This window comes from Pseudomonas sp. LBUM920 (genome assembly GCF_003852315.1).
In the GTDB taxonomy this organism is placed as follows: Bacteria; Pseudomonadota; Gammaproteobacteria; order Pseudomonadales; family Pseudomonadaceae; genus Aquipseudomonas.
The window spans coordinates 2,272,961-2,330,631 of record NZ_CP027762.1 but is presented as its reverse complement, the minus strand read 5'-3'; the positions used below and the strand labels follow the sequence as shown (position 1 = coordinate 2,330,631).

Annotated in this window: 49 protein-coding genes (2 of these 49 running past the window's edge); 26 read left to right on the top strand and 23 right to left on the bottom strand. The window is 60.6% G+C overall.

The features are described from left to right. Window positions 1-1,014 carry the 3' portion of a serine/threonine-protein kinase gene (locus C4J83_RS10855; RefSeq protein ID WP_124417000.1) on the top strand. Its footprint begins 423 nt before the window's first position, so 1,014 of the gene's 1,437 nt are visible here — the last part of the coding sequence; its start codon lies off the left edge, out of view; it ends in the stop codon at window positions 1,012-1,014. Next, complete coding sequence (locus C4J83_RS10850; RefSeq protein WP_106579963.1) at window positions 1,011-1,826, top strand: PP2C family protein-serine/threonine phosphatase; 816 nt, start codon at window positions 1,011-1,013, stop codon at window positions 1,824-1,826. Before C4J83_RS10855 ends, C4J83_RS10850 begins: the two co-directional genes overlap by 4 nt. Window positions 1,827-1,832: 6 nt before the next feature. On the opposite strand, the gene C4J83_RS10845 is transcribed toward C4J83_RS10850, so the two are convergent. Beyond that, window positions 1,833-2,228, bottom strand: coding sequence for a carboxymuconolactone decarboxylase family protein (locus tag C4J83_RS10845; protein ID WP_106579962.1), 396 nt, complete (start codon window positions 2,226-2,228; stop codon window positions 1,833-1,835). A gap of 193 nt (window positions 2,229-2,421) precedes the next feature. Between C4J83_RS10845 and dkgB the strand changes: the two genes are divergently transcribed. Then, entirely contained in the window at window positions 2,422-3,240 is an 819-nt protein-coding gene (dkgB, locus tag C4J83_RS10840; RefSeq protein ID WP_119735496.1) for a 2,5-didehydrogluconate reductase DkgB, read from the top strand. On the opposite strand, the gene C4J83_RS10835 is transcribed toward dkgB, so the two are convergent. The 4 genes from C4J83_RS10835 to C4J83_RS10820 all read right to left on the bottom strand — a co-directional run bounded on the left by C4J83_RS10835 (window position 3,237) and on the right by C4J83_RS10820 (window position 9,064). Then, window positions 3,237-3,659 (bottom strand): ANTAR domain-containing protein, encoded by a 423-nt coding sequence (locus C4J83_RS10835; RefSeq protein WP_106579960.1) that lies wholly within the window; start codon window positions 3,657-3,659, stop codon window positions 3,237-3,239. The two genes, dkgB and C4J83_RS10835, sit on opposite strands and share 4 nt — an antisense overlap. 124 nt (window positions 3,660-3,783) lie before the next feature. Then, window positions 3,784-7,413 carry a transporter substrate-binding domain-containing protein gene (locus C4J83_RS10830; protein WP_124416999.1) on the bottom strand — a complete coding sequence of 1,210 codons (3,630 nt, stop codon included), beginning with the start codon at window positions 7,411-7,413 and terminating at the stop codon, window positions 3,784-3,786. Window positions 7,414-7,419: 6 nt separating this feature from the next. Then, window positions 7,420-8,046 carry a response regulator transcription factor gene (locus C4J83_RS10825; RefSeq protein ID WP_106579958.1) on the bottom strand — a complete coding sequence of 209 codons (627 nt, stop codon included), beginning with the start codon at window positions 8,044-8,046 and terminating at the stop codon, window positions 7,420-7,422. 301 nt (window positions 8,047-8,347) lie between these two features. Further along, a complete protein-coding gene (locus C4J83_RS10820; RefSeq protein WP_119735498.1) occupies window positions 8,348-9,064 on the bottom strand; it encodes an MgtC/SapB family protein in 717 nt (238 codons plus the stop codon). Between the two features lie 103 nt (window positions 9,065-9,167). On the opposite strand from C4J83_RS10820, the gene C4J83_RS10815 reads away from it, so the two are divergent. Beyond that, complete coding sequence (locus tag C4J83_RS10815; protein WP_124416998.1) at window positions 9,168-9,383, top strand: hypothetical protein; 216 nt, start codon at window positions 9,168-9,170, stop codon at window positions 9,381-9,383. A 492-nt stretch (window positions 9,384-9,875) separates the two neighbouring features. Here C4J83_RS10815 and C4J83_RS10810 read toward each other — a convergent pair whose 3' ends face one another. The 7 genes from C4J83_RS10810 to C4J83_RS10780 all read right to left on the bottom strand — a co-directional run bounded on the left by C4J83_RS10810 (window position 9,876) and on the right by C4J83_RS10780 (window position 20,538). Further along, the gene (locus C4J83_RS10810; RefSeq protein ID WP_124416997.1) at window positions 9,876-10,478 is read right to left on the bottom strand and encodes a GNAT family N-acetyltransferase; all 603 of its coding nucleotides are present in this window, start codon (window positions 10,476-10,478) and stop codon (window positions 9,876-9,878) included. Window positions 10,479-10,490: 12 nt separating this feature from the next. Further along, entirely contained in the window at window positions 10,491-10,835 is a 345-nt protein-coding gene (locus C4J83_RS10805) for an FKBP-type peptidyl-prolyl cis-trans isomerase (RefSeq protein WP_119735500.1), read from the bottom strand. 119 nt (window positions 10,836-10,954) lie between these two features. Then, window positions 10,955-16,654: a membrane-targeted effector domain-containing toxin gene (locus C4J83_RS10800; protein ID WP_124416996.1), complete on the bottom strand. Its 5,700-nt coding sequence runs from the start codon at window positions 16,652-16,654 to the stop codon at window positions 10,955-10,957. A gap of 146 nt (window positions 16,655-16,800) precedes the next feature. After that, complete coding sequence (locus tag C4J83_RS10795) at window positions 16,801-17,421, bottom strand: transglycosylase SLT domain-containing protein (protein WP_124416995.1); 621 nt, start codon at window positions 17,419-17,421, stop codon at window positions 16,801-16,803. Window positions 17,422-17,556: 135 nt separating this feature from the next. Further along, window positions 17,557-18,441 (bottom strand): PhzF family phenazine biosynthesis protein, encoded by an 885-nt coding sequence (locus C4J83_RS10790; RefSeq protein WP_124416994.1) that lies wholly within the window; start codon window positions 18,439-18,441, stop codon window positions 17,557-17,559. A gap of 245 nt (window positions 18,442-18,686) precedes the next feature. Next, window positions 18,687-19,487, bottom strand: a complete 801-nt coding sequence (locus C4J83_RS10785; RefSeq protein ID WP_124416993.1) for an AraC family transcriptional regulator — start codon at window positions 19,485-19,487, stop codon at window positions 18,687-18,689. A gap of 82 nt (window positions 19,488-19,569) precedes the next feature. Next, a complete protein-coding gene (locus C4J83_RS10780; protein WP_106579945.1) occupies window positions 19,570-20,538 on the bottom strand; it encodes a hypothetical protein in 969 nt (322 codons plus the stop codon). Window positions 20,539-20,710: 172 nt separating this feature from the next. Here C4J83_RS10780 and C4J83_RS10775 point away from each other — a divergent pair, with 172 nt between their 5' ends. The 3 genes from C4J83_RS10775 to C4J83_RS10765 all read left to right on the top strand — a co-directional run bounded on the left by C4J83_RS10775 (window position 20,711) and on the right by C4J83_RS10765 (window position 22,877). Continuing rightward, complete coding sequence (locus C4J83_RS10775) at window positions 20,711-22,207, top strand: PAS domain S-box protein (protein ID WP_106579944.1); 1,497 nt, start codon at window positions 20,711-20,713, stop codon at window positions 22,205-22,207. Window positions 22,208-22,338: 131 nt separating this feature from the next. Further along, complete coding sequence (locus C4J83_RS10770) at window positions 22,339-22,590, top strand: CsbD family protein (RefSeq protein ID WP_106579943.1); 252 nt, start codon at window positions 22,339-22,341, stop codon at window positions 22,588-22,590. A 14-nt stretch (window positions 22,591-22,604) separates the two neighbouring features. Beyond that, complete coding sequence (locus tag C4J83_RS10765) at window positions 22,605-22,877, top strand: DUF1652 domain-containing protein (RefSeq protein WP_106579942.1); 273 nt, start codon at window positions 22,605-22,607, stop codon at window positions 22,875-22,877. Here the strand turns inward: C4J83_RS10765 and C4J83_RS10760 are convergent. The 3 genes from C4J83_RS10760 to C4J83_RS10750 form a co-directional block, all read right to left on the bottom strand. Then, window positions 22,840-24,033, bottom strand: coding sequence for an MFS transporter (locus C4J83_RS10760; RefSeq protein ID WP_124416992.1), 1,194 nt, complete (start codon window positions 24,031-24,033; stop codon window positions 22,840-22,842). The two genes, C4J83_RS10765 and C4J83_RS10760, sit on opposite strands and share 38 nt — an antisense overlap. Before the next feature lie 77 nt (window positions 24,034-24,110). After that, window positions 24,111-24,419 (bottom strand): RcnB family protein, encoded by a 309-nt coding sequence (locus tag C4J83_RS10755; protein WP_106579940.1) that lies wholly within the window; start codon window positions 24,417-24,419, stop codon window positions 24,111-24,113. Between the two features lie 90 nt (window positions 24,420-24,509). Continuing rightward, entirely contained in the window at window positions 24,510-24,869 is a 360-nt protein-coding gene (locus C4J83_RS10750) for a nuclear transport factor 2 family protein (protein ID WP_218569113.1), read from the bottom strand. A 46-nt stretch (window positions 24,870-24,915) separates the two neighbouring features. Here C4J83_RS10750 and C4J83_RS10745 point away from each other — a divergent pair, with 46 nt between their 5' ends. From C4J83_RS10745 to C4J83_RS10730, 4 genes are all read left to right on the top strand, one after another. Beyond that, window positions 24,916-25,473, top strand: coding sequence for a helix-turn-helix domain-containing protein (locus C4J83_RS10745; protein WP_124416991.1), 558 nt, complete (start codon window positions 24,916-24,918; stop codon window positions 25,471-25,473). A gap of 11 nt (window positions 25,474-25,484) precedes the next feature. Beyond that, complete coding sequence (locus C4J83_RS10740; RefSeq protein WP_124416990.1) at window positions 25,485-26,831, top strand: glutamine synthetase family protein; 1,347 nt, start codon at window positions 25,485-25,487, stop codon at window positions 26,829-26,831. Between the two features lie 16 nt (window positions 26,832-26,847). Further along, window positions 26,848-27,948 carry a DNA alkylation repair protein gene (locus C4J83_RS10735; protein WP_124416989.1) on the top strand — a complete coding sequence of 367 codons (1,101 nt, stop codon included), beginning with the start codon at window positions 26,848-26,850 and terminating at the stop codon, window positions 27,946-27,948. Between the two features lie 156 nt (window positions 27,949-28,104). Further along, window positions 28,105-29,964: a DUF3857 domain-containing transglutaminase family protein gene (locus C4J83_RS10730; protein WP_124418852.1), complete on the top strand. Its 1,860-nt coding sequence runs from the start codon at window positions 28,105-28,107 to the stop codon at window positions 29,962-29,964. 184 nt (window positions 29,965-30,148) lie between these two features. On the opposite strand, the gene C4J83_RS10725 is transcribed toward C4J83_RS10730, so the two are convergent. After that, window positions 30,149-31,042, bottom strand: a complete 894-nt coding sequence (locus C4J83_RS10725; RefSeq protein ID WP_124416988.1) for a LysR family transcriptional regulator — start codon at window positions 31,040-31,042, stop codon at window positions 30,149-30,151. 155 nt (window positions 31,043-31,197) lie between these two features. On the opposite strand from C4J83_RS10725, the gene C4J83_RS10720 reads away from it, so the two are divergent. The 6 genes from C4J83_RS10720 to C4J83_RS10695 all read left to right on the top strand — a co-directional run bounded on the left by C4J83_RS10720 (window position 31,198) and on the right by C4J83_RS10695 (window position 39,119). After that, complete coding sequence (locus tag C4J83_RS10720) at window positions 31,198-32,844, top strand: GMC family oxidoreductase (protein WP_124416987.1); 1,647 nt, start codon at window positions 31,198-31,200, stop codon at window positions 32,842-32,844. Window positions 32,845-32,946: 102 nt separating this feature from the next. Continuing rightward, window positions 32,947-34,569: an MFS transporter gene (locus C4J83_RS10715; RefSeq protein WP_119735512.1), complete on the top strand. Its 1,623-nt coding sequence runs from the start codon at window positions 32,947-32,949 to the stop codon at window positions 34,567-34,569. A 224-nt stretch (window positions 34,570-34,793) separates the two neighbouring features. Next, complete coding sequence (locus C4J83_RS10710; RefSeq protein ID WP_124416986.1) at window positions 34,794-36,743, top strand: DNA topoisomerase III; 1,950 nt, start codon at window positions 34,794-34,796, stop codon at window positions 36,741-36,743. Between the two features lie 132 nt (window positions 36,744-36,875). Next, complete coding sequence (locus C4J83_RS10705) at window positions 36,876-37,316, top strand: CBS domain-containing protein (RefSeq protein WP_106579933.1); 441 nt, start codon at window positions 36,876-36,878, stop codon at window positions 37,314-37,316. Window positions 37,317-37,324: 8 nt separating this feature from the next. Further along, the gene (locus tag C4J83_RS10700) at window positions 37,325-38,173 is read left to right on the top strand and encodes an NAD-dependent protein deacetylase (protein ID WP_124416985.1); all 849 of its coding nucleotides are present in this window, start codon (window positions 37,325-37,327) and stop codon (window positions 38,171-38,173) included. Between the two features lie 616 nt (window positions 38,174-38,789). Next, a complete protein-coding gene (locus tag C4J83_RS10695) occupies window positions 38,790-39,119 on the top strand; it encodes a hypothetical protein (RefSeq protein ID WP_106579931.1) in 330 nt (109 codons plus the stop codon). 123 nt (window positions 39,120-39,242) lie between these two features. Here the strand turns inward: C4J83_RS10695 and C4J83_RS10690 are convergent, their stop codons facing one another. After that, on the bottom strand, window positions 39,243-40,145 hold the full coding sequence (locus C4J83_RS10690; RefSeq protein ID WP_124416984.1) for a LysR family transcriptional regulator: 903 nt from the start codon (window positions 40,143-40,145) through the stop codon (window positions 39,243-39,245). Between the two features lie 188 nt (window positions 40,146-40,333). Between C4J83_RS10690 and C4J83_RS10685 the strand changes: the two genes are divergently transcribed. The 3 genes from C4J83_RS10685 to C4J83_RS10675 are packed head-to-tail and all read left to right on the top strand — an operon-like array spanning window position 40,334 to window position 42,916. Continuing rightward, entirely contained in the window at window positions 40,334-41,032 is a 699-nt protein-coding gene (locus C4J83_RS10685) for a CoA transferase subunit A (RefSeq protein WP_010211319.1), read from the top strand. A 31-nt stretch (window positions 41,033-41,063) separates the two neighbouring features. After that, a complete protein-coding gene (locus C4J83_RS10680; RefSeq protein WP_017135011.1) occupies window positions 41,064-41,723 on the top strand; it encodes a CoA transferase subunit B in 660 nt (219 codons plus the stop codon). Window positions 41,724-41,734: 11 nt separating this feature from the next. Further along, window positions 41,735-42,916, top strand: a complete 1,182-nt coding sequence (locus C4J83_RS10675; protein WP_124416983.1) for an acetyl-CoA C-acetyltransferase — start codon at window positions 41,735-41,737, stop codon at window positions 42,914-42,916. 192 nt (window positions 42,917-43,108) lie between these two features. Here C4J83_RS10675 and C4J83_RS10670 read toward each other — a convergent pair whose 3' ends face one another. Next, window positions 43,109-43,525 carry a PaaI family thioesterase gene (locus tag C4J83_RS10670; protein WP_124416982.1) on the bottom strand — a complete coding sequence of 139 codons (417 nt, stop codon included), beginning with the start codon at window positions 43,523-43,525 and terminating at the stop codon, window positions 43,109-43,111. A 156-nt stretch (window positions 43,526-43,681) separates the two neighbouring features. On the opposite strand from C4J83_RS10670, the gene C4J83_RS10665 reads away from it, so the two are divergent. After that, complete coding sequence (locus C4J83_RS10665) at window positions 43,682-44,557, top strand: DUF4349 domain-containing protein (protein WP_124416981.1); 876 nt, start codon at window positions 43,682-43,684, stop codon at window positions 44,555-44,557. A gap of 102 nt (window positions 44,558-44,659) precedes the next feature. On the opposite strand, the gene C4J83_RS10660 is transcribed toward C4J83_RS10665, so the two are convergent. Next, window positions 44,660-45,745, bottom strand: a complete 1,086-nt coding sequence (locus C4J83_RS10660) for a DUF1615 domain-containing protein (protein WP_124416980.1) — start codon at window positions 45,743-45,745, stop codon at window positions 44,660-44,662. A gap of 146 nt (window positions 45,746-45,891) precedes the next feature. On the opposite strand from C4J83_RS10660, the gene C4J83_RS10655 reads away from it, so the two are divergent. The 3 genes from C4J83_RS10655 to C4J83_RS10645 all read left to right on the top strand — a co-directional run bounded on the left by C4J83_RS10655 (window position 45,892) and on the right by C4J83_RS10645 (window position 51,860). After that, window positions 45,892-46,506, top strand: a complete 615-nt coding sequence (locus C4J83_RS10655; RefSeq protein ID WP_124416979.1) for a LysE family translocator — start codon at window positions 45,892-45,894, stop codon at window positions 46,504-46,506. Window positions 46,507-46,702: 196 nt separating this feature from the next. After that, window positions 46,703-51,445 (top strand): RHS repeat-associated core domain-containing protein, encoded by a 4,743-nt coding sequence (locus C4J83_RS10650; protein ID WP_124418851.1) that lies wholly within the window; start codon window positions 46,703-46,705, stop codon window positions 51,443-51,445. 1 nt (window position 51,446) lies between these two features. Continuing rightward, window positions 51,447-51,860 (top strand): hypothetical protein, encoded by a 414-nt coding sequence (locus C4J83_RS10645; protein ID WP_124416978.1) that lies wholly within the window; start codon window positions 51,447-51,449, stop codon window positions 51,858-51,860. Window positions 51,861-52,287: 427 nt separating this feature from the next. On the opposite strand, the gene hemB is transcribed toward C4J83_RS10645, so the two are convergent. From hemB to C4J83_RS10625, 3 genes are all read right to left on the bottom strand, one after another. Then, window positions 52,288-53,262 (bottom strand): porphobilinogen synthase, encoded by a 975-nt coding sequence (hemB, locus tag C4J83_RS10635; RefSeq protein WP_124416977.1) that lies wholly within the window; start codon window positions 53,260-53,262, stop codon window positions 52,288-52,290. 116 nt (window positions 53,263-53,378) lie between these two features. Beyond that, on the bottom strand, window positions 53,379-54,221 hold the full coding sequence (locus C4J83_RS10630) for a PhzF family phenazine biosynthesis protein (protein WP_124416976.1): 843 nt from the start codon (window positions 54,219-54,221) through the stop codon (window positions 53,379-53,381). A gap of 17 nt (window positions 54,222-54,238) precedes the next feature. Next, complete coding sequence (locus tag C4J83_RS10625; RefSeq protein ID WP_119739452.1) at window positions 54,239-54,937, bottom strand: glutathione S-transferase N-terminal domain-containing protein; 699 nt, start codon at window positions 54,935-54,937, stop codon at window positions 54,239-54,241. 251 nt (window positions 54,938-55,188) lie between these two features. Between C4J83_RS10625 and C4J83_RS10620 the strand changes: the two genes are divergently transcribed. After that, complete coding sequence (locus C4J83_RS10620) at window positions 55,189-55,890, top strand: histidine phosphatase family protein (RefSeq protein WP_106580104.1); 702 nt, start codon at window positions 55,189-55,191, stop codon at window positions 55,888-55,890. A gap of 58 nt (window positions 55,891-55,948) precedes the next feature. Continuing rightward, window positions 55,949-57,004 carry a permease gene (locus C4J83_RS10615; protein WP_106580111.1) on the top strand — a complete coding sequence of 352 codons (1,056 nt, stop codon included), beginning with the start codon at window positions 55,949-55,951 and terminating at the stop codon, window positions 57,002-57,004. Between the two features lie 130 nt (window positions 57,005-57,134). On the opposite strand, the gene mnmH is transcribed toward C4J83_RS10615, so the two are convergent. Beyond that, on the bottom strand, window positions 57,135-57,671 hold the 3' end of the coding sequence (mnmH, locus tag C4J83_RS10610; protein ID WP_124416975.1) for a tRNA 2-selenouridine(34) synthase MnmH. It continues 567 nt past the right edge of the window; 537 of the gene's 1,104 nt are visible here — the last part of the coding sequence; the start codon falls outside the window, past its right edge; it ends in the stop codon at window positions 57,135-57,137.

The following is a 57,671-nucleotide window of genomic DNA, read 5'->3' as shown; positions in this document are numbered from 1 at the left end:
ATCACGGCCGAAGGCAAGGTCAAGGTCACCGACTTCGGCGTGGCTCGTCTGGATTCCTCCACGCTGACCCAGACCGGCTCGATGATCGGCACGCCCAGCTACATGTCACCTGAGCAGTTCTGCGGCGACGTGATTGACGGGCGTTCCGATGTGTTTTCCGCCGGCATTGTGCTGTACCAATTGCTCACCGGCGAGCGCCCGTTCTCGGGCTCGGCGACCATGGTCATGCAGCAAATTCTCAACCAGACCCCGGTGGCGCCATCGAGCCTGAACCTGGCGCTGGACCCGGCGCTGGACAGCGTGATCGTGCGCGCGCTGGCCAAACGCCCCGCCGAACGCTACCCCTCGGCACAGGCATTTCTTGACGACCTGGAAGCCTTGCCGGGCACCACCACGGGCACCTGGATCAACGCCAAGATCGACGACGATCGCACCGTGCTGATGCGGCCGAACCCGCCGCTGAGCAGTGGCGTCAACCACCTGCCCAGCGCCACGGTCGCCATGACGCAAGCCGTGGAGACGCTCACCCCGTGGAAGCTCGCGGTGATGCCTGAGCTGGAGTCGCTGCTGTCCCATCAGATCGGGCCACTGGCGCGCTTTCTGGTGCGTAAAAGCCTGAATGGCGCGGACGATTTCGACGCGATTTGCGCGGCGCTGCTGCCGCACATTCCGTCCGAGCGCGGCCGCGAGCAATTCACCCGCGCCAGCCAGTCATTGTTCTTGCGGCTCAACCCACCGACAGCCGTCGAGCCCGTCAGCGAACCCACCGCTGTCGAGTTGCCCGCAACCGTCACCAGCGTCACCGAAGCAATGCCGGAGCCTATTGACCCGGCCCTCTCACACATGGCGGAGAAACGCCTGGCCGTGCTGATCGGCCCCATTGCTCGCATCGTGGTCAGCCGCGCCCTGCGCGCCACCTCACTGCGCCAGCCGTTCCTGCAACAGCTGGCCGAGCACATCGAGAGCGAGGCCCAGCGCCTGGCGTTCCTCAACAGCTTCGAGCCCCTTCCATGACCGATTCTCCACTCAGCGCCTGCGGGCCTCATTGTCTGGCCTCTGCGGTTGCTTATGGGGTCAGTGATGTCGGTTCGGTGCGCCAGCGCAATGAAGACAACTTCCTGATTGAGCCGGCCATGGGGCTGCTGGCCGTGGCTGACGGCATGGGCGGTCACGAAGCGGGTGCGTTGGCCAGCGCCGAGGCACTCACCCGTTTGCGCCAGGCGCTCAAGGCTCACAGTGTCGAGGTGGTCAATGACGGCGCCGACCCGGACGCCACCTGGTCGGACCCGGACATGCAAGCCGCCAGCCTGCTGCACAACGCCATTGATCAGGTGAACCACTGCGTCTACCAGCAAAACGTGGCCCGTCACATGAGCGAAGGCAGCGGCATGGGCACCACCCTCACCGGCGTGTGGCGCCCACAGGGTGAAGGGCCGCTGCTGATATTTCACGTGGGCGACAGCCGCCTGTACCGCTACCGCGACGGCGAGTTGAGCCTGCTGACCCGCGATCAGACCTGGTACCAGCAAGCCCTCGAAGCCGGCAAGGTCGACCGGCTGCCCGCGCGTAATCTGTTGCTGCAAGCCGTTGGCCCCGCACCACGGGTGGAGCCGCAAGTGCGTGTGCAACCCGTGCAACCGGGTGATCTGATGATGCTGTGCAGCGACGGCTTGCACGGCTGCGTGCCCCACCAGGAAATGCTTCAGGTCCTCGCCATGGCCCGTCGCGACACGCTGGAAACCGCGTGCCAACGCCTGATCGACCTCACCCGCGAATACGCCGGGCGGGATAACGTGACGGTATTGCTGGCGTGGTTCGACCGCTGAGCAATGTCACGGCCACTTGAATACCTCATCGACCGGCACGCGATAACCGGTGGCCAGGCGGTTGGTTTGATTGGCCATGCCAACCACCGCCTGCAACTCGCCGAACATCGCGTCCGTCATACCGGCCTTGCGCGCGGCGGCCGTGTGGGAGGCGATGCAATAGGGGCAATTGTTGGTCACGCTGACGGCCACGTAGAGCAACTCCTTGGTCAGCGGGTCCAGTGCGCCGGGGGCCATGATTTCCTTGAGGCTTTCCCAGGTGCGGCGCAGGGTCGGCGGGTGGGCGGCCAGGCATTTCCAGAAGTTATTCACCTGGTCAACCTTGCGCGTCTGCATGATGTCGTCATACACCGCGCGCACCTCGGGGCTGGCGTCGGCGTATTCGGTCAAGTGTTGGGTCATGGCATGTTCCGGGCTGACAATGGGTGTTCTGGAATACCGTGCGGCGCCCACCTGTGGCAAGTGAAGCCGCATTTTTTATCGCGGCGAGACTCGTGACTTCTGGTAAAGAGTCCTTTTCGGGATCGGCGGTTTTTCCAAAGGAACGTCGGGTGGATACTCGACTCCATTGTTCACCCCCCTTCAGGAGTTACAGATGTCTATCCCTACGCAAAACGTTCCCGCCTTCGGCCTTGGCACCTTCCGCCTGCAAGGCCAAGTGGTAATCGACTCTGTGAGCACGGGCCTGGAACTGGGCTACCGGGTCATCGATACCGCGCAGATCTACGAGAATGAAGCGGATGTCGGCCAAGCCATTGCCGCCAGCGGCGTGCCACGTGATGAACTGTTCATCACCAGCAAGATCTGGATCGCCAATTTCGCCGAGGGCCAGTTGATTCCCAGCCTGCGTGAAAGCCTGCGCAAACTGAAGACCGACTACCTGGACCTGACCCTGATCCACTGGCCGTCGCCGGAAGACCAGGTGCCTGTCGCCCAATTCATGGGCCAGTTGCTGGAAGCCAAGCGCCTGGGCCTGACGCGCCAGATCGGGATTTCCAACTTCACCATCGACCTGATGAAGCAGGCGATTGCTGCGGTGGGCGCCGAAAACATCGCCACCAACCAGGTCGAACTGCACCCCTACCTGCAAAACCAGAAGGTGGTGGATTTCGCCACCGCCCACGGTATCCAGATTACGTCGTACATGACCCTGGCCTACGGCGAAGTGCTCAAAGACCCGGTAATCCAGCAGATCGCCGAACGCCACCAAGCCACTGCGGCGCAAGTGACCCTCGCGTGGGCCATGCAATTGGGCTATGCGGTGATTCCGTCGTCAACCAAGCGCGCCAATCTGGACAGCAACCTCAAGGCCCTGCAATTGACCCTGAGCGCCGCCGACATGGCGCAGATCGCCGGTCTGGAGCGCGGCCATCGCCTGACCAGCCCTAAAGGCATCGCCCCGAAATGGGACTAAACCCCGGCCGCCGGCGTGCGGGATAGCTCCCGCAGCCACGGCAATACCCGCAGGCCCCGGTGGGCCTCGGGCGGGTCGATGATGTCCATGAAGTGCTCAAGGTTGACGGTGTCCGGCATGCCGGGCAGCCGGACCAGCAGCGTCGGCGGTACGCCGCCTGGAATATCCAGGTCCTGATGGTCATAAACCAGTACATGGCGCACCTGGGGCTGCGGCTCGCCGGCCTGGGCCGCCAACCCCGCATTAATGATCAGTACGTCGAATGGCTCGGCCGGGATGGCGGTAAGAACCTCCACTTCTTCAAGGGTTTGCACCGGAACAATCCGGTGGTACCCCAGTTGGTTGAGCATTTTTTCGATGTACAGCCGTTGCAGGTGCTGTTCATCGGCAATCAGGATGGTCAGTGCTTTGTTCGGCATGGCAAACCCCTGGGCAGGCTGTGCTCGTCAGTGAGCGTGGCCCATTTTCCAGACATATCCCGAAGACAAAATCAGGTATGTTCCCCCTTGATGTAGGAGTTCTCCCAAATCCACTGAACGGCCATCAACCGCGCTCAGCGCCGAGCGTAAAACTGCTCAGCCGCCGATGCAGATCGTCGAGGGCTTCGCCTACCGCTTCAACCGCCATGCCCAGTGCGTCGCCCTCCTGGCGTTGACACACCTCCTCGAGCGTTTCGCAACGGGTTATCAGCGTCTGCGCCTTGACCAGCCGTGCGCCGCCCTTGGCGCGGTGGGCGAGGTCATGCAGTTCGTGAAAATTCAATTGGCGGTGCAGCACCGGCAGCAGTACGCGGTCTGCCTCAAGGCTTTCGAGCAAGGGTATCAACAGTTCATGGAGCGCCGCGTCATCGTCCCCCGTCAGCGTGATCAGGGCGCTCAAATCAAATGCCTGCTCAACGTCTGATACCCCTGGGCTGGTCGCAAGCGCAGCCAGTGCCGAGCGCAAGTCCTCAAGACCTGCGGGTTTGAACAAACACGTATCCATGCCTGCCTGTCGGCAGCGCTCGGTTTCCTCCGGTTGCGCGTTAGCGGTAAAGCCCAGCAGCAAGCAAGGCACCAAACCTTGCGCACGCTCCTGCGCGCGGATATCACGCGCCAAGGTGTAGCCATTCTTGAGGGGCATGTTGCAATCGGTGATCACTACATCCGGGTGCTCGGCTTGCCAGCATTCAAGCCCTTGCACACCGTCTTCGGCCAGGGTGATGCGATGCCCCAGAAAGCGCAATTGGCGCGCCAGCAGCAAGCGATTGGCCGGGTAGTCGTCGACCACCAAAATGCTCAGTACGCGGCCCGGTCGGGCCACTGGCGCCGGCCCGGCACGCTCGACTGGCGCTGCGGTGGCCCTGGCCAACGTCAACGTCATGTCCACGCGCGTGCCCTGCCCGGGCACACTGCTCAACTGCAGCGTGCCGCCCAGCATTTCACACAGGCTGCGGCTGATCACCAGCCCAAGCCCCGAGCCGCTGCGCGCTGATTGTTCGGTGTTGCTGCCCTGGAAAAACGGGTTGAACAGACGCTGCTGGTCTTCACTGCTGATGCCAATGCCGGTGTCTTCCACCCATAACACGAGGTCCAGATGGCCAGTGTCAGACCCCGATGCGCTGCGCCCGCCCAGACGTACCTGGCCCTGGGCCGTGAACTTGATCGCATTGCTCAGCAGGTTGGACACCACCTGCTTGAACCGCAAGGAGTCGATCAACACCGGATAATCAATCAGCGGGTCGAGTTCCACCTGCAACGCCAGGCCTTTGGTTCGCGCCAGCCCCTCGAACACCCGCGCCACCGAGGTGAGCAATTCATGCAGATTGGCCGGCGCCAGGGTCAGGGACAAGTGACCGGATTCGATCCGGGAAATGTCCAGAATATCGCCAATCAACTCCAGCATGCCACGCGACGCAACCGAGGCGACCTCCAGGGCATCGCGGTCGACGCGCCCCTGTTCGGCGTTGGCGAGCGCCAGTTCAATCATGCCGATCACCGCGTTCATCGGTGTGCGAATCTCATGGCTCATGGTTGCCAGAAACGTGGTCTTGGCGCGGTTGGCGGCATCGGCGTCTTCCTTGGCCTCCTGCAACTGGCCCAATAGCCGTTGGCGTTCGCTCACATCCACCCAGCCGGCAATCATGCCCACCACGTTTTCGTCCCCATCACGGTACGGCAGCATCCAGTGGTAAATGGTCAGCACCTTGCCACTCGGCAACGTGAGTAGCCGGTCATTGATCTGCGGCTCGCCGCGCGCCATCAACCGCAGGTAATCCTCATGGAAGGACCGCGACTGCGCAGGGTTGCCGCTGTCGGCTTCTATCACGGTCTTGCCGATCACTGCCTCGGCCTTGAAGCCGAACACGTCCAGGTAAGCGCTGTTGCACGCCATCAGCCGGCCCTGGCGGTCGCGCACGTAAATGGGATAGGGCGTGCCGTCGATCAATACGCCCATAAAACGCATCTGGTCGCTCAACGCCCGTTCCGCCTGAGCGCGCTTGCGGATCAGGCTGCGCAGGTAAATCGCCCAGCCGGAGGTGATCAGCAGCAACAACGCCGCCAGGCCAAAGCCTTGAATGATCGCGCTGCGGTGACGCAACCAATGGTCTTCAATGATCACATCCGTGCGCCATTGGCTGACCAGCTCATCCATCTCCTGCGGAGGGATACTCAGCAACGCTTTGTCGAGTATCGAGTACAGCTCCAGCTGGCCGCGATTGACGCCGAACGTCATGCGTGCCGGCTCGGCGCCGACGGTACTGGTCACGCGCAAGCGGTCGCGGTACTGCTGGGCGATCAGGTAACGCGCATTGATCAATGAGTTGACTGCCCCTTCGGCAGCGCCGCTGGCCACCAGCGCCATGGCTTCGGTGGGGTTTCGCGCCGTCACAAAGTTAATCCCCGGGTAATCGCGGTTGATGACGTCGCGCACGGCATTGCCACTGCTGATCGCGAGGCGTTTGCCGACCATGTCCTCCAGAGTCATCGTGCCGGGGTCGTCATTGCGGGTGACCAGCACCACGGGGTTGGTCAGGTAGGGTCGGGTAAAGCGCACCTGATCAGAGCCTTCGATACTGGGCGTTACCACCGCCATCATGTCGGCGCGGCCTGTACTGACCGCGTCAATCTGCTGAGGCATCGAGCCGCCGGACACGACATCGAACTTCAAGCCGGTACGCAGGCTGATCCGCGACAGTACATCGGCACTCAACCCCTCCAGTCGCCCTTGTGCGGTGAAGGACGCCAACGGCAGCATCTGCTCGGACGCCACTACCCTGACCCGCGGGTGTTTCTCCAGCCAACGCTGCTCACTGGTGCTCAAGTGCAACCGCTCGGCACCGAGCAGGCCCAGGTTGTCACCGTTCCAGCGACGCAATATTTCCATCTGTTCGTTCGCCGGGATGGCCCTCAGCGCAGTGTTGACGATGCGCAGCAAGCGCGTGTTGTCCCGGAGCACGGCAAAGGCGAAGGAGTTGGATTCCAGCGTGGAAAAATCCGCCATTTGCACATTGTTCAAGTGGTTGCGGTTGATCTGGTAATTGGCAGAGATGGCGTCGCCCAGGTAGACATCGGCGCGACCGAACGCGACGGCGCCAATGGCTTCGAAAATAGACGGAAACAGCTCCACGTGGGCCTTGGGGTAAAAAGCCTCAACCACGTCGGGCGGCATGTAGTGATAGAGCATGGCGATGCGCTTGCCTGCGAGGCCGACACTCAGGGATTGGCTGTCGCCGGTGCGGGTAACCAGCACCGGCTGGTCATTGGCGTAAGAACGCGAAAGCACCAGTTGCGGGTCGCCCGCCTCAAAACCATTGGACGTCCCAAGCAGGTCAATGGCGCCTTGCTTAAGGGCTTCGAGCACCTCATCGCGAGTGTCGTAGCGCCGCACTTCAATGCTGATATTCAGCGCCTGGGCGAGCAACCCGGCATAGTCCGCCGTGATGCCTTCGATTTCGTCGTTGTTGTTGGTCAGTTCGAAGGGCCCGTAGTCGGGCGCGGAAACGCCCATCAACAACACACGCCGCCCCCGCAACCACTGCCAGTCGGCTTCGCCCAGCGTTACGGAGTGGCCATTGAGGCTGGAGTGCCCCAGCAGGCGCAGGTTTTGCGGCTGATCAAGGGCACTGGCCATCATCGGCAGCACGCCCATCAACAGCGCAATGATGAACCGTCGCATCGGCGCAAGGATCATGTCGAATCAGATCAGATGATTACGCTGTGCAAACTTGGCCATGTGGACCACAGACGACATGCGCAGCTTCTCCTTGAGTCGCGTTTTATAGGTGCTGATGGTCTTGTGGCTGAGTAACATCTGATTGGCAATTTCGTTATTGCCCAAGCCCAGGGCCAGCATCTGCAACACCGCCAACTCGCGATCTGACAGGGCTTGCACCAGTTCCTGTTCCGTGGACTGCAGATCGTCACGGCGCACCGAACTGCTCGGCAAGCTGGGGAAGCAACTGTAGTTGGACATCACCGCTTTGATAGCCTTTTGCAGCTCATCGAGCTCACCGGTCTTGGCCACGAACCCCATGGCCCCGGCACGCATGCAACGCGCCGAAAAAAACTCCGGAAGGTACGAAGTCAGTACCAGAATCTTGCACGGCAGCCCCAACGCCTTGACCCGGCTGATCACCTCAAGCCCCCCCAGCTTCGGGATGGCCAAATCAAGAATGATCAACGCCGGACGCCCCTCTCTGGCCTTCTGCACAGCGTCCGCACCGTTGCCCGCTTCATCGATTTCGGTGAACCCTTCCAGTGTCAGCAGGTGCCGGACGGTTTTACGGATAAACGGATGATCATCAACTATTAGCGCTTTAGTCATAAAACTCCCCTGAGAGGATAAGTACCCTTACACATGACACGGGACACAGGTACCTGTGAGAAATGACAGTGCCGACCAGCGGTGCTGCACCTACTCAGGACAATAACCAGGCTGTTCCTGGTCCCTTCGATTGAAACCGGCCGAACACGTACAGCCAAACCGATGCCGCCGGCTAGCTGCAAGCGCGCAACCTTAGCAACGAAATGACGTTTCATCGGAAGGGATAGTCCCAAGCGTATGTAGGACTTTTCCTCACGAAACATGACCAAGCCAGCGCCTGGTCATGCGTGAGGCGCGCCGGTCAATCAGTGGTACTCGGGCTCCAGAAGGCCTGCACCACCAGGGTCGATGTGGAAATACGCGCTACCAGCGCATCCAGTTCGTCGCCGTCTACCGAGGTGGCGACCAGGGTGGCCTCGATCTCCACTTCCTCACTGCCAAATGGCCGAACGTCAACGTCGCTCGCCGGGTAGTTGCAGCGCGCCAGCTCGGCTTCGAGCAACACCATGACCGCCTGTTGCTGGCTGCGCCGCGCGATGACATAGAGGATGTTGGTCACCTCTGCCGACACCACGTCCAGAGGCTGACGGTTGATGTTGTTGACGATCGGGCGCAGCAGCGTGTTGGCCGCCAGCACAAACAGCGTGCCCAGCAACGCTTCGAGGATCAGGTCGGCGCCCGCACAAGCACCCACGGCTGCCGAGGCCCAGAGAGTGGCGGCAGTGTTGAGACCGCGCACGTTGCCTTCTTCGCGCATGATCACGCCAGCGCCCAGAAAGCCGATGCCCGAGACCACATACGCGACCACCCGAACCGCGCCTTCCGCGCCGCCCAGCCGGTTGGCCATGTCGACAAAAATCGCCGCGCCCACGGCCACCAGCACATTGGTGCGCAAACCCGCCGTGCGTTGGCGGTACTGACGCTCGAAGCCGATCAAGCCACCGAGGATAAACGCCGCGCTGAGGCTGACGACCGTATCGACCAAGGAATTGAGGTTGATGTTGTTGATTGCTTGCATAGGAAATCCTCCCTGTTTATTGCCAGCCAAACTTACAGATATAGAAACCCTTCCCCGCCTGGGTCAGCGACTGTGCAGAAACGGGATGTTCGAGGTGCGGATCATGCGCACGATCAGCGTCCGGGTCGGCAGCCGGTTGAATGGGCGCCACACGGGTACTCGCCACACCAGCGGCCTGCTCGTGCTCGACCTCATTGACACCGTACTGCACGCGCAAGGCAGTGGCATTACGGGTGCTGACACCCTCGCACGAGCGACAGGCCCGGTCCGCAGCAAGCCGGCGAAGAACGCCCTGAGCCGTATGAGATGCATGGTGTAACTCCTGCGCGAGGAAACCTTCGTGCAGGTACGACCGTCTGCGCCGCGCCGGTTTGACCGGCACAGTCAGCTTGGCCCGCCCACCGTAAAAGGCAGGCGCGTCCGTAGCAGCCTGAATGTTTTCAGGTGCTGGTCAGCGTCGATGAGAGGGATGCAGGCAGTTGCCAGGACTGGCCGCTGCCGGAATGCCGCTTCTCGCTTTTTTCAGGCGAGACAACGGCACAGGAAGAATGCGCGTTATCTTGCCAAGGATATGCCGGTTACTGAAACCGGCCGACAACTGTCACTCGAACAAGTACCCACTGAGGGTCTCCGCTATTGATGAAAACGCGCGGAGTTTACGCCGCGTTTTCGCGTGAGTAAACCGTAGGAAAGTTTACCGATGACGAACAGGCCGCTTCTTCAGGGTGAGTTCAGGAACCATTCTTCAAGCGTCACCCCGATCAAAGATGAGAGTGAAATGGCCCCTGTGCACCAGGTTTATGTACACCGGTTATGACGGCGTACCCGGCCGATCGCGCTCGACCTTCTCCAGGTATTCATCCATCCGGCCATCCGCCAATGCCTTGACCTGAATCGACACTGTATTCACCTGTCGCCCCATCGTGATGCCCTCGCGGGTACGCACCGGCACATACCCAAGCTTGGGCCAGAACCGCTCGGCCCTGGTGTTGCCGACCACCACCGTCAGCCGCAGCCATTGGGCGCCTTTGCTCGCCGCCCAGGATTCGAGATCGGCATGCAACTGTCGCGCAAGCCCGGTGCCGTGCAAACGCGTATGCACCAGCAGCAATCCGATATGCCAGACCCCGGCAGCGAGCAAGTCCGCGGCAATGTTCACCACGGCGACCAACTGATCCTGCGCATCGCGATAACCCAGCCAGTACATCCGGCTGCAGCGCCACCCTGCCGGCAAATAACCCTGCAGTTCTTCGCGCGCTTCAGTCGGCGTGGCCGGCTCGCCATTGACCGCGATGAAATAGGCCGGCGCCTGTTCGAAAAAATGCTGCAGCTCAGCCGCATCGCTGCCCAGCAATTCGACCACCCGGATGCCCGCGACGCAGCAGCCCGGCAGCGCCTCAACATCAACGTCCATGTTCATTTTCCCTCAGTCATCGCGCGTCAGCACTTCCAGCAACTCGATTTCAAAACGCAAATTGCTGTTGGGTTTGATGTGCGCGCCCATCGAACGCTCGCCATACGCCAGGTGCGCCGGTACATACAATGTGCGTACACCGCCAACGCGCATGCCCATCAAGCCTTGGTCCCAGCCTTTGATCACGCGTCCGGTGCCGATCACACACTGAAACGGCTTGCCGCGTTCCCAGGACGAATCGAACACCGTGCCGTCTTCCAGGGTGCCGGTGTATTGGGTGGTGATCAGTGCGCCCTTGACCACGGTTTTACCGTCGCCCAGGCGGATGTCAGTGATCTGAAGGTCTTGGTTGCTCATGGGGTGCTCGTTGAATACCAGAAGGTGGGCGTTTTCCCAGAATCACCGGCGTTTGGCAAGCACCTGCGCACGGCCCAACAAAGTGCGGGCGGCAATGCCCCCTGCCCGCTCGCAGCCACTCAAGGCGCCGGGCGCAAGCCCATGTGGAGTTGCAGCGCCTCGATCAAATGGAATTGATAAAGATAGCGCTCGTGTTGGAGCGGCGCCCACCGATCAATAAAGAAGTGCCCGCGCTCATCCACCTGAATCGGCGTGGTGACGATGTCGCCGCTGCGCGACCGATGCACCAGCAGCGTCTGGTCGGGCGTCGGACGCTCGATCAAAAAATGCCCGGTGTGCCTCAGACGTGAGCGGTCGGCGGGCTTGAAAGCCTCCGGCGGCGTGCGGCCGGCCACCGCGACATCAAGGGCAAAATCACTGCGCATGGCTACCCATTCATCGGGGCGCAGGGGCTTGTTGGCCGCCTCCCATTTTCCCACCCGCAAGCCGACAGGCTGGCTGGGCGCCACTTCGTTGACATGCAGGCTGATGGCGCCCTGCAACCTTGCCAGGCCAGGCACGCCCAGGAACGTGTCGGTGTGGGTGTTGCCCATCAACGCCACCCAGCGATGCGGGCCATGGGCAACTTGATCCTGAGTAATAACCTCATTGGCAAAATAGCTGAACATCGCCGTGCGCGACGTCGCTTTATCCGGCATGCCATCGACGCAGTAACTGGCGAAGCAATCCAGCGCACGCACGCGAATCTTGTACTTGGCGGCCGTTTCGATCACCGCGGTGTAAGTGTGCGGCCCTTTATAGCCCAGCATGTGCCCACGGTCCTGTATCCGCAGATAGTCCTTGAGCGCCTTGGACATCGGACTGCCTTGGTACAAGGCATCAAGGTCCGCCTGATGCAGGTCCGTCAGCAGGTGCTCAACATAGAGCGTCTTGACCTTCATGGTCTTCAATTCCTTGATCAACAGCGCCTTGCTCGATTGCAGGCTGTGCGCCTCGCCGATCAATACCCCGTTTGAATGGGCGTAGGCGCGCTCGAAGAACTCCCGCACGGTGAGGCCCGGCGCCAGCTGTGGCTGCGGCGCGCTGGCGGGCGGCACATAGGTTTTGAAGTGCGCGCCGGCCGCCGCGTCGAGACGTTCGCGAGTCCGTTGGAAGGCCGCGTAGGCCGGTCGAAGCGCTGGGTTGCCGGGGAAGTACCGCGAATCCAGACCCTTTGGCGAGTCTTTCAGCGTGCGCAACGCTTCACGCAGCGCGCAGGGCATTTCGAACACACTGTAACCGTGCTGCGCCGGGGGCGCCAACGCCTGCGCCTGGGGCTGGGAGTAAGCGGTCTGCAGGGTGATCCTGAAATCAGCCTTGGCCAACGCATCGTCGGGAATCGAGCCGGGTGTGTCCTTCCACACCCCGACCGGCGTGCCAACGCTGACATCCTCGACACGCAGGCTCACGGCGCTGTGCAGATCGGCCAGGCCAGGGACTTGCCCGTGGGTACTCATGCGCCGGTGATCCACCAGCGCCACCCAACTGTCGTCAGGGTGGGCCGCCACGTCGGCGGCGATCACCTTGTGTGAATAGAAGTTGCGCAGCCGGTTCTCCCGAGGCGTGAGCACCGAGGTGGTGCCTCCCGCCAACGCATCGTCCAGATAGTAGGAAGTGGACGCATCCAGTGCCCTTACCTCGATGCCGTTGTCAGACGCCGCCTGCACCAGCGCCTGATAGGAATAGGCGCTGTCCTTGGGCATGCCCAACGCTTTATCGACGCTCTTGAGGTGCGTGTCGATGCTCTTCGACGCCTTGGCGCTGTGGCGTGTTTGCAGCTTGACCCGAAACACATCGGCGGGCAGGTACTCGATGTACAGACGCCGCACGCCACGCTCATGCAAGGTTTGCAGGGTGTCGATCAGGAACTGCTTGCTGGCAATCGAATCCACACTCGCGCCAATCACCAGCCCTTTGCTTTCACTGAGCAGCTTTTGCAGGATGACTTCATGCAGGGCGTCAGGCTCAACACTCAGTACATCGGCTCGGGGCACAATCGGGGCCAAGGCATCAAAGTAAGCGTTGGCGTCACGGGTCAGGTTGTCCACTGCCGTGCCATACGGCGCGCGCAGGTGGAACAGCTGCTTGCCCATGATATCCCTGGCGACCTGTTCGCCATACGGGTCGGCGATGCGCGCGAAGGCCGCCTCCACGGCGCCAGGGGTCACCACATGCTCAAGGTCTTTCAACAGCGCCTGCGGGGTTTCGTAACGCTCCAGCGGGCTGGCGGCGACGGGCAGTTTTTCATATTTGGGGGCACCGCCCGTAACACCGGCACGCCTCCACTGGCCTTGAGTATTACGCTGGACCAGCCTGCCAGTGGACTGCAAATGCCCGGTTGCAGCATCCTGCCTGAGCAGCAGGAAACGCCCCAGAGCGTCGGGCGTTTTGCGGGTCCATAACGCCTGGCCTTGGAACATCACCGCTTGCAGATCATCGAGGGCCGGCGTTGGCGCCTCCAATTGCTTGATCAACGACAACGCCTGTTCCTGCGGCGCGGTATGCCGCAGCGGACGTATCGGCTTGCCCAGCGGGCTGATCAGCGCCGGGCGCAAATCGGTGAATACCGCGCCGGCGCTGTTGAGCAGGTAGCCAAGGTAGTGCCCGAAGGCTTCACCCATCTGCCCTTGGTTATACGCGTGCAGCGCGAGCATCCCATCCTTGAAAGCCAGCAGCATGCCCAGGCTCAGGCTCAGCACCGGGTAAGGCGCGGTGGCGACGGCAACGAGGGGTTCGATAACGCTCCACACCAGGTCCATGATCATGTGCGCACGGTTGACGGAGGTTGCCTCGACGTCGTCTATCTTGCGCTGCAACTTGGCGTCGTACAGCGCCTGGCGCAGGTTGATCACCACCGTCTCACGACTGATCGGATCATACCGGCCAGGGCTGGGATGGCTGCGATCCAGGATTTGCGGCAGTTGTTTTCTGGCGCTCTCCAGAAACCCACGCACCCGGGCCTGTGCCTGCGTGCCCACCCGCTCGGCGAGGTAACCGACCATGCCATCCACGTGTTTCAACACATGGTTGAACAGGCGTGCATGGCGAAAGGTGACGCCATCCGGCGCATTCGGGGTGTACAGCAGCACCGGGTCATGCCCGCGCTTGAACAGGAAGGTGTCGATCACCCATTCGCCGTCCACGAACAGCCGGTGCACCTGGTAACTTTCGCGCACCTGGGCCGAGGTATTGCCCAGGCTCTGCAGGCAGGTGTTCAGCCAGTCCAGGTCAGCCTGGGAGAGGTGGCCTTGCAGGCGTGATTCGAGCGCAGCGTTGCGCATCTGCAATTGGCTGATGGCCAGCGTTGCGTTACGTCGGAATACATAGCCGGGGCTGCTGGGGCTTTGCAGGGTGTTGCGCACCAGGTCGACATAGCGCTGGCCGATCCACACGCCCCGCACCGAGCGCGATACGGCTTCAGGCGTCAAGCGCCTGAGGTCGACGCCGGCTGGGCCGGTAAAGGTCGCCGAGGTTTCAAACTTGGGGTCCAGAAACCCCACGCTGTCGTGATAACCGTCGCGCAACAATCGGGTGTACGTGACGGAGTCCGGCGTCGTAAGCCCGGGAAACGCCTGGGGATAATGGACGTGGACCGTATTGGGGTCGACGTCTTGCGCGGCACGCCCGAGCAGCGCGTTCAGGCGAAGTTTGGCCTGCTCATGCACAAAGGTCGCAAAGGTCGGGAACAACGCCTGGCCGTGCGGATCGGCAGTGTAAGTGCGCAAGGCGCCCTCGGCGTCCTGCGCCAGGCTGGTAAGGGTCTGGCGCTGCGCCTGGCTGGCGGAACTGAACCACAGCGGCGTGGCGAATGTGCGGTCGTCGTCCAGCGTAGCCAGCATCTGTTGCGCCATGGCGTTGAGACCGCTGGCGTAATCGGCAACAAAGGTGAACCTGACCTCGTGGTACTCCTGCGCATGCGGCTTGAGGCTCAGGCCCGTGAGAATCCGTTGCATGGACGGGCGAAAACGCAACGCCAGTGTACGGATGACATACCCCTTCATGGCGGGCTGGGTGCACCAGCCAAGCAGGTGCGCCTTGCAGCTGGCCTCGCAGTCAAATGCCTGGAACTGCGTCGCGCTGGGGGCTTCGGGCGTGCACAGCAACAAGCGTTTGACCGCACCTTTCGCGTCCGTCTGGCGCAGCAGCCACACCCCATTGAGCTGTGCCTCATGCAGCGACACGGTAGCCGCACTGAGGTTCTCGCCGGAGCCCTCGCGCAGCGCCTGGATCAATGCGTAGTCGGCCTCGCTCACATGGTTTTGTAACAATGCCGTGTACGCCAGGGCGTTGAGCCGGTGGTCGAACATCGATTCGATCGCCTGCTTGACCACCGGGCTGGCGTGACTTTCTTTCTGCACGGCGGCAAACGCCAGGCGCGGTTGCAGGCGGCCCAGCAAACTCGCCAGGTAGGCCGGCGTCAGGTCCTGATACTCAGCGTCCAGCGGCGTCTGGTCATAGGTCAACGTGGTTCTGGTGAGGAAGTCCGACCCCGGCGCATCATCGCCCTCGTGCAACCCGCGCAAGGCCAACAGGGTCAGGCTTAGCTGCTGCTCATAGTCGCCCACACCCGCCACGCTACGCCCTGTGCTGACCTGCAGCAGATCCGGGTCCAGGTCGTGGATGTCCAGCTCGTCGGCCAAGTGCTCGACCACTTGATAACGCGCCAGGGCCGGCGGCGTGGCGGCCGGGCCCAGCAGGTCGAGCATCGTCGCGCGCGCCTGGTTATAGCGGGCCAGCAACTGGGCCAGAAGGGTTCGTTGCGCAGTATTGGCGCTGCGGTACCAATCCGGGGCGCTGTAGCGCAAGCAGCGGTCAAGCAGGCGCTGGGCGTGCAACGCCAGGCGCGGGCCGAGGTCGGGCAGCGTCGCCTGGATGGCCTGATCGAGGTCAGCGACCACCTCGCGTGCCGTGCGCCCCGGGTTCTCCACCAGGTCGAGCGCCCAGTCGATATCCTGCTCACGCTTGGCCGTCAACGCGTCAACCGTGTGCTCGAACAGCGGCTCCGCGTCGATCGGTTCCAGCGCCAGCGGCCAGATGCCGGCCGGGCCCAGGGACTGGTAGCGTCTGGGCAGCAACGCCATGAATTCGCTGCGCCACGCCGCGTTGTCCATGGCGTTCAGCAGGTAACGGTCGAGTTCTTCCAGCGAGTTGAAAGATTCGATCCCGCGCAGCGGGTTGAACATCAGCACGTTGCCGACCGATTCGCCGCCGGTCAGCGAATTCACGCCTGGATGATTGAGCGTGGTCAGCACAAACGCCCCGGCGAACTCAATGCGCCGCGCCTGGTAGGTAAAAGTCAGCGCATACAGCCCGGGACGAAACGCCGGGCCCAGTGAAATGTGCGTGATCTGGCGCGCCATCTGCGGGTGCAGCAGCCGGTCGTTGAGGTCACGCTGCGCCTCCTGCTCCAACGCGGTAATGCCCGCTTCGTCGCTGAGGAAACTGCGCAGCCCTTTGCCACTGATCACGCTGCGCGCTTGCACCGCGTGCACTTGAGCGTTCAACTCGCGCCGCAGACGCGCCAGCAATGCCTTGCCGTCGGCATGCTGCAGGTCGGCGGTTGCCAGGGGCTGATACAACGCGCGCAGCGCGGTGGCGAGCGCCTCGAAGTGGCTTCGTAGCGTGCGGTGCAAACGCTGCAAATACGCCTGCTCGGCGCCGACAGGTTGCTCGGGCAACAGCGGCGCCGGGTGCTCAAACACGTGATGGCCGATCTGGTTGAGGTAACCCTTGATCTCGCTGAAAGAAGGAACGGATGCGGCAGAAATGGCGGTGCTCATTGGTCGTGGCTCCATGCGATGAAAGAGGCATCAGCATGGAGAGCGGCCGGTACGCGCGGTGTTAGATAGATAGTGGCGAGCGTGCTTGTTCCCGCGCCACGGCTACATCGTTGAGCCTTCAACGAGTGGCCGGGTCGCGCCGTTGTTTACAGCCAATGCCAGAACCGGCTCCAGAACCCTCGCCCCAAATCATTCTTGCAGCCTGCATATTGCGCCGCGTACATCTGCGAACGCGCCTGCACTTTGCTGGCCACCGGCGGCAGCCAGGCTTTGGCGGCGTAAGTGCGCTGGCGGTAACCGCCCCAGCCCTCGTGGTAGTTCAGGTACTGGCCGTAGGCGTCGTATTTGTACACGCCGTTGATGGTGTAGGTCTTGTCCATGTACCAGCCGATAAAGTCGATGGCGTCGTCGAAGTCCTGGCGACTGGCGCCGCTGCGGCCCGTGCTTTTGCGGTAGTCGTTCCACACTTCATCCTTGGCCTGGGCATAGCCGGCGGCGGTAGAGACGCGGCCCCAGGGAATGATCCACAGCAAATATTTGCGCGGGGCCAGGGCGTCCTGATGGAAACCGGACTCCTGGTACATGATCGCGAACGGCACCTGGATCGGCACACCCCAGCGCTTTTGCGTGACTTTGGCAGCGTCGTACCAGTCGTCCTTTTCACGGAAGATGCCGCACAGATCATTCGGCGTGCGTGGCGGCGAGGTGCCGCACGCCACCAGCATTGAGGTGAGGAGTAACAGTCCGACGGCTTTGCCTGCGCTCAAGGGGCACCTTTGCGTGATTCGCGTAAAAGGCCGCTATTTTACGCATTCATTCAGGCACATAGGTTATCGGCTTGGCGCTATAACCTGTGGGAGCGGGCAGCACCTGGCCCAAGGCAGTGATGCAGCCCCGAAGGCTCATGAATGCGCCTGGGCAAATTCCACCGGCCCACCCAGCCAGCACCCTTGAACCTGCCCCGCCGCATCCCGGCGAAACCGCAGGGAAATCTGCGACGGCCGCCCCATCGCCCTGCCCTGGCGAATATGCACCAGGCGCTCATCGGCGCTGACCAGCTGATTTTCCAGCAGGCCAAACGCCAGCGCGGCGGCGGCGATGCCGGTAGCAGCGTCTTCGGGGTAGCCAGAAGACTTGGGAAATTGCCGTGCATCGAACTGTCGGCCTTCAAGATCGGACGCCGCGTAGGGGTACAGGCCGGTGGAGCCGATGCGCTCGCACAGTTGCTCAATACGGCGATAGTCGGGCTTGAGGCTGTCCAGCACCGCCACGTTTTTGAGCGCGATCAGGGTTTTCACACGGCTGGTGCAGGCGTTCTGAATCGGCAACGGCGCCAGTTCGTTGGCGGTGATGCCCAGCACCGAGAGAATGTCGGCTTCGACATCGGCATCGCCCAGGGTGTCGACCTGGCCCTTGGGCTGACTGATTTCGACCTGAACCTGTGGCGTACCTGCGTCAATCACGCGCGCATCGACCCGCCCACTCAAGGTCCAGAGCGCCAGTTGCTGCTTGTGCAACAGGCCGAGCCGGTCCAGCAACCAGATGGCGCCAACCGTGGCGTGGCCGCACATCTGCATTTCGTGGTTGGGCACCCAGAACCGCAGGGCAAAATCGAAGTCGCTGCCCACGGGGGCGGCGAACACAAAACCACATTCATGCCCATAGGCGCGGGCGACCTGCTGCATGTCCGCATCGCTCATGCCATCTGCCAGCACCACCGTGGGCGCCGGGTTGCCGCCGTGCGGGGCGGCGCAAAATACATTGACCAGGTGAACCTCGGGCGTCATTTCGCCTCTCCCTTGAGTGGGTGAAGAACACAGGATGAACCGATGACCGCCGTGTAGCGCACGGGATCGGGCCGAATCATGCGCGGGATCGGGCCATGAAAAATTGGCAATCGATTTGAAGGAACCGAACCAACTGTGGCAGCTGGCTTGCCTGCGATGCAGGCAGCTCGGTTGTTCAGTCAGACCGCGGTGATGCTATCGCAGGCAAGCCAGCTCCCACAGGGGGCGAGTGTGACCCAGGCATGTCAGCCGCGCCGCCACTCATCCGGCGACCTGCCCAGCACCCGCCGAAACACGTGGGCCAGGTGCGACGGTGATTCGTAGCCGACGCTGTGGGCGATCTCCAGCACCGACATGCGCGTATGCCGCAGCAGGGTTTGTGCGCGCTCCACACGCAAGCGCTGCGCGAACGCCAGCACCGTCTCGCCAGTGTGCAAGGCAAACAAGCGGGTCAGGTGCCGACGCGACAGATGAAACACCGCAGCCAATTCGTCCAGCCCCGGCGCCTGCTCAAGATTGCCCTCGACATACGCTTTCACGTCACGTACCAGCATGGCGCCATGGCGCTCTGTGCAGGAGCGTTGCAGGCTTGGCTGGCTGAGGCTAATCGTCAGGCATTCGAGCAGTAACAAGTGATCGACCTGGGCCAGTTGGCGGCGGCGATCAACGAAGGGGTCGGGTTGGCTCAAGGCTTTCTTCGCCAGCAACAGAGGGTGCAGCGGCGCAGAGGTTTGCCAGATGCCCAGGGTGGGCGCACGCAGCAGGCGGTTGGCGTCCCCGGCCAGATCGCGCAGCGCGTAACGCATGTAGTCAGGGTCGACGTACAACGCCAGGTGGCCCTGGCGGGCAGTGAGTGATGAGGAGGAATGGCTGCGCTGCGGCGGCACGCACACGAACTGGCGGTTGAGCACCGCGCTGCGCCCGCTGTCTTCATCCTTGAAGCGCAACACACCACGCTCGGGCACCATCAGCATGAACGCGTCATGGGCGTGGGCCGACGTTTCATAGGTGTCGTTGGCGTTGAAGACGCTGTAGATATCACGCATCGCCAGGCACTGCACGGGAATGGAGCGCTGACACTAGCATGTTTGGGATCAGTGGAAAGCGGCGTCCCTGCCGCTGACACGGTTAAGCCAACGGTACGCGGCGTGTGGTCAACGCCGTGCGGCCGACGAAGAAGCTCAGGGCCGCACCCAACAGCAGCATGGCCAGGGTGCTCCAGGCTGCACGCGAGAGCTGTTTGGCGGCGACTTCGCCTGCTTCACGGGCCTTCTGCTCGGCCTGTTGCTTGAGCTCATCGACCTTTTGCATGGCTTGCTGATAAGCCTGCGCATAGTTGTCGACGATTTGCGTGGCTTGCTCTTTGCTCTTGCCGGTACGGGCCGCAACGATGTTGACCAGCGCGTCTTTATCTGCCGCATTCAACGCAGGTTCACCGGAGGCTTTCACGCGCTCGAACCACTGCTTGAGCTGATCACCGGCCTGGGCCGGGTTGGTCGCGGCATCCGTGGCCGTCTGCTTGCCATCGGCGGCAGCCTGGTCGGTTTTCTGCTCGACGTTGGCCGGGTCCAGTTCAGGCTTGCCACTTTGCTTGAGCAAGGTGTCGAGTTGGCCTTGCAGGCTGTTCCAATCCAGGTGGATGCCCTGCTCGTCCAGCTGCTGCTTGACGCTGTCGCTGATGCCTGGCGCTGCGGCGGCGATGCCGCTGCCGGCAGCCGACAGGCCTTTGCCGACGACATTGCCCGCCGTGCCCACCACGCTTGACGCCAGCGCCGCCAGCAGCCAGGTGGTGAAGAGCGTGGTCAGTGTCCAGGTCAGCACACCATGCAGGCCGCCGCGATCCGGCGCGGTACGCCCCGCTACAAATGCACCGACTGCAATGGCGACCAGCGTCGACACAAACAGCCAGATCCCGGCGCCCGTGCCGAAGCCACGCAACGGGTTACCGGCTTGCATCGGGTCGACCGCGCTGGCGCCGATGGCCGTGCCCAGCACGCTGAGCACCAGGTAGGTCACCAGGGCAATTGCACTACCGGCCAGCACAGAGCTCCAGGACACGCGAAACGGTGAACGATTGGTTTCATAGACAGTGGTCATGATTAATCCTTTGAGTGATTGACCGTTTTAGTCTGGCGAGCGCAGGGACGGCCGTCCTCGCGCAAATGCACCAGGGCGTCTGGTGCATTCGCACCCCGCGCCGGGCAATTTCTCTGCACTATCCTCAAGCCCGAGTGTCGTAACTGCCATGCGCCCATACTCCGGAGAGACCATGACCCAGGACGTTCTTGCCAAAGAAACCAACCGCCGCCAATTGCAGCAGATCATCTCCGGATTGTCCGACGGCGTGATCCTGGCCGAGGTTGACCAGACCATCCTCTGGGCCAACGAAGCGGCGTTGACCATGCACGGGGTCAGCGAGATCGAGGCGTTGGGGGTCAATACTGCGCAATACGCCAAGCGGTTCGCGCTGCGCTATCGCAACAACCATCCGTTGCCGCTGGACAGCTACCCGCTCAGCCGCGTGGCAGCCGGTGAAGAGTTCAGCGATGTGGTGGTGGAAGTCACCCCCGCCGCCGACGAAAACCGTAGCTGGGTGCACCGCTTGCGCAGCCTGGTGCTGACCGACACTCAGGGTGAGCCGGAGCTGCTGGTGCTGATCCTCAGCGATGCCACCGAGTGGGCCAGCGCCGAGCAGCGCTTCGAGAAAACCTTCAACGCCAACCCGGCGCCCGCCGTGATCTGCCGCTTGAGCGACCTGCGCTATATCAAGGTCAACCAGGGGTTTCTGGAAATGACCGGCTACAGCCGCGATCAGGTCATCGGGCGCTCGGTGTATGAACTGGACGTGCTGGAACAGGCCGAGCGCAAGGACCTGGCCATCCAGCGCCTGGGTGAAGGTGCAACCATCCCGCAGATGCAGGCCGAGCTGCGCCTGCCCGAAGGCGGCAGCAAACTGGTGATCGTCGCGGGCCAGCCGCTGGACATGAACGAGGAAGACTGCATGCTGTTTTCCTTTACCGACCTGGAGCCAAGGCGCAAGGCGGAAATTGCCCTGCGCCAGAGCGAGGAACGCTTTGCCAAATCGTTCCGCCTGACGCCGGTGCCGACCCTGGTGTGCAGCGCCGCCAACCGGCAGGTGGTGGATATCAACGAAGCGTTCATGAACATCACGGGCTACACCAGTGAAGAGCTGATCGGCAAGACCATCGAAGACATTCACTTCATCGACAATCCCCAGGCAGGCGCGCAGCTGTTTGCGACCCTGGAAAAAGCCGGCAACCTCGACGGCCTGGACCTCAAGGTGCGCAAAAAAGGCAGCGAGGTGATCGATTGCGTGGTCTCCGCCGACACGGTGCTGATCCAGGATGTGCCGTGCTATTTGCTGGTAATGATGAACATCACCGAACGCAAACGCTCGGAGCTGGAGCTGGTGGCGGCCATCGAGGAAGTGATGCAGGACGCCTCCTGGTTCAGCCAGACGCTGATCGAAAAACTGGCCAACGCCAAGAGTGTCAACAGCCCCAATTTGCCGAACGTGGCCTTCACTGACCTGACGGCCCGTGAACGCGATGTGCTGGGTTTGATCTGCGAAGGCCTGGCCGACAAGGAGATCGCCTCGCGCCTGAAACTGGCGCCCAACACCGTGCGTAACCACGTGGCCACGGTGTACTCCAAACTGGGGGTGCACAGCCGCAGTGCGGCGATTGTCTGGGCCCGTGAACGCGGGCTGTTCGCCGGGGAATTACGCGTAAAAAGCAAGAAATAAAGTGCAAATGCACTAGTAGGACCGGTGCAAATTCGCCTTATTTGCGTAGATCGAGGTGCTTAACCTTGAAGGGTGGGCACAGGGCTTTGAGTCCCGTGCCGTATTGGTTTGATCTCTTGAAGGAATGCACTATGAAAAGCGAACAAGTCAAAGGCGCCGTCGAGAAAGTTGCAGGCAAGGCCCAGGGTTTTCTTGGCGACCTGACCGGTGATGAGCATTTGCAAGCCGAAGGCGTTGCGCGCCAGGCCGCCGGGCAACTGCAGCAGACCTATGGCGATGCGCTGGATACGGTCAGTGATTTCACCCGCAACAAACCGCTGGCTACCGTCGCTGTCGTCGCCGGTGTAGGCCTGCTGGTGGGCCTGTTGCTGCGCCGTCGTTGAGGAGGCTGAGCAAGATGTTCACCCTTTCTCAACTGCGCAATTGCATCGAAGAAGGCCTGTCGCCGCTGACCTGCGAGTTCACCTTGTGCCGGGACGCTTCACTGACCCTCAAGGTGTTCGACGCCCAGACCGGTCGGGTCGACCTGGTGGTGACCGGGATCAGCACCAACCGGCTGCAGACCCCGCAGGAAGTGGAAAAAATGGTGGAAGAGCTGCGCTACGAATTGCAAAGCAACAACGTCGGCAAGCTCACGTTGGATGATTTGCCTTCAACGACGCACCCATGAAATAGAACACCCCACCACCGACGGTAAACGCCCCCAGCATGTAAAACATGTAGTGGGCCGGCAGGCTGGCCAACACCAGCCCGCACAACACCGGCCCCAGCGCGGCGCCCAGGTTGGACAGGTTCTGTGCCCCGTAATACATGCCGCGCAGGTGGTCAGGGGCGATTCGGTCGATAAACATGTACTCGGCCGGAAACACGATAATCTCCCCCACGGTAAATACCGCCATCGCCAGCACCCACCACAGCACGCTGGTGGCCAGGGCAAAGCCGATCACCCCCAGCATAAACATGCCCAGGCCAGCGATGAGCCACTGGCTCAGGTGGCGGTGCGAGATGCGCCGGCCAATCACATACTGCAAGGCAATCACCAGTGCGGCGTTGGTGGTGAGCACGGCGCTGATCACGGTGTAGGTATATTGCGCGGTGGTGGTTGTCACCAGGTACTGCGACAGATACGCCGTGAACTGACCGAACACCACTGCACTGAGCACGCCACCAAAGGTGAAACACACCAGGCGATGGTCGCTCAGCAGCACACGACCGACGGCGAGAAACGCCAGCGGTTTGTGCGTGGCATCGACGCTGGCCAGGCTGCGATCACCCCAGCGCCAGTACAGCAGGAAAAACCCCAGGCCCAGGAGCGCCGAGAGGACGAAAGGCAAGCTGATATCCACCTTGGCCACCATTGCGCCAAAGAACGGGCCGACGGCATAGCCGACATTGGTCAGGGTGTATTTGATGGAAAACACTTCGCTGCGCGCGTCTTCGGGCAGCAAGCTGGCGAAGCCGGCCTTGATGGCGATGTCGATGACCGCATAGGCCAGGTTGATCAGGATCAGGCAGCCGTAGAACAGCCAGATGCCCTGAGCCACGACGGTGCCGATAAACCCCAGCACAAACAGCGCGCTCAAGCCCAACAACAGCCTGTAGCTGTTCACGCGGTCCACCAGAAAGCCGCCATACACGCTGAGCAATGAGCCGACAATCAGCGAACTGCCGATCACCAAGCCGACCTGAGTAATGTCGAGGCCGAAGTGACGGGTGAGGTAAATCACCAGGTAGGGAAAGGTAATAGCCTTGGCCAACGTCAGCAGTAACGTGGCGGACAGCAACAGGTTAACGGTGCGCGGGTAGTTTCTGATGGTGGCAAGCATCCTGCTCTCATCCGTTTGAGGTAACGCGACCTGTGGGGGTCGGTTACCTTAACGCAAGACCAGGCAAAAAAGACCGGTCATTTCTTGACGGGCGTGATCTCGAGAATCGTGCCGTTGGTGGTTTTGAGCAGCACGAACTTGTCACCCACGCGCGCCCATTGGCTGTCTTCTTCGGGTTGCTTGAGGCCGCGTTTCTTCCAGTCGCTGACCGCCGATTCCTTGCGCATCAGCATGTCCGGGGCGCGGTCGCCTTCTTTCAAATCGCGCGCGTTGATACTCGAAGGCTTCACCGTTTCCTGCGGGGTATCACCGGCCTGCACGACAAAGCTGGCGGTGGACAGGCCCGCGGTCAGCAACAGGCAAGCAGCTAGGGTTTTGGACTTCATGGGTGCTCCTTCAATGAATGATGCGTACCCAGGTTCGGACCGCGAGCGCACGGAATCATTCAGCCCGCCTTCAATCCTTGTGGCGAGGGGTTACACCGGCGTGCCTTGATGGAACACCATCCGCCACTGCCCTTCTTCCTGCCGCCACACTGAACTGCGCAACGATTGCCCGACGCCTTCGCGGTAACCGCGATAAGTCACCAGCGCCACCCCGTCACTGAGTGCTTTCACCGCAAACTCCGTCATGCGGCGCGCACTGAAAGCCTCATCCTGCAACCCGGCAATCACTTGGGCCTTACTGCCCCAGACATTGCCACTGGCGCCAAATTCGACAAAGTCATCCGCCAGCAAACGTTCAAGCTGCGCGGCATCGCTGCGTATAGAGCTCTGCTGCAGCGCTTGCTCTAACGAAAACAGATGCGCTTCAAGTTCCATCAGCCTTGCCCCCATGAAATTAATCCTGTAATTTTTCATGAAATTTCTCGACATAAATTTCATGAACCAACAACAAGAACTCGCCACCCTGGCCGCGCTGATCCACGACCTGCGCAAACACAAGAAACTCACCCTGGCGCAACTTGCGCAAAAAATCGAGCGCTCGGTGGGTTTTCTGTCTCAGGTCGAACGTGGCCTGTCGCGCCCGACCGTGGCCGACTTGACCGCCATCAGCCATGCCCTTGACGTGCCCACCACGTACTTCTACAGCCTGCCCAAACCCAAGGCGGTGGATTGGGTCACACGCCCCAACGAGCGACGCACGGTGTACTACGCCAACGGCATCACCGACATCCTGGTCTCGCCGAGCATGAACGGCGCCTTTTCGATGCTCGACAGCCTGCTCGCACCCGGCGCCAACAGCGGTGAACACACCATGAGCGACCGCGCCGAGCAGGCCGGGTTTGTGCTGGAGGGCGAGTTGACGCTGTGGGTGGAAGGCCAACCGGATTCGGTCACCCTCGGCCCTGGCGACAGCTTCCACCTGGCCAGTTTCGCCCATTGCCGTTACGCCAACCTGACTGACCTGCCCGCCCGCGTGCTGTGGGTTTACAACTAGGAGCAACACCCGTGAAAAACCAGTCTTCCACGTTGCTGGCCGAAGTACGGACCTTTCGCCAGAACCACCCCGAGGTGCGTTACGTCGACCTGATCGCCCTGGACATTCCGGGGCATTTCTACGGCAAGCGCTACCCGGTGGACATGCTGGAAAAGGTCGCCGCAGGCAGCCCGCTGAAGCTGCCGCAAAATGCCGTGCTGCTCGGCGCGCAGGGCGGGCTGTTCAAGATTGGTGATTATTGCTTCCACGACGGCGATCCGGACGCCAACCGCCGTCTGGTGCCAGGCACGCTCAAGCCGGTGAGTTGGGAGTCGCAGCCGCTGGGGCAGATGCTGATCACCTCGGACGGCACCGAGGCGCCCATCGAGTTCGAACCGCGCGAAGTGCTGGCCAAGGTGCTCGAACGCCTGCAGCACAAGGGCATTCATCCGGTGGTGGCCTTCGAATTGGAGTTCTACCTGTTCGACAAAAAACTCGACAACGGCCTGCCGCAATTCGCCCGCGACCCGCTGAGCGAGGACGCCGATGACCAGCCCAACTTGCATATCGAACGGCTGTCGCGCTTCAGCGAGGTGCTCGACGACATGGCGCAAACCGCCAAGGACCAAGGCATCGATATTACGGTGATCACCGCCGAAATCGGCCCGGGCCAGTTCGAAATCAATTTTGGTCACCTCGATGACGGCCTGCGCGCCGCCGACTGGGCCGCCCTGTTCTGCCGCAGCACGCGTGGCGTGGCGCTCAAGCACGGTTACCGTGCCAGCTTCATGGCCAAGCCTTACCTGCAATTTCCCGGCAGCGGCATGCATGTGCATGTCAGCCTCTACGACGCGGCGGGCAATAACCTGCTCGCCGCGCACCAGCAGCAACCGCTGCGCCATGCCGTGGCCGGGTGCCTGGAATTGCTGCCGCACTGCATGCCGATTTTCTCGCCCAACCACAACGCCTTCCGCCGCCTGGGTGGCACGGTCAACGCGGCGACCCGCGCCAGCTGGGGCTTTGAAGACCGCGATGCGTGCGTGCGCATTCCCCAATCAGACCCGCGCAACCTGCGTATCGAGCACCGCCTGGCCAGTGCGGATGCCAACCCGTATCTGGTTCTGGCGGCGATCCTGGCAGGGCTTGAGCATGGCCTTGAAGCCAGGCAAGAACCCATCGCGCCCTTGAACGAAGACCGCCTCAGCGGCACCGACTTTCCTCTTGAGATGCTCGACGCCGTGCGCGCCATGCAACATCAGCCGGTTGTGCGCGATAAGCTGGGCGCAGAATTTGTCGACGTGTATTGCGAGAACAAACGCCAGGACCATCTGGCTTTTCAACAAGAGATCAACGCGCGGGAATACCGCTGGTTTCTCTAACACTCAGGAAGCACCGATGCCCGAGCAAAGCGCGCCAGCCCTCAAGGAAATCTTCAACGCCGAACGCCTGCAGCACATCGCCCAAGAGATGTCGGCGGTGTACCCGGCGTTCGACGCCAAGGGTTTTCTCAAGCACGCCAAGGCCGGGCTTGCCGAGTTGTCAGTGATGCAGCGCGTGGCGCGGGTCAGCGACAGCCTGCACGCCGTGATAGCGCTGGATTACGCGCAAACGCTCAAGCTGCTTTACGCCCTTGCGCCGCGCCTGAACAGCGCGTTTGTGTGCCTGTGCCTGCCGCACTACGTGGCAACTTACGGCCAGGGTGACTTCAGGCGGTCCATGGCCGCGCTCAAGTACTTCACCACTTTTGGCTCTGCCGAATTTGCCATCCGCCCTTTCTTGCTGAACGACTTCCAGCGCACCCTGGCGGTCATGCAGCAATGGTCGCTGGATGCCAACGAACACGTGCGCCGCCTGGCCAGCGAAGGCTCGCGCCCTCGCCTGCCGTGGTCTTTTCGCCTGGCCGAGGTGCAGGCCAACCCCGCGCTGTGCGCGTCGATTCTCGACAACCTCAACGCCGACAGCAGCCTGTACGTGCGCAAGTCGGTGGCCAACCACCTCAACGACATCACCAAGGACCATCCGGAATGGGTACTCGGCCTGATCGAAGGCTGGAACCTGGACAACCCGCACACCGCCTGGATCGCCCGCCACGCCTTACGCAACCTGATCAAGCAAGGCAACACCCGCGCATTGACGATCATCGGCGCCGGGGCCAAGGCCGAGGTGAAGATTCATCACCTGGCCGTCACGCCAGCCGTGATCAACCTGGGCGAACGCATCACGCTGTCATTGAGCCTCGAATCCACCGCTGCCGCGCCCCAAAAACTGGTGGTGGATTACGCCATCGACTATGTGAAAAGCGCCGGCCACAGTGCGGCCAAGGTGTTCAAGCTCAAGGCATTCACCTTGGGCGCGCGCGAACACCACAGCATTCGGCGCGAACACCCTATTCGTGAGCTGACCACGCGCAAGCACTACCCAGGCACGCATCGGGTGCATGTGCTGGTCAATGGCGAGCAACTCGGCAGCGCGGAGTTTGAACTGCTAAAACCCTGACCCAAATCAAGCAAAAGGCTCTAGCACGGGCCTTTCAGCCAGATAAATTGTCGAACAATCCTGGCCTTTGTTGTTGCGATCCATTATCATCCGGCGCCTTCTCACTGCCCGTTGGGTAGTTGTTTCAATGTGTCACCCGAGGCGCCAATGTACCGTTTGCACCGTTTTTCGTTTCACCGCTGTTTGATTGTCATCAGCCTGGGGCTGGTTACCCATCCTGTTAACGCCGCACTCCAACCCATGGTCGAAGCGCCGCTGGCCAGTGACACCGAGCTGCATTGCCACTTCAACCGCGACGCCAGCACCGACTGCACCACCACCCAGCACTACACGATCCTCAAACCCAACGGCCGCGAAATGCTCTCGCGCATTGACTTCGATTACTCCGAAGGCGACACCTTTGAGGTGATCAGCGCGCACTCCACCCAGCCAGGTGCCAAGCCGGTGGCGCTGGACGCCACGCAAATCGACACCCGCACCGCGCCCAACCCGGACCAGGGTTTCAGCCGTGACAAGCAGACCTCCCTGGCCTTCCCGAACCTGCGCGTGGGCACACAGATTCGCTTCACCGTGCGCGAACATCGCGCGGCCAAACCGCTGGTGAGTCAGTTTCACTATGCCCTCACCTTCGGCCCCAGCGCGTTCCGTCGCGACCACGTCAAGGCGCGCTTTACCGCCGAACGGCCGATCCAGTGGCGCAGTGAACTGTTCGATGGTTTCACCGTAACCCCGTCGGCCAACGGCAAGACGTTGGAGGTGGAGCAAAACGCCCCGACCTACCTCAACTACATCAACGAATCGTCCAGCGCTGCGCTACAGCGCATTCCGCGCCTGGAAGTGGGCAGCACCGTGGATCGCCAGGCGTATTTCGGTGATTTTGCCCAGCGTTACAACCAGATACTTGCCGCCAGGCTGCCTGCGCAAGCCGCCGCGGCAGTGGCTGCAGTCGGCGGCCTGGCGCCGGCAGAACAGGTGGCCGCGCTGATGCAGCACATCAACGATCACTACCGCTACCTGGGCGACTGGCGCGCTACAGAGCGCGGCTACGTGCCGTTCAACCTGGCGGAAATCGAGCAGCACGGTTATGGCGATTGCAAGGACCTCGCGATCCTGCTGACGGCGATGCTCAAGGCCAGCGGCATCAAGGCTGAAACCGCCTGGGTCAGCCGCGGCGACGTGGCATATGCCTTGTTGATTCCCGGCACCAATGCACCGAACCATGCGATCGTGCGCGCCGAAGTGGACGGCCAGGTCTGGTGGCTCGACCCGACCAACCCGGTGTTCGCCCCAGGCCAGACCTTGCCCGACATCCAGGACCGCTGGGTGCTGGTCAACAATGCTCAGGGCCAAGTGCGCGAAGAACAGATCCCGCTGGAACGCCCCGAAACCGCCCTGCGTCTGGACAAACAGGTGCACTTCGACAAACACGGCAATGGTGCCACCCAGGCGACCATCACCTTCAGCCGCCTGCCGCTGATGCAAATGAGCGTGGATGACCGCCAACAAGGCACCACTGCCACCGACCAGAACCTCTGCGCGCACTTTGGCAACGAGATCAGCGACTGCCAGATCACCCGCCAACCCACGGCCTTTGTGGTGCACGACGGCTACGCGGTTCACGCTACCCTGAACGACCAGCGTGCCCTGGAAAAACTCGCGAATGACTACGTCTATACCGATGAGTCACTCAACGGGCGCTGGGAGGGTTTCATCAACTACCGCCGTCACAATCAACAGGCCGACCTGTACCTGGGCAACCCGCAGACCTACGACTACAGCTTCACGCTGACTGGCGCGAAGATGGAAAAAGCCATCCCCGGCTGCCAGGTGCGCTCGCCCTGGTACGACCTGGACCTGGACGGCACGCGCACGGACGACGGGCTGCGTTATCACTATCGCCTGAGCCAGAAAACGCGTTGGCTGACTCACGCCGAGGTCGCGAGCGAAGCGTTTGGCAAAATGATTGACGAGGCGCGCACGTGTGCCGAACAGGTGCATCAGGTGGTAAAGCTATGAAGGCAGCGTAAACGCAAATCCAATGTGGGCACTGGCTTGCCTGTGATGGCATCCACTGGTCATGCCTGATCGACCGAGGTGTTTGCATCGCAGGCAAGCCAGCGCCCACACGTGGATCTCATGCCATCAGAGGGATGCCGGGTTGCAGGCAAGCGCTGCTCCCCACAGGTGTGATCCGGTTGCTTCAGTTGGATTCGCCAAGCAGCAACCCCTGCTCCCTTGCGCACAACTCCACCACGTAATCCCACAACACCCGCAGCCGCACCGACTTGTGCAGCTCCCGGCGTGAGCTGATCCAGTAGCTGCGCTGAATGCCCTCCGTCGGCAACAACGCCACCAGGTCCGGATCACCCGCCGCCATAAAGCACGGCAACACAGCGATGCCCAACCCCGAGCGCGCCGCCTGGTGCTGGGCGATCACGCTGGTGCTGTGGAACACCACTTTGGGGTTGCGGCAGAAGCTGCTGAGGAATTTGAGTTCCTGGCTGAACAGCAAGTCATCCACGTAGTCGATCCACGCATGTACGGCCAGGTCTTCGCGCTTTTCAATCGGCGGGTTGCGGTCCAGATACGCGCGGCTGGCATACAGCGCGAGGCGGTAGTCGGTGAGTTTGCGCGTGACAAGCTGGTCGACGCTGGGGCGTTCGAGGTGAATGCTGATTTCCGCTTCCCGGTTCAGAATGCTGACAAAGCGCGGCACGGCCACCAGTTCGACTTCCAAGCCTGGGTAACGCTCAAACAGCCCGCCCATGCGGCTGGCAAGAAACATCACGCCCAACCCTTCAGCCACGCCGAGGCGGATCTTGCCCAGGGGCGCGGCGCAATGGGTGAGTTCGTCTTCGGCCAGCAACGCGACGTTTTCCATGGCCTCAGCGTGTTTGAGCAGGGCTTCGCCAGACGGCGTCAACTCGTAACCCTGTGCGTGCTGCACAAACAGCGCAGTCCCCAGGCTCTTTTCGATGGCCTCGATATGCCGGGCGACGGTGGCGTGCGTAGTTTTCAGGCGCTGGGCAGCGGTGAGCAAGCGGCCGCTGCGTTGCAATTCGAGAAAGAACCGCAGGTCGTTCCAGTCGAACATATCGCCTCCCTTGCGTGGACAGTCAGTAGTTGCGCTCATGTCAGTGGTTACAGGCACTGTTTAAAAACGCACAGCAGCTGGGTAAAAACTAACATTTTTAAGACGAAAACTAACAACTAGGATGGAGCCAATAAGAAAAACAAGCGAGGCCTCAGATGCCCATTGCAGCTGCTGAATACGATTACGTGGTAGTAGGCGCCGGCCCCGCAGGCTGTCTGCTGGCCAATCGACTGTCCGCCAACCCCGCCCACCGCGTGCTGCTGCTTGAAGCTGGCGGCCGCGACAATTACCCCTGGATCCATATTCCCGTCGGCTACCTGTTCTGCATCGGTAACCCACGCACCGACTGGTGCTTCAAGACCGAAGCCCAGGAAGGCCTGCAAGGCCGTGCGTTGAGTTACCCACGCGGCAAGGTGCTGGGTGGCTGCTCGTCGATCAACGGCATGATCTACATGCGCGGCCAGGCCCAGGATTACGACGGCTGGGCGGCCGAGGGCAACCCGGGCTGGGCCTGGAAAGACGTGCTGCCACTGTTCAAACAAAGCGAAAACCACTTCGCCGGCGGTTCGCAATTTCACAGCGACGGCGGCGAGTGGCGCGTGGAGCAACAGCGCCTGCACTGGCCGATCCTGGATGCCTTTCGCGATGCAGCGGCGCAAAGCGGCATCGCGCCGATCAGCGACTTCAACACCGGCGATAACGAGGGCTGCGGCTATTTCCAGGTCAATCAGAAGGCCGGCGTGCGCTGGAATGCGGCCAAGGCGTTTCTCAAGCCGATCCGCCAGCGGACCAATCTCACCGTGCTGACCGAGGTCGAAGTGGACCGCGTGGTGCTGGAAAACGGCCGAGCCTCCCAGGTGCTCGGGCGTCAGAACGGCCAGCAGATGAGCTGGAAAGCGCGCAAGGAAATCGTGCTGTGCGCCGGCTCCGTGGGCTCGCCGGGCATCCTGCAACGCTCGGGGATCGGCCCTGCCAATGTGCTCAAACCATTGGGCATCGACGTGGTGCATGAGCTGCCCGGCGTGGGCGGCAACCTGCAGGACCATCTGCAACTGCGCCTGATCTACAAACTGGAAAACGCGCGCACCCTGAACCAGATCGCGGGCACCCTGTGGGGCAAAATGGGCATGGGCCTGCGCTACCTGTATGACCGCAGCGGCCCGCTGTCGATGGCGCCCAGCCAGCTCGGCGCGTTTGCCCGCTCCGGCCCCGAACAGACCTCGGCCAACCTTGAATACCATGTGCAGCCGCTGTCACTGGAGCGTTTTGGCGAGCCGTTGCATGCGTTCCCGGCGTTTACCGCCTCGGTCTGCGACCTGCGCCCGCAAAGTCGCGGCCGTATCGACATTCGCTCGGCCAACCCGGCCGATGCGCCGTTGATTCGGCCCAACTACCTCAGCCATCCGCAAGATTTGCGCGTGGCCGCCGACGCGATTCGCCTGACGCGCCGCATCGTCGCCGCACCCGCCTTGAGCCAGTTCAAGCCGGTGGAATACCTGCCGGGCGATTCATTGCAGACCGAGGCGCAACTGCACGAAGCCGCCGCGCGCATCGGCACGACGATTTTCCATCCGGTGGGCACCTGCCGCATGGGCAGCGACAAAGACGCTGTGGTCGATGCCCAACTGCGCGTACATGGCGTGCCGGGTTTGCGCATCGCCGATGCTTCGGTGATGCCACGCATCACGTCGGGTAACACCTGCTCACCTACACTGATGATTGCGGAGAAAGCTGCGCAGTTGATCCTTTCGCCGAACACAAGGAATCTTGCCCCGGAAAGAGAAATGACCACACCCGCGTGACCTGCAGGCGTCCGGCTGGCCGGCGGCTACAGAGAGACAACCGGCGCCGAGGTTGGCGCCGACAGTGGAACAACAATAAATAATCACTGTGAGGGTTACCCGATGTCAGAACATGCTCAACCCCTGGGCTCGGCCGTTCGTGCGAGCACCGGCAGCGAATCAAGAAAAGTCATCTTCGCCTCGTCTCTGGGGACGGTGTTTGAGTGGTATGACTTTTTCCTCTACGGCGCTCTGGCGGCCGTGATCAGCAAACAGTTCTTTGCCGGGGTCAACGACACCACGGCGTTTATCTTTGCCTTGATGGCCTTCGCGGCAGGCTTTGTGGTGCGGCCGTTCGGCGCGCTGGTGTTTGGTCGCCTGGGTGACATGATCGGGCGCAAGTACACCTTTCTCGTCACCATCATCCTGATGGGCGTGGCGACGTTTTGTGTCGGGCTGCTGCCGACCTACGCCAGCATTGGCATTGCCGCGCCGGTCATCCTGATCGTGCTGCGCATGTTGCAAGGCCTGGCGTTGGGCGGTGAGTACGGCGGCGCTGCCACGTATGTGGCCGAGCACGCGCCGGCGGGCAAACGCGGCCTGCACACCAGCTGGATTCAATCCACCGCCACCCTCGGCCTGCTGCTGTCGCTGCTGGTGGTGCTGGCTTGCCGTTACTTCACCGGCGACCAGTTCGAAGTCTGGGGCTGGCGGATTCCGTTCCTGTTTTCCATCGTGCTGCTGGGCATTTCCACCTGGATCCGCATGAGCCTGCACGAGTCGCCGGCGTTCCTGAAAATGAAAGAGGAAGGCAAGGCCAGCAAGTCGCCGATCCGCGAGTCGTTCGGCAAATGGGAAAACCTCAAGGTGGTGCTGATCGCGCTGTTCAGCATCAACGGTGGGCAAGCGGTGACGTTCTACGCGGCGCAGTTCTATGTGCTGTTCTTCCTCACCCAATTCCTGAAAATGGACCCGGCGCTGGCCAACATGCTGCTGATTATCAGCGTGGTGATCGGCGCGCCGTTTTTTATCCTGTTTGGCTGGCTGTCGGACAAAATCGGGCGCAAACCGGTGCTGATGCTCGGTCTGCTGCTGGCGACCGCCCTGTACTTCCCGATCTTCAAGGGCCTGGCGCATTACACCAACCCGGCGATGGACCAGGCCAGCCATCAGGCGCCGATTACCGTGCTGGCCGACCCGGCCACGTGCACCTTCCAGTTCGACCCGGTGGGCAAGGCGCGTTTTGACAGCCCCTGCGACAAGGTCAAGACCTTTCTGGTCAAGCAAGGCCTGCCGTACAGCAGTTCTGCGGCGCCGGCCGGCAGCCCGGTGCAGGTAAGCGTGGGTGACGTGCGCATCGACGGTTACGACGAAGCGGCCCTGCGCGGTGCGGTGACACTCGCCGGCTACCCGACTTCGGCGGATGTGGCACAGGTCAACAAGGTCATGGTGGTGGTGCTGATCGTGGTGCTGATCCTGATCGCCGCCATGTGCTACGGCCCACTGGCAGCGTTGATGGTGGAACTGTTCCCGACGCGTATCCGCTACACCTCGATGTCGCTGCCCTATCACATCGGTAACGGCTGGTTTGGCGGTTTCCTGCCGACTGTGTCATTTGCTCTGGTGGTGTACACCGGCGACATTTTCTATGGCTTGTGGTACCCGGTAGTGGTGACCGGCGTGAGTCTGATTGTGGGGTTGTTCTGCCTCAAGGAAACCCGACATGTGGACATCAATAACAACTGATCTTCACGACGCCTGAGACCCCCTGTGGGAGCGGGCTTGCCCGCAAAGGCGGTGTACCAGTCGACACATTCGTTGACTGATCCACCGCTTTTGCGAGCAAGCCCGCTCCCACTTTTGTTTTGTGGCACTCACACACTTTGCTGTACATCCATACAGATAATGGTTGCTCAAATCCCTCTGACTCAGCATCCTGCAAGGCATCAACCCGATCTGATGTGATGACCATGCGGCTGTACCTCTGTGAAAAACCCTCCCAGGCCAAGGATATCGCGGCCGTGCTCGGCGCCAGCCGGCGCGGCGACGGTTGCTGGCTGGGCAATGGGGTCACGGTCACCTGGTGCATCGGCCACCTGCTGGAAACCGCCCCGCCCGACGCCTACGACGCCAAATACAAGCGCTGGGTGCTGGCCGATCTGCCGATCGTCCCGGAAAAATGGAAGATGCAGGTCAAGCCCAAGACCGCCAGCCAGTACAAGGCGGTCAAGCGTTTACTGGGAGAAGCCCAGGACCTGGTGATCGCCACCGACGCCGACCGTGAGGGCGAGATGATCGCCCGGGAGTTGGTCGAGCATTGCCGTTATCGCGGCCCGATCCAGCGGCTATGGCTGTCGGCGCTGGATGACGCCTCCATTCGCAAAGCCCTGGCCGCGCTCAAGCCGGGCGCCGAAACCTTCAGCCTGTACCACTCGGCGCTGGGTCGCTCGCGCGCCGACTGGCTGATCGGCATGAACATGAGCCGTCTGTTTACTTTGCTTGGGCGCCAATCCGGTTATCAAGGCGTGTTGCCGGTGGGCCGGGTGCAAACGCCAACCTTGCGCCTGGTGGTGGACCGCGACCGCAGCATCGCCGACTTTGTGCCGGTGGCTTATTGGGCCATCGATGTCGATCTGCGCCATGAGCGCATGACCTTCACCGCCCAATGGCGCGCCACGGATGATGCGTGTGACGACCAGGGCCGCTGCCTCAACCCGCAGGTGGCCCGCGACGCTGCCGATGCCATGCGCAACGCCGCCACTGCGCGGCTGGTGAAGTTGCGCACCGAGCGCATGCGCGAGGTGGCGCCCCTGCCCTTCGATCTCGGCACCCTGCAGGAAATCTGCTCCAAAAAACTGGGGCTCGGTGCCCAGGAAACCCTGGATATCGCCCAGTCACTCTACGAAACCCACAAGGTCATCACCTACCCGCGCAGTGATTGCGGCTACCTGCCGTTGAGCCAGCACAGCGACGCGCCGAAAATTTTAGCTGCGCTGGGGCGCGCGGACCCGGCAGTGAATGAACTGATGCCGCATATCGATCCCCAGCGTCGTTCACGGGCCTGGAACGACGCCAAGGTCAGCGCGCACCATGGCATCATTCCCACCGGGGCCGGTAAGGATGTGGGGCAGCTCACCGGTAAATACCGTGCGGTCTACACCCTGATCCGCGCACGTTACCTGGCCCAGTTCCTGCCTAATCATGAATACGATCGCACCCAGGCGGATTTCGACTGCGCAGGCCAGGCGCTGCGCGCGGTCGGCAAGGTAGTTATCGAGCCGGGCTGGAAACGCGCGCTGCCCGAAGCGCTGGCCCCGGCAAAGGGGCGCGAGGCGCCCGCGCCGCAAGCCTTGCCGGCGTTGGCGCAGGGCCAGGACTACGCGGTGGCCAAGGTCAATCTCAAAGACCTGTGGACCCAACCGCCCAAACCATTCACCGAAGGCGACCTGATCAAGGCGATGAAAAACGTCGCCAAGCTGGTGGAAGACCCGTTGCTCAAGCAAAAACTCAAGGACACCACCGGCATCGGCACCGAGGCCACCCGCGCCGGAATTATCCAGGGGCTGTTGGACCGTGGTTACCTGATCAAAAACGGTAAGTCACTCTCGGCCACTGCGGCCGCATTCAGCCTGATCGACGCCGTACCTCGAGCCATTGCCGACCCAGGCACCACTGCGATCTGGGAACAGGCGCTGGACATGGTGCAAAGCGGTGAAATGAGCCTGGAAGAATTCGTCGCCAAGCAGGCGGCGTGGATGAGCAAGCAAGTGGCGCGCTGCAATGGTATGCGCATGACCATCACCGGCCCAGCCAGCCCGGCAGGTCGAGGCGCCACGCCATGGAAAAAGAAACGCAAGACGGCGCCACGCAAGCCTACGGCCAGTACCAAGCGGGGGAAAAAGCCGACAAATGCCGGCTGAAAGACGGAAAAATCCAGCGAATGACGTTTTTCGACGGGTTTAACGCCGCTTTGGACCTTGCAGCCCCGTAGCCCGTCTAGGATTCTGTAAGGGACCTGCTGACTTCCTAACAACAACACCGGAGTGGCCGCCATGAAAACCGTCGCACAAGTGCTCAAAGCCAAGGACCAGAAGAATCAGGAGGTCCACACCATCAAGTCGCACCAGACGGTGATGGAGGCATTGATCCAGATGGCTGCCAAAAACGTCGGGGCCTTGCCGGTTGTGGACGAAGGCAAAGTCGTGGGAGTGATCAGTGAACGCGATTACGCGCGCAAGTTGATCCTCAAGGGGCGTTCTTCCGCGACCACTGCTGTGAGTGAAATCATGAGTTCGCCGGTGATTACCGTCGATACTCACCAGAGCGTCGAAAAGTGCATGAACATCATGACGGACGGTCACCTGCGCCACCTGCCCGTAGTCGAAGATGGCAAGCTGATCGGCCTGTTGTCCATCGGTGACCTGGTAAAGGAAGCCATTGCCGAGCAGGCTGACTTGATCAAACAACTGGAGCAGTACATCCGCGGCGAATAGGGGACCCCATGCTCGACACGCTGGAACATCAAGAAGACCACCTCGATACCCTGCACCGGGCGATGGCTGAGCGGCGCTTTGTGGTGCTGACCGGTGCGGGCATCAGTACGTCGTCGGGCATTCCTGATTATCGCGACAGCGAAGGTGTGCGTCGGGGCAAGGCGCCGATGATGTACCAGGAGTTCCTGGCCACGCCGCAAGCGCGGCGCCGCTACTGGGCGCGGGCAATGCTGGGTTGGCCACGGGTGCGCGTGGCGCAGCCGAACAAGGCTCACCTGGCACTGGCCACGCTGCAACAACGCGAGCGTATCAGCGGGCTGATTACACAGAACGTCGATACCTTGCATGACCAGGCCGGTAGCCAGGATGTGATCGAGCTGCATGGAAGTCTGCATCGAGTGCTGTGCCTGGATTGCCAACAGCGCAGCGAGCGCGATGTGATCCAGCGGGTGATGGAAGATCAGAACCCCTACCTGGCCGGCGTCGATGCCGTGCAAGCGCCCGATGGCGATACGCTGCTCGATCCTGCCTTTGAAGAACGCTTCCAAGTTCCCCACTGCCCGCACTGCAATGGCCAACGGTTGAAGCCCGACGTAGTGTTTTTCGGTGAGAACGTCGCCCAGGCCACAGCGGCCAAAGCAATGGCGGCGGTGCAGCAGGCTGAAGGGCTGCTGGTGGTGGGCTCATCGCTGATGGCCTATTCGGCATTTCGCCTGTGCAAGGCGACGGTGGAGCAAGGCAAGCCGGTGATTGCCATCAACCTGGGCAAGACACGCGGGGATGAGCTGTTGCAGATGAAGATCGAGGCGTCCTGTGAGCGGTTGTTGCCGTTGCTGGTCGAGCGATTGAGCCAGTAACACCGCCACAAACCAACGATGAACAGGGCTGTATGTGGGAGCGGGCTTGCTCGCGAAGGCGGTGCGTCAGTCAAAAGCGCTCCGGCTGACCCACTGCCTTCGCGAGCAAGCCCGCTCCCACAGGTTTCCATACTGAATTGATGACCTCGCCCCCTTCGACCAACCGCACAAAAAATGACGCCCAAGTCACGTTTTTCCGCATTCCCCCGCCCCCACAACGATTTATGTAGTGCTCAAAAAAAATCACTACATAATCGTTGACGTAACCTTTTTACCCTTGCATTATCGAGACGTCTCCCGGATCGGGAGCGTTGGTAACACGTGTTTTGAACAAGCTCGTCTGACCGCCGAGCTGTTTTTCCGGATGTGCACTGCCCACAAGGCAGATTGATGAAACTGACCGGCCCGCAAGGATCGGTACAAGAAGCTAAAACGCTGCTTGTCTTCGCGATGAAACCATTGCGTAGCCGTTCATCAGCAAGACCACATGCATCAGGTTCAAGACCCTGCCCGTATTCGGCAGACAGTCACTGACGCCCGGCTTTCAAGCCGGAGACACTAAGCAGTTTTAACGGAATCAACTGATAGATCGCCAACTGGTCAAGGGGCTTACATTATGAATCTGAACAACCAACCAACTATCGATGAATTGGCTGAGATGTTCGCAGCGCAGAAAGACACACTCGACGACCATATCCTGTGGGTCGAAAAATCGGGTCAAGTCCATATCGACTGCGTGGCGCCCCATACCCTTGAGGAAGAGTTCGATAAAAACAACCGCAACCTGGCGGCGCGCCTGAAAATGTATCGCCGCGGCCAGGGTTATGTTGGCAAGAAAGCGGCTGCCGATCAAAACTTTATCGAGCAGGTATTCGACACACTTAACAATGCCTGGGCATCTTTCAAAGACAGCTCGAACGTTAAAGTAATCGACCGCTATTACTAAGTAATATTCGACAACTAGTGGGCGCTGGCTCGTCGGCGATGGCGGTTTAATATTCAACACTGATGTTGAGTTTTAAATAGCCATCGTCGACGAGCCAGCGCCCACATTTGTTTTGCGTCGTGATCAAAACGATGGGAATCGGCCTTTGGCGGCTTCATCGCGAAAAATATCGAACAAGACCTGCGCAGCTGCCGATAATTCATGGCCCGGCTTGGTCAACACACCAATCGGTCGCTCGATCACCGGATCGCTCAACGTGATGCAATGGGCGCCCGCCTCTTCCATCTGTTTCGCGCACAACGCGGGTACGGCGCTGACGCCAAGGCCATTGGCAACCATCTTGCCCACCGTCGCCAATTGATGACTCTCCAGCGCTACCGGCAATTTCATCTGCAACGCGCCCAGGTGCTCCTCAAGCATCACCCGTACCGTGGAAGGCCGCTGCAGGGTAATGAACGGCTGCTCCAGCAAGGTTGGCCAGTCGATTTCGCTTCGCTGGGCCAACGGGGAATCTCCCGGCACTACCGCAATAAACCGGTCCAGATACAACGGGGTGAACGCCAGAGACGAACCCTCGGACGGCTCGAACGCCACGCCCAGTTCCACCTGACGGTCACGCACCATCTCCAGCACCTGCTCGTTGATCAGGTCATGTACCGTCACGTTCACTTGCGGGTAACGGGCGCGGAATATCTTCAGGATCGGTGGCAGCAAGTTGCCTGCAAACGACGGCATCGCCGCCACGGTGACCCGGCCACGCTGGAGGGTGAAACGCTGGCGCAGCTCGTCTTCGGCGTTGTCCCAATCGGCGATCAAGCGACGCGCCAGAGGCAACAACGACTCACCTTCAGGCGTCAGCGCGACATTGCGCGTATTGCGGCTGAACAAGCGCCCGCCTAACCCCTCCTCCAGCCCTTTGATAGTCAGGCTCAGCGCCGATTGAGAGAGGTGCAGGCGTTCGCAAGCAGCGGCGAAACTCAGGCTCTGGGCCACGGCGAGAAAGGCACGCATCTGTTTAACGGTCATAGGAAGCTCCACGCTGCCAGTCGGATGCTGCAAGTAAGGTTGCCGCATGTCTATGCTTGAAGCTTGCGGCTTAAAACCGATTATGCTGTTTTTCAAACCAATCAACCTTAAAAAACAACTTAACAAATCAATCCGTCGGCGCAACACTCGTGTCATTGGCTGGCCCACACACAATAAAAGAGGTGCATATGGCAGGTTTCGATAAACGCGTGGCGTCCTATGAAGAAGCACTGGCAGGCCTGGAAGACGGGATGACCGTGCTCTCCGGTGGTTTTGGCCTGTGCGGCATTCCGGAAAACCTCATTGCCGAGATCAAGCGCAAAGGCACCCGCGACTTGACGGTGGTTTCCAACAACTGCGGCGTCGATGGGTTTGGCCTCGGCGTGCTGCTGGAAGAAAAACAGATCAGCAAAGTGATCGCGTCCTACGTCGGTGAAAACGCCCTGTTCGAGAAGCAACTGCTCAGCGGCGAAATCGAAGTGGTACTGACGCCCCAAGGCACCCTGGCAGAAAAAATGCGCGCGGGCGGTGCTGGCATCCCGGCCTTCTTCACCGCCACCGGCGTCGGCACCCCCGTCGCCGAAGGCAAGGAAACCCGCGAATTCAATGGCCGCCCCTACCTGATGGAAGAGTCCATCACCGGCGACTTCGCCATCGTCAAAGGCTGGAAAGCCGACCATTTCGGCAACGTCATCTATCGCCACACCGCCCAGAACTTCAACCCGCTGGCTGCCACCGCCGGCAAGATCACCGTGGTCGAAGTTGAAGAAATTGTCGAACCGGGCGAGCTGGACCCGGCGCAGATCCACACTCCAGGCATCTACGTCGACCGGATCATCTGCGGCACCTTCGAGAAGCGCATCGAACAGCGCACTGTCCGCAAATAATCCGCCAGCTCAAATAATAAGGAGACAAACAATGGCCCTTACCCGCGAACAAATGGCTCAACGCGTCGCACGTGAAATGCAGGACGGTTTCTACGTCAACCTCGGCATCGGCATTCCGACCCTGGTGGCCAACTACATTCCCGAAGGCATGGAAGTGATGCTGCAGTCGGAAAACGGCCTGCTCGGCATGGGCCCGTTTCCTACCGAAGAAACCATCGATGCCGACATGATCAACGCCGGCAAGCAGACCGTGACTGCGCGCATCGGCGCCTCGATCTTCTCCTCCGCCGAGTCCTTCGCGATGATTCGCGGGGGCCACGTCGACCTCACCGTGCTCGGCGCGTTTGAAGTGGACGTACAAGGCAACATCGCCTCGTGGATGATTCCCGGCAAACTGGTCAAGGGCATGGGCGGCGCCATGGACCTGGTGGCCGGTGCAGAAAACATCATCGTGATCATGACCCATGCGTCCAAGGACGGTGAGTCCAAGTTGCTCAGCCAGTGCAGCCTGCCGCTGACCGGCGCCAAGTGCATCAAGCGTGTATTGACGGACCTGGCTTACCTTGAGATCGAAAATGGCGCTTTTGTCCTCAAGGAACGCGCACCTGGCGTCAGCGTTGAAGAGATTGTGAGCAAGACCGCCGGTAAACTGATCGTCCCGGACCACGTTCCAGAAATGCACTTCCAGTGAGGACAGATTCCATGCAAGACGTCGTGATTGTTGCTGCCACCCGCACCGCCGTGGGCAGCTTTCAAGGTTCGCTGGCCAGTATCCCGGCACCGGAACTGGGCGCGGCCGTGATCCGTCGCCTGCTGGAGCAGACCGGCCTGGACCCGGCTCTAGTGGATGAAGTCATCCTCGGCCAGGTACTCACCGCAGGCAGCGGCCAGAACCCTGCGCGCCAGGCCTCGATACTCGCCGGTCTGCCCCACGCCGTGCCGGCCCTGACCCTGAACAAAGTCTGCGGCTCGGGCCTCAAAGCCCTCCACTTGGGCGCCCAGGCCGTCCGTTGCGGCGACGCCGACGTGATCATCGCCGGCGGCATGGAGAACATGAGCCTGGCGCCGTACGTATTGCCCGCTGCACGCACCGGTCTGCGCATGGGCCATGCCAAAATGCTCGACAGCATGATCACCGACGGCCTGTGGGATGCGTTCAACGACTACCACATGGGCATCACCGCCGAGAACCTGGTAGACAAGTACGGTATCAGCCGTGAAGCCCAGGATGCTTTCGCCGCTGCCTCCCAGCAAAAAGCCGCTGCGGCTATTGAAGCCGGTCGGTTTGTTGATGAGATCACCCCGGTCCTGATCCCCCAGCGCAAAGGCGACCCAGTGGCCTTCGCGGTCGATGAACAACCACGCGCCGGCACCACCGCCGAATCCCTGGCCAAGCTCAAACCCGCATTCAAGAAAGACGGCAGTGTCACCGCCGGCAACGCTTCCAGCCTCAACGACGGCGCCGCTGCAGTGTTATTGATGAGCGCCGATAAGGCCAAAGCCCTCGGCCTGCCTGCACTGGCGCGTATCGCCAGCTACGCCAACGCCGGCGTCGACCCCGCGCTCATGGGCATCGGCCCGGTGTCGGCCACTCGCCGCTGCCTGGACAAGGCCGGCTGGAGCCTGGGCGACCTGGACCTGATCGAAGCCAACGAAGCCTTTGCCGCGCAATCTTTGGCGGTGGGCAAAGAGCTGGAGTGGGACGCCGAGAAGGTCAATGTCAATGGCGGTGCCATCGCCATCGGCCACCCGATCGGTGCCTCGGGTTGCCGCGTGCTGGTGACATTGCTGCATGAAATGATCAAGCGCGACGCCAAGAAAGGCCTGGCGACGCTGTGCATCGGTGGCGGTCAAGGTGTAGCCCTCGCCCTCGAACGCAGCTGATCCAAAGAGCAACAGGAGCAAAGGCTCGGTTCCACGAAAACCGGGCCTTTTCTTTTTTAAGCCGTCCCCATGAAAAACCACCGTCCAACTGTGGGACCTGGCTTGCCTGCGATAGCGGGTCGACCGTTGGCAAATGTGCTGGCTGACCCTGCGCTTTCGCAGGCAAGCCAGCGCCCACAATGATCTCTATTGTTAGTCCGTGCGTGGCACCGCAAACACGGCAGTCGCTCGCGCCACGACATTCTCCCCCACCTGCAAGCTCACCGTGGCAAACGCCATCTGCCGCCCGCGTTTGTGATGCTCCAACCGCACCACAATCCAGTCGCCCACCTGCACCGGCCCCAGGTAATTCAACGTCATGCTCGCGGTAATCAACGGCAACGGCGGCTCACTGGAAAACGCCATCGCATAGCCCATGCCGACATCCGCCAGGGTCGCCAATACCCCGCCATGCACCGTGCCGCGCCCATTCGCGTGGCGGTTATCGGAGCGCAGGCCTATTTCCAGATCCAGGCCTTCGCCCCGGCAATAAGCTGGGCCCAGCAAGTCGAGCAGCGGGCTACTGCGCGGCAGCGAAACAAACCCTTCGGGCACAGCGTAGGCAGTCATGGCAAATTCATCCTTGGCGTAAGGTCTGAGGTGTACGCCCCGCCCTCTGCGGAGGCCATCATCATCAGTCACGCAAATCCTGCGCGATGCTTTGCGTAAATCCGCCAGACCCGCTTTAATCGCGGGCAATTTCCCCTGCATATCCAAGGAACAGCAATGCGCCACCTGGACGGCACAACACAACCGCTTCTTTTGATCTTGCTGGCCGCACTGGCCTTGGCCGGCTGTTCGCCCAAGGAGCACTCCCGTGCCACTGTCATCAATGGCGAACAAGGCCGAGCCGGCGCGCAATTGGCTTATGAGCACGAGCTGACCCTGGCGCTGCCCGGCGCCCTGCTTGCACCGCGCATGCAGGCCACCCGCGAGGCCTGTGAGTCGGCACGCTTTGGCGCCTGCAATATTCTGGGCATCACCGAAGATGGCAACGGTGGCGAGATCATCCTGCGCATTGCACCCACCGGCGTGGAGCCGATGGTCGCGCTGGCCGCAGAAGGTGGAACACTCGGCCAGCGCATCACCACCGCCGAAGACCTGGCTGACGCGGTCGCCGATGTGCGCCGTCGCCAGGATCGCCTGCAAGCCCAGCAACAGCGCCTCGATGAGCTGGCCAAGCGCAAGGACATCAGCGTCAGCGACCTGATCGCTTTAACCAAGGAGCAGGCGGGCGTTGAAAACGAACTGCAGGCACTCGCCCAGGTCGCCGCCGGCCAACAACGCCGCCTTGATACTAACCGCGTGACCCTGAGTTTCCGTTCCTCCGATGGCGCGAACCAGCCGTCACGCTTCAGCCGGATCTTCAGCAACCTGGGCGACAACCTGGTGGACGGCACAGCAGATGCACTGGAACGCGCCAGCTATGTACTGCCGTTCGTGATCCTGGCGTTTCCGGTGATGTGGTTATGGGTCTGGTTATGGCGTCGGTTTGTGGTGGCTGGCAGGCGTACTGCTGCAAACGAGCTTTCTGTGGCGAGCGGGCTTGCCCCGCATTCGGCTGCCAAGCAGCCCCAGAACCAGGCACCGAGTGATGACTGACACACTGCGTTCGGCTTGACAGGGGGCTGCTTCGCAGCCCAACGCGGGGCAAGCCCGCTCGCCACAATAAGCCGCTCGCCACGACACGCCCGCCAGCGATAATCAGCGCTTCATGCAGCGCTGATACCGATCATCCACGCGCTTGGCGAACCACGCGGTGGTCAGGTTGCGAGTGATCTTCGGGCTCTTCAACACGATGCCTGGCAGTATCGCCCGTGGCATTGGCTTGCCGGCCGCTTTATCAGCCAGCGCGTACACGCGTTTGTAGAGGGTGGTCTCCTCAAAGTCCAATTGCTCACCCTTCTCCAACTGGCTGCGGATGGTCGGATTGCGCATGTCCAACTTGGCCCCCAGGGAGCGCACCGCCAACTCAGTGGTGCCCGGCAACAATGAGCCATAGCGAATCAAGTCGCCATCCAACGCCAGCTCGGTGCCAGTAATGCGGCTGACGGCAGCCTGGAACGCAGCGTTGCGGCTGGCGTACCAACCGGCGTTGAAGTCAGCAAAGCGGTACAGCGGCTGGTCATAACTGACCGGGTAGCCCAGCAAGTGGGCGATGCCGAAATACATGCCGCCGCGCCGCGTGAAGACTTCACGGCGAATCGTGCCGTCCACCGTGTAGGGATAACCCCGCGCCTGTTTCTGTGCAAAGTCGATGCTGACTTGCATCGGGCCTGCGGTATGCACCGGGTTGAAACCGCCAAATAAGGTATTACCCAGAGGCACCACGCTGATGAAATCGTCGAAGATTGCGCTCAGGTCCTTCTCCGTGCGTGCAGCACTCAAACGCTCGGCGTAGGACTTACCGGTAGGCGAGCGCAGTTGCAGTGCGCTGCGCACCACAAAGGCTGGCACATGGACCTTGCCGGCACGGCGCAGGATTTCATCCTGGGCGATCTTGCCCATGTTTGGCACCGGCGGGTCGACCTGGTAGGTGGACTCTTGCTCGGTGACTGCCAGCACAGCACAGATATTTTCGGTGCTGGGGTAGATTTTCTGAGTGTCGAAGGCGGTGTAGATGTCTTGTGCCCAGCCACCACGGTCCGGCACCGTCGCCGGCAGCAGGCGCACGATCTGCGCTTTCACCTCGGCCTCGCTACGCTCCGGCTGTTGCGGACTGCGTGAAGTGGAGCAACCGGCCAGCACCAGCAACGTGGTGAGGCACAGGATCAGGCGGCTTGAATACATGGGGCTTCCTTGGATAACGACGGGCCGGGCATTGCGGATATCGACAGGTAAGTCTAACCGGGGTTCGCCGACCTGCCGCACTCGCCAATCGCAAACTAACGTGACAGGATCTGTCATCGACCATTCCTACAAGGAGTTTGAATGCCATGCTCAGTGTGAACTTCCTCGTCACCTGCCTGATCGTCGTGCTGATCCCCGGCACCGGTGTGATCTTTACCGTCTCCACCGGCCTCACCGCCGGCAAGCGCGCCAGCGTATTTGCTGCGCTGGGTTGTACCGCAGGCATCCTGCCCCACTTGCTGGCATCGGTGCTCGGCCTCTCTGCCCTGCTGCACACCAGCGCGTTGGCGTTTGAAGTGCTCAGGTACGCGGGCGTTGCCTACTTGCTCTACCTGGCCTATGCCACCTGGCGTGATCGCTCGGCCTTCGCGATGAATGACGCACCGACTGCAACCACAGCGCGCGGCCTGATGATCCGTGGTTTCCTGTTGAACATCCTCAACCCCAAGCTGACGATTTTCTTCCTGGCCTTTCTGCCCCAGTTTGTTACCCCAGGCAGCATCTCGCCCGCCGTGCAAATGCTGGTACTGAGCGCAGTATTCATGGCGATGACGTTTGCGGTTTTCGTCATCTATGGCTTGTTGGCCAATGGCTTTCGCCGCGCCGTGATCGAATCGCCGCGCGTGCAGAACTGGTTGCGCCGCAGTTTTGCGGCAGCCTTTGCAGGGTTGGGTTTGAACCTGGCATTTGCGCAGCGCTGACAAGGACTACCGAAACGTCCCACGCAACACCCGGATAACCTCTACAGATACCACCTGAAAACCTCGGCAAAGTCCTTCGCCTGATCACACAGTGCGAGGGATTGCAGATGGTTTTTTCCGTTAAAGCCCCAGTTATTGGGGCTGTCTTTTGATCGCCCCCACCAGCCGACACATTGGCCTTCTGGTACTGGCCGTGATGGATTCAGAGACGCGAGACGTCGAATCCGTTCTCAGCGATTTCAAACGCTGCCTCAATACCTACGAGCTCTGGGCCGAAAGCTACATCAGCTTTTCGGCACTGGATGTCGATCAGGTATTCAAGGTCGGGGATGAGGTGGCACTCGTCGCGCCGATCAACCGCTCCATCCTGCCCAGCTCGGCCGTTGCGGTCTGCAAGCAGGACGGCACCCTGACCCTGGTGCACATGTTCCAGAGTTCTCAATTTGTACCCATCGGCAACACGCCAGTGGTGTTGCAAACCATCGACCCCAACGGTGGCCCCCTGGGCGACCCCATCAAAAAATTTATCGGCCCCAGTGGCATTCTGAAAATCACCGAGTGCGATCGTAACCAGAAGTACCGAGTCAATTTTTACCCCAACGTTTCTAAAGAACACTTCAAGGCCTTATATGCCTCCTATCAGTCGGTCATCACCTCGCTGGAGCACTGGCTGCGCACGGAGTGGCGCGCCACGTTCGGGCCACTGTGGAATAAATACTCCGAAGCAAACTTCCTCAAACGCTACCTCTTACTGCACCAGGCCTACGCCAAAGGGTTTGGCGATGCACTTGGCTCACTCTGGGACACGCTCAAACTGCTGTTTGAGTGGCTTACCCACCCACTGACATATGCCGAACAGCTGCTGCACTACCTGACCCAGGCCGAGTTCGGAAAGCTGCTGAATGTCAGCGCCGAAATGCTCGCGAAAGGTTTGCTGGTACTCAGTGATGAGCCTCTGCTGTTCATCTACCTGGCGGCAATGGTCAGTTGGATGCGGATGATGCCGCCGCCACTCATGAATGAGTTGCTGGGCTCGATCAGCCTTGAAGTGCTGATCAACGTGTTGCTGTGCCTTGCCACTGCCGGGATGGGCCTGGTGATACGCCTTGGCAGCAAGGTGCTGGGCAGCATCAAGTCTCATCGTGCGCGCCGGTGGCTGGAGCACATGGCCAAGCAGTTCGGAAAATCTCAGTTGGGTGAGCATGTTGAGGCGGCCAAGCCGATATTGCTCGGTAGCCCGGCAATCCAGATTCAGACGGTGCCAGTTGCGCCGTTAAAAGCTGGAGACAACCTGATTACGAACGCGGTGTCGATGGTTCGCAGCAAGACGCAGAAGACGGTGCTCGTGCGGCAAGAGTATGTCGATGATGTGCCTGTCGCTGCGAAAAATCCGCAGGGAGATGCGGCGGCGCCTGCCGACAAAACCGCCACCCATGGCTGCCCGGTGTCGATGGTCACCGGGGAGGAATTACTGACGCTTACCGATGGCGCGCTGGACGGGATATTGCCGTTTGAGTGGACGCGGTTGTATCGCACCAGTGCGGTGGAAGTGGATTGTGGGTTGGGGTTTGGCTGGAGTCATGCGCTGGCGCAGCGGTTGGTGGTGACGGGTGACTCGGTGGTTTGGACGGATCATGAGAATCGGTCGACTGCCCTGCCCTTGCCTACCGCCGCTCGACCGGCGATCACCAACAGCTTGGCTGAAGCGGCGATCTATTTGGGTACCCTGCCCGATGAGTTGGTGCTGGCCCAGGCGTCGCGTTTCTACCATTTCCGCGACGGTGTGCTGACAGCGATCAGCGACGCGTATGACAACCGGCTGCGGATTATTCGTGATCGTTTGGGGCGGATTGAGCGGCTGGATAACGGTGTAGGCCGGTCTTTGTTTTTGCGCTATGAACTGGGCCGCATTGTGGCGGTTGACTATCAGGTTCATCGCGCCAAAGGCCGTGAGCCGTATGTGTGGGTGACGGAGCAGAACGTCGTTTCCTACGCCTATGACGACGCTGGCCGATTGGTTTCGGCGACCAATGCTGTAGGTGAAAGCGAGGTTTATCGGTACGACGATCAGCACGTCATTCTTGAGCGGCAGCTGGCCGGTGGGGCGAGTTTCTTTTGGGCGTGGGAACGGTCTGGCAAGGCCGCGCGATGTGTTCGGCACTGGGCCAGTTTTTCGCAGATGGACACGCGGTATGCGTGGGAAGACGGCGGCAGGGTCACGGTTCACAACGCTGATGGTAGCCAGGAAGTGTATGTCCACGATCAGCGGGCGCGGCTGGTGCAGCGGATTGATCCCAATGGCGCGGAGCATTTCAAATCCTACGATGACAAGGGCCGGCTGACGGTTGAGCAGGATCCGCTGGGGGCGGTGACGGCGTATCAGTATGACGACGCCGGACGTTTGGTGGCGTTGTTTCCTGGGGAGGATGAGCCGACTTCCTACGAGCATGACAACGGGTTCGTACGGGTCGTACGGCGGGGTGAAGCGGTTTGGAAGTATGAGCGTAACGAACAAGGCGACGTTACGCGTCAGACAGATCCTGACGGCCACATTACAGACTACACCTACGACAAACACGGGCAGCTGATTGGGGTTTGGTACCCGGATAACGGGTCTCATCGGCTGGTCTGGAATGAGCGTGGACAGCTCGTTGAGGAACAACTGCCGAATGGTGGGGTTAAGCGTTATCGCTATGACGATGTTGGACGACAAGTTGCGCGTGAGGATGAGCATGGCGCGCTGACGAAGTATCAATGGGACGCCGCAGGGCGCTTGTTGAAACTCACCAAGCCCAATGGAGAGACGCGAGAATTCAGCTACAACCCCTACGGAAAAATCACCTCCGAACGTGATGAACTGGGCCACGTCACTCGTTACGAATATGCCGACGGTTTGCATCTGATCAGCCGCCGTCTCAACGCCGATGGCACCCAGGTTAAATACCGCTACGACAACGTGCGGTTATTGCTGACCGAAATCGAAAACGAAGTCGGCGAAACCTACCGGCTGGATTACCATCCCAACGGCCTGATCCAGCAGGAAATCGGCTTTGACGGCCAGCGTACGGCGTACGTCTACGACCTCAACGGCAACCTGCTGGTAAAGACCGAACACGGCGACGATGGCAGTCAGTTCATTACCCGCTACGAGCGAGACCCTTCCGGCCGCCTTGTACGAAAAACCCTGCCAGACGGTGGAGTGGTCGATTACGCCTACGACCGCCAGGGCAACCTCCTCAGCGTCGACGACGGCCACTGGGCGTTAGCCTACGAATACGACAGCCAAAACCGCCTCATCGCCGACCACCAAGGCTGGGGCACCCTGCGCTACGGCTACGACGCCTGCGGCCAACTGAAAAACCTGCGCCTGCCGGATAACAACCGCCTCACCTTCAACCACGACAAAAGCGGCCACCTCGCCACCGTCGAGCTGAATGGCAAAACCCTAACATCCCACCTCTTCAACACCGGAAAAGAGCGCCAACGCCAACAAGGCCAACTGCTCAGCCATTACGACTACGACGACCAAAACCGTCTACACGCCCACGCAGTCACCCAACAGGAGCACAAGCTCTACCGCCGCCACTACGACTACGACAAATCCGGCAACCTCACCCGCCTGCTCGATACGCGCAAAGGTGAACACCACTACCACTACGACCCCCTCGCCCGCCTGACTCGAGCGGATCACTCGCAAGACGTGCAAGAGCGCTTCGGCCACGACCCGGCCGGCAACCTGCTGATGCAGGACCGACCCGGTCCGGACATCGTGGCGGGAAATCGGTTGGTGATTCAGGGCGATCATCATTACGACTATGACGCGTTCGGCAATCTGATCCGCCAAAGACGCGGTAAAGGCCATCAACTTGTCACCGAATATCGCTACGACTGCCAGCACCGACTTATCGGCATTAGCCAGCCGAACGGGAAAACAGCCAGCTATCGCTATGACCCGTTTGGTCGGCGGATCAGCAAAACCGTCGACGACCTAACCACGGAGTTTTTCTGGCAAGGCGACAAGCTGGTTGCGGAGCATCACGCGGACAGGCATCGCAGTTATATCTACGAGCCGGACAGTTTCCGCCCGCTGGTCCTGCTGGAGGGCTTTGGTCCAAAAAATACCCAGCCGTTCCACTACCAACTCGACCACCTCGGCACCCCGCAGGAACTCACCGCCCCCGACGGCGAAATCGTCTGGTCCGCACACTACCGCGCCTATGGCCAGATCAGCCGCCTCGACATAAACAAAGTCGACAACCCGCTGCGCTTCCAAGGCCAATACTTCGACGAAGAAAGCGGGCTGCACTACAACCGCCATCGCTACTACAATCCAGATATTGGTCGTTACCTGACGCCGGACCCGGTGAAGCTGGCGGGTGGGATCAACGCGTACCGGTACGCGCCCAATCCTACAGGGTGGGTTGACCCGCTGGGATTGAACACATGCCCTGGTGAAGGTGGGTGCAAGCTTAAAGTAACATCTGCTGATGAGCCTTCGACAAAAGCGAACGTTTACAAAAACGAACCTGAACCACCACAATCAAGTGATGACGAGGACTACTTATTTCGGGGAGATAGGAAACATCCGGATGAAGTTTTTAGAACGGGGTTCAAGAGCAAGGGAGAAAGCAACGACCTTTACCTTCACGCTCTAAACAGTAACGATCCGCCTAGTAACTTTATAAGCACCTCTCCATCAAGACTCACCGCTATAGATTTTTCAACCGGGTTCGGCACGAGGGACGGATATTTATACGTTATAAAAAGCATACCGGGCCATGATGTAAATTTAGAACTCGGCAAAATGACACCATTCTCTAATGAGAAAGAATTTGCAATCCATCACAAAATAGACCCAGAGGACATTTTGGGCATGACACCTGTAAAAAGTGACGGAAGCTATGTAGGGTACTCAATTCCCAACCGGAACAAGAAATAGTATGAATACGCAAAAAATAAAAGTAGCTATCGGCAATCAGAGATTGGAAGTTACCGTTAAATATAGTGTTGAGAATCTCTCAATGACATTTTCCGAGGCTGAAAATTTCAAAAAAATCTACACGGGAAAGGATATTTTTGTGTGCTTAGCGAAGGTCAGGGCAGACTTCCCTCATATTACATTTCTTTGTAAGGGAGCAAAAATAAATGTCATGCCGTCGAGAATGGCCTCTCAAATGAGCAATGGGCTTGTTGCATATGAAATGACATTAGGCAAACAAGCATCACGGGCTGATATTGTTCATATATTTGATTATGAAGAAAATAACCTAACGAACAACCCACAAGAACAAGTGGATTTTTTCAAAAGCTGGATAAAATCATTAGATGCAAGCGGTTATGAGAAATTCAACTAATACAATAAATCATTAAAAACGGAACACGTGAAAACGCAATCATCGAATACGAAGGGTGCAAACCCATCCTTTACCTACTGATGAGCGATGAAACACGAAGCGCCTACACAGCACTGGACCTCTACGACTGCTTCGGTTTAATGAGGGCAGACTTTAAACATATTAAGTTTTTATGCAAGGGCGCAAAAATCAATGTCCACCCATGAGGGATGTCTTCGCATATGTCTACCGGACTTGTCGCCTACGAGATGACTATGGGAGTTCCGGACGGTGAGCTTGTGCCTATTTTCTCTTATGAAGAGAGCGATCTCACCAACGACATACGGGAGCAACACGATTTTTGCTAAAACTAGGCTGACTCGGTATAGGTGCAGTTAGAAGCGCCTGCGGCGAGCAACCTCTCTCGCCACAGGATCACAAGCCCAAATCAAATCCCCGCCAACGCCAAATCCATCGCAAAGTAAGTAAAAATCAAATCCGCACCCGCACGCTTGATCGACCCCAACGTTTCGCGCACCACCCGCGCCTCATCAATCGCCCCTGCCTGGGCACCAAACTTGATCATCGCGTACTCACCACTCACCTGATACGCCGCCACCGGCAAACGCGAGGCTTCGCGGATGTCGCGGATGATGTCGAGGTAGGCACCGGCTGGCTTGACCATCAGCGCGTCTGCGCCTTCCTGTTCATCGAGCAGCGATTCGCGCACGGCTTCGCGGCGGTTCATGGGGTTCATCTGGTAGCTTTTGCGGTCGCCTTTGAGCGCGCTGCCGCCGGCTTCGCGGAACGGGCCGTAGAGGGCCGAAGCGAATTTGGTGGAGTAGGCCATGATCGGAATATGCGTGAAGCCCGCATCGTCCAGGGCGCGGCGGATCGCTTGGACTTGACCGTCCATGGCGGCGGACGGTGCGATCACATCAGCACCGGCGCGGGCGGCGGCTACGGCTTGTTTGCCGAGGTTGACCAGGGTCGCGTCGTTGTCGACGTGGGCGCCGTGCATCACGCCGCAATGGCCGTGGTCGGTGTATTCGCAGAAGCAGGTGTCGGACATCACGATCATTTCCGGCACGGCATCCTTGATGATCGAGGACATGCGCGAGACCAGGCCGCGTTCTTTCCAGGTGTCGCTGCCGTTGGCGTCCAGGTGGTGGGACACGCCGAACGTCATTACTGACTTGATCCCGGCGCGGGCATAGCGCTCGATCTCAGCGGCCAATTTCTTTTCAGGAATACGCTGCACACCCGGCATGCTGGTGATCGGCACAAAGTCGTCAATTTCTTCTTCGACGAAAATCGGCAGTACCAAATCGTTGAGGGTGAATTCGGTTTCCTGGAACAAGCCACGCAGCTCCGGAGAGCGGCGCAGGCGGCGTGGACGGGCTTGGGGGAACTGGCTGGTCATGGCTGTCCTGAATAGCGGCAGAAATAGTTGGGGCGAAAGCTTATGCCCCTTGGCCCCGGCAGCACAAACGCCAAGGGGCCAACAGTGTATTGCGCAGCTCGTAACAATTCATTGATCTAGAGCTGTACTCGCCCTTCGATGCACACCGCAACCGCACCACCGACCCAGACGTCATCGCCATGGCGATCCACGCGTATACGCCCGGCGCGCCCCATGGCCGTGCCTTGGCTGACCACGTAACAGTCGGGCGCCAGCCCCTCGCTCAACAGCCATTGGGCAATACCGGCATTCAGGCTGCCAGTGGCGGGGTCTTCCTGAGCGCCGTCGCCGGCGATAAAGCCGCGGACTTCGAAGTGCGTGTCCACGGCGTCGCGCGCCGGGTCACAAGCTGCAATGACGCCAATCGCCAGACCGTGCAGTTGCGAGTAGTCCGGGCGCAAAGCAAGCACTTGGTCACGATCGGCCAACATCACCGCCAGCCAGCCCGCGCCATTGTCGACCCATCGACTGCTCACGATGGCTTCGGGCGCCAGGCCCAAACCCAGGCGCACGCGCTCAAGCAGCGGTGCATCCACCGGGCCGGTGCGCAACAACGGCGGCGCAATGAACGCCAACTCGCCGCCTTCACGACGGACACGCACCAGGCCGATTTCGCACTCCTGGATAATCTCATCGCCCTTCGGCACGCCGCCCGCCTGCAACCAGGCATGGCAACTGCCCAGCGTCGGGTGCCCGGCGAACGGCAGCTCTGTGAGCGTGGTGAAAATTCTTACCCGATAGTCAGCCCGAGGATCACGCGGCGTCAGCAAAAACGTGGTCTCGCTCAGGTTGGTCCAGTTAGCAAAATCGGCCATCTGCTGGTCAGTAAGGCTGTCAGCGCCCAGCACCACTGCCAGTGGGTTGCCCTTGAGCGAAACGCTGCTGAATACATCCAGTTGCTTGAAATCAAAAGTCGGCATGCTTCAACGCTCTAGGGTCACGCAGGTATGTTCAAGCCACGAATTACCGCCGGACGTGCGACAAAGCCGTCCAGCGCGCGCAGCACATTAGGAAAGTCGGCGATGCCAACCAGATCGCCGGACTCATAAAAGCCGATCAGGTTGCGAATCCACGGAAAGGTGGCGATGTCGGCGATGCTGTACTCGTCACCCATGATCCAGGTGCGGCCCAGCAGGCGTTTTTCCAGCACTTCCAGTAATCGCCGGGACTCGGCGACGTAGCGATCACGCGGTCGTTTATCTTCGTACGCCTTGCCGGCAAATTTGTTGAAGAACCCGACCTGGCCGAACATCGGGCCGATACCGGCCATCTGGAACATCAGCCATTGAAGGGTTTCATAGCGGGTGGCCGGGTCTTCGGAAAGCAGCTGGCTGGTTTTTTCCGCCAGGTAAATCAGGATCGCACCGGATTCGAACAACGCCAGCGGCTGACCGCTCGGGCCGTTGGGGTCGATGATCGCGGGAATCTTGTTATTGGGGTTCAGCGACAGAAATTCCGGGGACAACTGGTCCTGGGTCTCGAAACTGACCTTGTGCGCCTCGTAGGGCAGGCCCAGCTCTTCAAGCATGATCGACACTTTGACGCCGTTGGGCGTGGGCAGCGAATAGAGCTGCAAACGCTCCGGATGCTGGGCGGGCCATTTGCTGTTGATCGGGAAAGCGGCGAGTGCATTCATCGGGAAATCCCCAGGCGGAAAGTCCCCATGATAGCCACCCCACCGCCGTCCTGCATGGGTCATCATTGCGCAACATAACCACGCTATCGTGCGCGCAGGCGAACCAAAATGCCGATATGCACTCTTAAGTGCGCCATTACGGTGAAAGGAGACACCCTGTTACATCGACACGGAAAAACCGCAGGACGCCGGATGCGTCGCTGGGTCCCGGCTTGTCCGCCTTAATCCGATGCACTGAAGACTCGAACCTAATGACAATCAAGCCTCTGTGCCTTGCGCAACGCCTTAAACGTTACTCATACATCATGTTGCCGCTGCTTTTGGCAGGCGGCGCCATCGGCCTGAGCCTGGAGTCGCGCATCAGCAGCGCTGGCCCGGTGGATGGCGTGCAAACCCTGGTATTTCTACGCCACGGCGAAAAACCCGTCGGCGGCCTCGGCCAGCTCAATTGCCAGGGTCTGAACCGCGCAATGAACCTGGCCACCGTGCTGCCGGAGAAATTCGGCAAAGCCAATTTCGTGTTTGCGCCCAACCCGACGCGTAATGTCGAAGAAGGCGAGCACGATAATTCCTACAGCTACATTCGACCGCTGATGACCATCAGCCCCAGCGCGATCAAGCTGGGCCTACCGGTAAACATCAAATTCTCGGCCAACGACACCAGCGCCCTCGCCGACGAACTGGTGGAAGACAAGTATCACAACGCGATCATCTACACCGCCTGGTCGCACGGCTACCTGCCGGAATTGATCAACAAAGTCGCCAGTGAGGCTTCGGGTGAAAAACACACCATCACCGACGATTGGTCGGGCAGTGACTTCGACACGCTGTATGTGCTGACGCTGACCTGGCACAACGGCAAGGCGTCGCTGCTGAGCCGCAACTACAAGCAAGGCCTGGATAACGGCCAGCAGACATGCCCGGATGCAACTCAGGTCAGCGCAGATATCTGAAGCCGGCGCGGCACAAGCGTATGATGCGTCGCTATTGAATCATCTGCGGATCAGCACCATGCCCAACCTCCTCTCCACCCAGCCCAACCGGGGCTGGTCGTTCTGGTGGAAACCAGCGCTGTTCCTGCTGGTGGCCTGCATCGGCCTCTACTACGTTAAATGGTCGCCCTACTACCTCAAGGCATTCGTCGCGGCGGATAACCACAGCATCGGTGCCTCGATTCTCAATGACCAGCAAACCGCGCCCCTGACCGCCGCGCTGGCCTACGCCCAGGTGTATTTCCTGGCGATCTGGAAAGCTGCGGTTCTGGCGGTGATTCTGGGTTCGCTGCTGCAAGTGTTGATTCCCCGCGACTGGCTGCTGCGCCTGTTTGGCCGTGCCGGGCTGGGTTCGACCCTGCGCGGTGGGCTGTTCGCCCTGCCGGGGATGATGTGCAGTTGCTGCGCCGCACCTGTGGCGGCGGGCATGCGCCGTCAAAACGTGTCGGTGGGTGCGGCGTTGGCGTTCTGGATCGCTAACCCGGTGTTGAATCCGGCAACGCTGGTGTTCATGGGCTTTGTATTGGGCTGGGGCTTTACCGCATTGCGGCTGGTGGCGGGGATTGTGCTGGTGGTCGGGGTGTCGTTGGTGGCACAGCGCATTGCCCGGCCCGATCAGGTGCCCGAAGCCGCATTGAACGCGGTCGCCGACGCCAGCCTGAGCGAATCGCAACCGTTCCTGAGCCGCTGGTTGCGCACCTTGTGGCAGCTGTTCTGGAGCACGATCCCGATCTACATCATTGCCGTGCTGGTACTGGGCGCCGCGCGGGTCTGGCTGTTTCCCCATGTCGATGGGGCCATGGCCAACAGCCTGATGTGGCTGGTGCCACTGGCAATCGTCGGTACGCTGTTCGTGATTCCTACAGCCGCCGAAATCCCTATCGTACAAACCATGATGACCCTGGGCATGGGCACCGGTCCGGCCGTGGCCTTACTGATGACCCTACCGAGCGTGAGCCTGCCGTCACTGTTGATGCTGCGCAAGGATTTCGATGCGCGAGTGCTGGTGACGGTGGCCGTGCTGACCATGGTAGTGGGCGTGGTGTGCGGGTTGATCGGGGCGGTCATCCTGTAGATTTCGGGTGAGGTTAAAGGCGCTTTCGCGAGCAAGCCCGCTCCCACATTTGACCGCGTTTATCCAATAGGAACATGGTCGAAATGCCGGGGCGGGCTTGCTCGCAAAAGAGGCCCTTAACCACCGCTGATTATTCTGCCTTGCCACTGCGCTCGCGCAAGTACTCCACCACGGCGCCCTGCTCGCCCGCAAACTCGATCCGCGCACCTTTGCGTTCTCGCTGAAAGGCATACATCGGGTCGTAATACTCACGCAGCAAACCTTCGATCCACACCCGGTGCAGGTCCACTGCACCACTGCGGGCCTGTTCCGCCAGGGCATCTTGCAAGATCGCCTGCAGCCGCTGGAAGCGCTCGCCACCCAGGCGTTTATGGATATTGGCCAGGCTCTGGGTCAAGCGCTCGGCGAACAGTGCCTGACCGCTTTCGCCAAACACCTGAATGAACTCGGCGCAGAGGTCGACCACATAATCCCGCAGGATTCGTTCTACGCGGCCTTCAACGCTGTCTTCCAACCACACCATCGAAAACGTCTGCATGCTCTGGTGCAAGGGTAACGGCAGCGCACAGCTGCCGATCATGCGGCTTTCGTCCTCGACCACGAATTGCTCGATACCACCCGCGCGTTTTTTTAGCAGGTCCACAGCCAAACGGTTTTCGAAGTCGAT

Bases quoted from the DNA above. Each gene is read 5' to 3' on its own strand.
- C4J83_RS10850 (WP_106579963.1), top strand. From the start codon at position 1,011: ATGACCGATTCTCCACTCAGCGCCTGCGGGCCTCATTGTCTGGCCTCT.
- C4J83_RS10845 (WP_106579962.1), bottom strand. From the start codon at position 2,228: ATGACCCAACACTTGACCGAATACGCCGACGCCAGCCCCGAGGTGCGC.
- dkgB (WP_119735496.1), top strand. From the start codon at position 2,422: ATGTCTATCCCTACGCAAAACGTTCCCGCCTTCGGCCTTGGCACCTTC.
- C4J83_RS10835 (WP_106579960.1), bottom strand. From the start codon at position 3,659: ATGCCGAACAAAGCACTGACCATCCTGATTGCCGATGAACAGCACCTG.
- C4J83_RS10830 (WP_124416999.1), bottom strand. From the start codon at position 7,413: ATGATCCTTGCGCCGATGCGACGGTTCATCATTGCGCTGTTGATGGGC.
- C4J83_RS10825 (WP_106579958.1), bottom strand. From the start codon at position 8,046: ATGACTAAAGCGCTAATAGTTGATGATCATCCGTTTATCCGTAAAACC.
- C4J83_RS10820 (WP_119735498.1), bottom strand. From the start codon at position 9,064: ATGCAAGCAATCAACAACATCAACCTCAATTCCTTGGTCGATACGGTC.
- C4J83_RS10815 (WP_124416998.1), top strand. From the start codon at position 9,168: ATGCGCACGATCAGCGTCCGGGTCGGCAGCCGGTTGAATGGGCGCCAC.
- C4J83_RS10810 (WP_124416997.1), bottom strand. From the start codon at position 10,478: ATGGACGTTGATGTTGAGGCGCTGCCGGGCTGCTGCGTCGCGGGCATC.
- C4J83_RS10805 (WP_119735500.1), bottom strand. From the start codon at position 10,835: ATGAGCAACCAAGACCTTCAGATCACTGACATCCGCCTGGGCGACGGT.
- C4J83_RS10800 (WP_124416996.1), bottom strand. From the start codon at position 16,654: ATGAGCACCGCCATTTCTGCCGCATCCGTTCCTTCTTTCAGCGAGATC.
- C4J83_RS10790 (WP_124416994.1), bottom strand. From the start codon at position 18,441: ATGACGCCCGAGGTTCACCTGGTCAATGTATTTTGCGCCGCCCCGCAC.
- C4J83_RS10785 (WP_124416993.1), bottom strand. From the start codon at position 19,487: ATGCGTGATATCTACAGCGTCTTCAACGCCAACGACACCTATGAAACG.
- C4J83_RS10780 (WP_106579945.1), bottom strand. From the start codon at position 20,538: ATGACCACTGTCTATGAAACCAATCGTTCACCGTTTCGCGTGTCCTGG.
- C4J83_RS10775 (WP_106579944.1), top strand. From the start codon at position 20,711: ATGACCCAGGACGTTCTTGCCAAAGAAACCAACCGCCGCCAATTGCAG.
- C4J83_RS10770 (WP_106579943.1), top strand. From the start codon at position 22,339: ATGAAAAGCGAACAAGTCAAAGGCGCCGTCGAGAAAGTTGCAGGCAAG.
- C4J83_RS10765 (WP_106579942.1), top strand. From the start codon at position 22,605: ATGTTCACCCTTTCTCAACTGCGCAATTGCATCGAAGAAGGCCTGTCG.
- C4J83_RS10760 (WP_124416992.1), bottom strand. From the start codon at position 24,033: ATGCTTGCCACCATCAGAAACTACCCGCGCACCGTTAACCTGTTGCTG.
- C4J83_RS10755 (WP_106579940.1), bottom strand. From the start codon at position 24,419: ATGAAGTCCAAAACCCTAGCTGCTTGCCTGTTGCTGACCGCGGGCCTG.
- C4J83_RS10750 (WP_218569113.1), bottom strand. From the start codon at position 24,869: ATGGGGGCAAGGCTGATGGAACTTGAAGCGCATCTGTTTTCGTTAGAG.
- C4J83_RS10745 (WP_124416991.1), top strand. From the start codon at position 24,916: ATGAACCAACAACAAGAACTCGCCACCCTGGCCGCGCTGATCCACGAC.
- C4J83_RS10735 (WP_124416989.1), top strand. From the start codon at position 26,848: ATGCCCGAGCAAAGCGCGCCAGCCCTCAAGGAAATCTTCAACGCCGAA.
- C4J83_RS10725 (WP_124416988.1), bottom strand. From the start codon at position 31,042: ATGTTCGACTGGAACGACCTGCGGTTCTTTCTCGAATTGCAACGCAGC.
- C4J83_RS10720 (WP_124416987.1), top strand. From the start codon at position 31,198: ATGCCCATTGCAGCTGCTGAATACGATTACGTGGTAGTAGGCGCCGGC.
- C4J83_RS10715 (WP_119735512.1), top strand. From the start codon at position 32,947: ATGTCAGAACATGCTCAACCCCTGGGCTCGGCCGTTCGTGCGAGCACC.
- C4J83_RS10710 (WP_124416986.1), top strand. From the start codon at position 34,794: ATGCGGCTGTACCTCTGTGAAAAACCCTCCCAGGCCAAGGATATCGCG.
- C4J83_RS10705 (WP_106579933.1), top strand. From the start codon at position 36,876: ATGAAAACCGTCGCACAAGTGCTCAAAGCCAAGGACCAGAAGAATCAG.
- C4J83_RS10700 (WP_124416985.1), top strand. From the start codon at position 37,325: ATGCTCGACACGCTGGAACATCAAGAAGACCACCTCGATACCCTGCAC.
- C4J83_RS10695 (WP_106579931.1), top strand. From the start codon at position 38,790: ATGAATCTGAACAACCAACCAACTATCGATGAATTGGCTGAGATGTTC.
- C4J83_RS10690 (WP_124416984.1), bottom strand. From the start codon at position 40,145: ATGACCGTTAAACAGATGCGTGCCTTTCTCGCCGTGGCCCAGAGCCTG.
- C4J83_RS10685 (WP_010211319.1), top strand. From the start codon at position 40,334: ATGGCAGGTTTCGATAAACGCGTGGCGTCCTATGAAGAAGCACTGGCA.
- C4J83_RS10680 (WP_017135011.1), top strand. From the start codon at position 41,064: ATGGCCCTTACCCGCGAACAAATGGCTCAACGCGTCGCACGTGAAATG.
- C4J83_RS10675 (WP_124416983.1), top strand. From the start codon at position 41,735: ATGCAAGACGTCGTGATTGTTGCTGCCACCCGCACCGCCGTGGGCAGC.
- C4J83_RS10670 (WP_124416982.1), bottom strand. From the start codon at position 43,525: ATGACTGCCTACGCTGTGCCCGAAGGGTTTGTTTCGCTGCCGCGCAGT.
- C4J83_RS10665 (WP_124416981.1), top strand. From the start codon at position 43,682: ATGCGCCACCTGGACGGCACAACACAACCGCTTCTTTTGATCTTGCTG.
- C4J83_RS10660 (WP_124416980.1), bottom strand. From the start codon at position 45,745: ATGTATTCAAGCCGCCTGATCCTGTGCCTCACCACGTTGCTGGTGCTG.
- C4J83_RS10655 (WP_124416979.1), top strand. From the start codon at position 45,892: ATGCTCAGTGTGAACTTCCTCGTCACCTGCCTGATCGTCGTGCTGATC.
- C4J83_RS10650 (WP_124418851.1), top strand. From the start codon at position 46,703: ATGGATTCAGAGACGCGAGACGTCGAATCCGTTCTCAGCGATTTCAAA.
- C4J83_RS10645 (WP_124416978.1), top strand. From the start codon at position 51,447: ATGAATACGCAAAAAATAAAAGTAGCTATCGGCAATCAGAGATTGGAA.
- hemB (WP_124416977.1), bottom strand. From the start codon at position 53,262: ATGACCAGCCAGTTCCCCCAAGCCCGTCCACGCCGCCTGCGCCGCTCT.
- C4J83_RS10630 (WP_124416976.1), bottom strand. From the start codon at position 54,221: ATGCCGACTTTTGATTTCAAGCAACTGGATGTATTCAGCAGCGTTTCG.
- C4J83_RS10625 (WP_119739452.1), bottom strand. From the start codon at position 54,937: ATGAATGCACTCGCCGCTTTCCCGATCAACAGCAAATGGCCCGCCCAG.
- C4J83_RS10620 (WP_106580104.1), top strand. From the start codon at position 55,189: ATGACAATCAAGCCTCTGTGCCTTGCGCAACGCCTTAAACGTTACTCA.
- C4J83_RS10615 (WP_106580111.1), top strand. From the start codon at position 55,949: ATGCCCAACCTCCTCTCCACCCAGCCCAACCGGGGCTGGTCGTTCTGG.